Source organism: Bacteroides stercorirosoris, assembly GCF_900142015.1.
Classification (GTDB): Bacteria; Bacteroidota; Bacteroidia; order Bacteroidales; family Bacteroidaceae; genus Bacteroides; species Bacteroides stercorirosoris.
The window spans coordinates 1-57,671 of the sequence record NZ_FQZN01000034.1 but is presented as its reverse complement, the minus strand read 5'-3'; the positions used below and the strand labels follow the sequence as shown (position 1 = coordinate 57,671).

Here is a 57,671-nt window from a genome sequence, read left to right as displayed (position 1 = left end):
CTGTCATCCACGGAAGGGAAAGTATATAATTTCCCATTATAATATTGTGAATTACTGAAAGCAATCAGACTTTCGTGCTTGCTACGATAGTGCCAGGTCAGATAGCGGGATGGGATTGACAGTGATATACAGTCGTCCAGAATACTCTCCATATCATCAAACTCGGCTTCTTCTTCATCAACTTGCGAGGAAGAGAAGAAGCTTGTCGGTGGCATTTGCTTGGGGTCACCCACTACAACCAATGCCTTGCCGCGTGCTATTGCACCGACAGCTTCACTAGTGGGCATTTGAGAGGCTTCATCGAAGATGACAAGATCGAACTTCTCTGCATCCAGGTCGATATATTGCGCTACTGATATCGGACTCATCAGCATACATGGACACAGTTTGTGTAATAAGGTGGGAATTTGGTCTATGATTCTTCGGATAGACGTACCGCGTCCTCCATTTGAAATGTTTCTTTTCAGAATTCCTATTTCAGAACTGGATGCAGCTTCCATGGTCAGAGAAGGTATTTTTGCTGCCAACCTGCAATATAACTCTTTCTTACTTAACTCCTGGAATTCTGTAGTCAGAGACTTATACTTGTTAATCATCTCTTCAAACAGCAATCCGTTGAAAAGACGCAAAGTTTCGTCTGCATCGACGGCTTTTATTGCTAATTGATGATAAACACCTTTCAAATACGCATTTGCTGCTTCTGAACCAGTTTTGTGCTTATCGATTATGTAATTGATCACCACGGCCAAATTCTGGGATTCCAGTTCCTTTTTGCGGAGGCACCACTGTTCCCAATCCTTTATCTGATCGAAATGGGTCAGCCATGTATGAAGAAGAACCGGCAATTTCATTTCGAGGTCGCTGTCGGGTATTTGCATGTGACATAAACCTTTCATTCTGTTTAGTACTGCATTCAGTTCGTGAGTGGCGTTAACTGATTGTCTGAATGTAGCTTCATTAGACTGCCTGAATGCGCTCCAATCAACGTCAATCTTGCTTGCAATTTGATTCAGAATTTCTGCAAACGGTTGTCGGGCTATTTCCGAATATTCTACTAAAGTGCGGTAGATCATTGGAATTTTCTCCAATATGGAAGTGATATCCTCCCATTTTTCCTTATTTTTTCTTCCTAAGAAACCAAAGAGGGATGACAATTCGGAAGATTGCTCCTGGACTATCTTATTGTTTCTATCATAAAGATTGAGCTTTTCCAAAAGCTTTGGTATCTGTTCTTCCTGCAAACTCGCATTGTAAAGTCTTAGCTTTTTGAGATAAGAACGTTTTGCGAAGAATCTTGGCAAGAACCACTTCATTTCAATTGCTTTCCATTCCTGTTGGAGGATGAATGCATTTTCTTCAAGAATCTGGGGTATGTAATCTTTGTACAATTCTGTTTGTATCCGGTCCCGTTCACTACCTGCGAGAATGATATCTTTCCATTCTTCTATCAGATTAGCGTTTCCGCCTATCTCTAATAGTGATTTGTTCAGATACGGAGTAGAGAGAAGTAAGTCACTAATTTTACTCATCCAGTTGATTCCCGTCCAGCTATCCGGTATTGCAATGCCCAGATTACTTGAAAGTACCTTTCTGCTTGCCGTAATCAGAGTGAATAAATCTATGAGATGCCTGAGTTCTTCCTGCATCCTTTGGCAACTTTCGATGGAAGTATTGTACGCTTCCAATCCTTTTAGTGGATGTTCCTGCGGATGCCCTGTTATTAAAAATACCGTATCCAGTTCCTGTATCTTTTCGCAAAGTGCTGTAAGTTTGTCCTTTGTGATGGTGTTCAATGAAGAAAAGTCAATGGAGAGTTCGTCCCCCTGTATAGATAAATAATTTGTTATGCAGTCGTAGAGAGAAAAACCGGATGCATGAGGGTGGTGCAACGCTTCCATGTAATCAATCAGCTTTCTTCTGCGCTCAAACAATTGCATTGAAGTACTTTCAAATTCGGCCGGTGACTGGATATGAATAGCTTCTATGGCCTTCTGAAGTTGAGCCAGAAAATGGGATTTAGTGACTTTATTGGAGTGAAGTTCCAGGCAGAACGGAGCTAATCCTATCTTAGTCAGACGATTTTGTACGACAGAAAGTGCAGCCATCTTTTCCGCGACGAATAGCACGCGTTTTCCCTTATACAAGGCATTGGCTATCATATTGGTGATAGTCTGGGATTTTCCGGTTCCCGGAGGACCATGTAATATAAAGCTTTTCCCTTCCCCTGATTCAATGACAGCTTCCAACTGTGAAGAATCTACGTCGACAGGGATGGAGAACTTGTCAGGTGTGCAATTCTTATCTACTTCTCTGGCGTCAACTTCCGGCGTTGTGTCCTGCCACTGGGTTCGGTTTTCCATCAGACTGGCTATGATGGCATTCTCTTTCAGTTTGTCCGCATTACTGTGAATATCATTCCACATGACAAACTTGTTGAATGAGAATAATCCTAACATGGATTCTTCCACTACATCCCAGCCTTTCATGTTGCGGATGCAGGTACGGATAGCTGCAAATATCTTTTTCAGATCTACACCGCTTTCATCTTTCGGCAATGGGTTAAGGCCGGAGAGGTTTACACTGAACTGCTGCTTCAGTAGTTCCACCAATGTAATGTTCAGTATAATTTCTTCGTCCCTTGTACGAATGATATACCCGCTTGTGCCGCCACGGCGTATAATGTCTACCGGCAGTAGCAGGATAGGAGCGAAGCGGGGTTTCACGCTCTTTGCGGATTCGTACCATTTCAAAATCCCTAAAACTAAAAACAGCGAATTGGCACCATTCTCTTCAATAGCAGTTCGCGAGGTTCGATATATGAATTTGAGTGAGTTCTGTAATTCGCTTTCGGTCAGATAAGAGCGGAGTTTTTTATTTTTCAGCTCATTGATAACTAACTCTTCCAGATTCTCTTTCCAGAGTGAAGAATCATATAACCCTGTTTCGCCCGGTTCTATTTTGCTTTTAGTAGGGCTGGCCAGTATCTGATAATTCTCTCCGGCCTGCAAGTGATCTTCTAAACGGTCTATTGCGAAAGATATGAAAGGTATGACCCTTCTGCCAAGTCTGATGTTGATCAGATTATTACGTAGGGAAAAGTCCAGTAATTTTCTTTCCCAGATAATCTGTTTGGTGATTTGCTCCTTGCTGTCCTCCAGCCTTATTTCATAGCGGTCTAACTGGTTTACTTTTCCGGTCGCATTCTCATGCTCTATTCCGGCGTTTTCAATTTGCCACTCACCATTATGATTTATACGTTGCGGCAATGGCCGGATTTTATCGAGCCTGCATCTATATACATCAATGAACAACTCAAACTTACTTTCTTCCTTGAGTTCCTTTTGAGCCGTTGTCACTGCTTCTTCAAACGAAATATTCTGAGAGGACGTGAGGGCAGTTGTTTCTACCAATACAATATCGCTGATACCGTTTGCACTTCCTTTCAGAAGAAAAGAAGCGTCATCTCCTACTGTTTGATGATAAATGTCCTCTGTGAGCCATGCGCCTACAAAAATGTGTCCCTTTAATAAGACCAGAAGGGGATGGATCCCGATGGCTTCCAGGCAAGATGCATAAAGCAAAGTCAGGTCAATACATGTACCCAACTTGCTGGTAAGCACATTGTCCACCAGACGTATGCGCTGTCCCATCGTTTCGAAACTGGCAGGGATGGTGGAGTATATTAAAGATTCGGATCGGAGTGCTTCATAAATGGCAGCCACCTGGGCACGCACGCGATTAGGGTCTTGTGTCTGATATTCATCCAAAGCGGAGTTGCCTGTCCACTTCTCCAGAAATTGGGAAGCCTTTACGCTTATTCTTGAAAGTATGGGATGGTTGGGAGTGACAAAAGTGGCTAAAAGTTCGGGCATGATACGGGCACCGGTCCATTGGTCATAAGCCATCAGTTTGATGGGGAATGTTTGCTGATGGACTATTTCGTCGGAGATGGCAATCGTCAGATTGAAGTGGGTATCAATACCCTCTGTCAGTTCTATCAGTTTTTCGTTTTCGGGTGATATTTCCAGGCTGTTGATTTGAATGTTCTGTCCCTGCGGAATTATTTCCAGAATACTTTCTGAATGCTTAATGAGTTCACCGTCTATTGCAACTTTGACATGGTTCCAGTCAACCTCATCGTTGTTCAAGAGTTCGCAGAAATTGCATGAAGGCACATGGTTGTGGATCATTGCATAATTAATACATGGCAGATATTCCAGATGGACTGTTCCGTTGAAGGTGCCTGTAATTGTGTTGCCGTTTCCCATTATTGTTATAGAATTTAACTGATAAAAAGTATAAGCCCGTGTTACTGTTCCCGGATTCAAAGGTATGAATATATTGTTAATAATCCATCTTTTATTGCGAATTTAGTGAGATATTTGTCGTTTATTTAGTTCAAAAAGGATTTACCCTCTTGTCTATCGTCCTGATTTTTGTGATATTTGCAACTCCATAGAACAAAAAACACTGTTGAAGTGTTTATAAACATACAAATTTTATATCTATATGTATATTACCCTCATTATTTTATTTCTTTCTGCGATATTTTTTATGAGCGGCAAAGTACGCTCAGATTTGGTGGCGCTTTGTGCCTTAGTGTTGCTAATCATATCCGGCATTCTGACACCGGAGGAAGCATTGACAGGGTTCTCCAATTCCGTAGTGATAATGATGATAGGACTATTCGTTGTGGGCGGTGCTATTTTCCAAACGGGACTGGCGAAGATGATAAGCAGCCGTATCCTGAAATTAGCCGGTGACAGTGAGCTGAAATTATTTGTTCTCATTATATTGGTGACTGCCTTTATCGGTGCTTTTGTCAGCAATACCGGAACGGTGGCTTTGATGCTTCCTATTGTAGTCAGCATGGCTATGAGTTCGCAAATCAATGTCAGTCGCCTGTTGATGCCGCTTGCATTTGCCAGTAGTATGGGTGGTATGATGACGCTGATTGGTACGCCACCTAACCTTGTCATTCAGGAAGCATTGACTTCTGCGGGATATGCACCACTCACTTTCTTTTCGTTTACTCCTGTAGGTCTGGTTTGCGTAACTGTCGGATTGATCGTACTGATTCCGTTGAGTAAGATGTTCCTGACTAAGAAGGGAGATAAAACCCGTAAAGGGAAAAAGAATAAATCACTGAAAGAACTGGCAGGAGAGTACCAATTGTTCCAGAATTTATGCCGGGTACAAGTGGAAAGCAAATCACCTTTAGTCGGAAAAACCATACAAGAATTGAATATCCCGCAGCGCTATAATGCGGGAATTATGGAGGTTCGCCGCCAATCTTCTTCTTCCCGCCGTCATTTCTTCAAGACGATGAGCCAAGAGATGGCTGCTGCCAATACGGTTATTCAGGAAAATGATATTCTCTACGTATTGGGCGACTTTTCCAATGTAGAACGCCTTGCCGAAGAAAATGCATTGAAATTGCTGGATACACATACGGCGGAAGGTTCAGTAGAATCTAAGAGTGAGGAGCTTGAGTTCACAGAAATCGGTATTGCTGAAATCGTATTGATGCCTGCTTCCAATTTGGTAAACAAACCGGTGAAAGATTCTGGTTTCCGTGAGAAATTCGGTGTGAATATTCTGGGTATTCAGCGCAAACGCCAGTACATCCTGAAGAATCTGAAAGACGAGAAAATGCATTCGGGAGATGTATTGCTGGTGCAGGGTACTTGGGAGAATATAGCCCGGTTAAATGATGACCCTTCAGATTGGGTAGTACTCGGTCAACCGCTGGCTGAGGCTGCAAAAGTGACGCTTAACCATAAAGCGCCTGTTGCCGCAATTATCATGTTGGGAATGGTAGTGATGATGATGTTCGATTTCATACCTGTTGCTCCTGTAACGGCGGTGATGATTGCAGGACTGCTGATGGTGCTTACCGGCTGTTTTCGCAATGTGGAGGCAGCCTATAAGACTATTAACTGGGAAAGCATCGTACTGATTGCCGCCATGATGCCCATGTCATTAGCTTTGGAGAAGACAGGAGCATCCGATTTAGTCTCTAAATCATTGGTGAACGGGCTTGGTAGTTATGGACCATACGTGCTGCTTGCAGGCATTTACTTCACTACTTCGCTGATGACTATGTTTATCAGTAACACGGCTACGGCGGTGCTTCTGGCGCCGATTGCCCTCCAATCTGCAATACAATTGGAACTGAGTCCTTTCCCGTTCCTGTTTGCTGTTACTGTGGCGGCAAGTATGTGCTTTGCCTCTCCGTTCTCTACTCCGCCCAATGCACTGGTGATGCAGGCGGGACGTTATACATTTATGGATTATGTTAAAGTTGGTTTGCCTTTACAGATAATTATGGGAATTGTGATGATATTTGTGCTCCCGTTATTGTTTCCGTTTTGAGTAAAACTTTAAAAATAGATGATTAATGAAAATTGTAAAAAGTCTGATTTTTATCCTGTTCGCCCTTTGTTGTCTGTCAGGCAAAGCGCAGGAAGTGGCTGCCGATGATGTCGGCTACATAGTGAAAGTGGGGGAGATGGCTCCCGATTTTACCATTACCCTGACAGATGGTAAGCAAGTCACACTTTCCGAACTTCGTGGTAAGGTGGTGATGTTGCAGTTCACAGCCAGTTGGTGTGGTGTCTGCCGTAAGGAGATGCCTTTCATAGAAAAAGATATCTGGTTGAAACATAAAGACAACTCTGACTTTGCCCTTATCGGCATAGACCGTGACGAACCGTTGGATAAAGTGATTGCGTTCGGTAAATCAACCGGTGTTACCTATCCGTTGGGATTGGACCCCGGCGCAGATATATTTGCCAAATATGCGCTACGTAAAGCAGGAATCACCCGCAATGTGCTTATTGACAAGGATGGTCGCATCGTGATGCTGACCCGCTTGTATAATGAAAAAGAATTTGCCGCACTGGTGAAGAAGATAGACGAAATGCTGGCAAAGAAATAAAGAACCAATAATCCAAGTTGGCCTTATTTTAAGGTCAACTTGGCTAAATAATCGTAGTGTTTTCCCTCTTTTACCAATTCCGCCTGGAAACTATTTTCAGCAGCATAAAGGCTGAGAGTCTGGAAGTCAATATAAAGCCAGTCAAACGACTCCCCCTGAATATCTTTATATTGCATCTGAAAATCTACTTCTCCATAATAATCCCCTGCCAGGTCGATAACAAAACTTCCGTCCTCTTCCTCAAACAGATATCTCAAATCGCTGGAATCCATAAGAATGCAGCCGCCTGGGCGAAGCAATAGCTTCATTTTCCTGAAGAAAACGGGCAGATTTTCCAATTTCCCGATGATACCCGAACCGTTCATCAGCATTAAGATGGTGTCGTAGGACTCATAGAAGTGTTCGTCAAACAGATTGGTCTGTGTGGCATGTCGCACACCCCGTTGCTGCATCACTTCTACCGAAAGAGGTGAAATGTCAATGGCATGCACATCTTTGCCTGCTTCTTGCAAGGCAAGGCTGTGGCAGCCGCTTCCTGCACCCACATCCAGAATTTTACCCGTAGCCAGTTGCAGGGCGTTTCGTTCCAGAGCAGGCATTTGGTTTTCCGTACGGAATAAGTCTTTCACCGGTATTTCGTCTTCGTCAAATTGTGAAGAGAAAACTCGCAGGCGGTCAGCCCTATGTCGTTTGAAATAATCAGCAATGGCAGCCCCCATCGGGTCTTTGTCAGCAGAAAGCAGAGCGGTATTCATTCTATTCAGTCTTTAAAAGTTGGCGCAAAGATACGAAAAATGCCATCCATTAGCAGAAAAAAACTATCTTTGTACCGGTCAAAGAATAATAATAAAAAGAAATCGAATATATGAGTGTAGAAGATGCAATGATGGGTGGTATCGTCTTTAAAGGAAAGAAAGATAAACCTCAAGAAGATGGAAAGGTAAAGACTAAAGCCAGGAAGAAATCGTATATTACCGGAAAACACGGTTCCGGCGCTGCGAAAATGAAAGCAGATATACGGAAGAAAAGGGCGAACCGTCATAAATAAACCCCATAACAAATCACTGTCATTTAGCTCTGTTATCCTGAATGTAGTGAAGGATCTGCTCAACTGAATGCATAGAGAGGAGATCCTTCGACAGGCTCAGGATGACAAAATGGTGCGCTTATCAGAGTTTTAACGCACCTCCTTATCCCTATTTTACCGGAAGAACTTCAATCCAGTAGTCATCCGGATCATGAATGAAGTATAATCCCATAGCTGTATTTTCGAAACATACCCATCCCATTTCTTTGTGATATTGATGGATGGCATCATAATCACCTGCTACGCGAAAGCACAAATGGCTTTCGTTCTCTCCCAGTTCATAAGTCTGCGGATGATCCTTGAGGCACGTCAGTTCCAGCAAGAAACCTGTGCTGCCGTCTGTCAGATAAACCAGCGTGAAAGAGCCGTCTGAGGCTTCTTTGCGGTGATGTTCTTTCAGTCCCAATGCCTTTTCGTAGAAAGCGATGCTGCGTTCCAGATCGGTGACATTGATATTGAAGTGGTCGAATTTACTTTTTACTTCCATATTGTTAATTATTAGGTTATTAATCAAGAATGATGAATTACTATGCAGCATGGCGGCACGGTAATTCATCATTCTATTATTTATAGTCTATATTTATTTTACGAACGCTTTCACAATCTCACCCACATACATACGTGGCTGACCTTCCATAGGAGCTTGTGAAGGCATCTTCTTACATTCCAGAACAACAGACGGTTCTGTCTGGTTGGCCGGATAGAAACGTACTGTATACGTTTCGGCTTTCTCCATTTGCTCGTAAGGCTGATCGGGAGAGAGGAAGCTGAATATTACAGGCTTACCAGACGATTTACCCAGCGAACCACCGGCATTAGCTGTCATCATGGTCATGTTGAAAGCATCCGAACCGATTACAAGCACTAATTTGCCTGCACCCATCTGAATGGCATTGGTAGGTAACAGGTCGGGAGCTACTTCCTTGTAACCCGGTGTTGTGCTTGATGTGACAGGAGTGGCAGGAGTAAGCGGAGTGGCAGGAACCACTGTCACTTTTGTCGTTTCTGCCGGAGCTTTCACTTCAACTGCTGTCTTGGGTGCAATGACTATCGGGCCGGAGTTGATCGCACTCTTTTCTTCTTTCTTTTCTTCCGGTTTTTCAGCCGTTTCGGCAGCTTTCTTGATAGTAGAAGCGCTCAGGGCTTCAGCTGCTCCCAGGGCAAGGTCGTCTACAAAGTCAACTGTGTTTCTGCGCCACTTGGCAAGTCCGCGTACTAATTTGGTTTTGGCTTTGTTCAGCGCATACTTGTCTACAATCCATTCTTCCGCTGTATATTTTTCTTTTCCTTCGCGATAGTTATAGCGGATTTTTTCTACTTCCATTGTACACTTCTCGGGTGCGCAAACCACAGAAAGCTGATAAAGAATCTTTGTACGGTCCAGTGAAAGCGCACTTGAGCTGAATACAATCCATTCTTCACCGGTACCCACGATTTGTCCCTCTTCGGGATTGGTATAGACTACACGGCTGTTGTTCTCATTCTTTTTCAAACGTGCTTCCATCCAGTTCTGCATACGTTTGAAGATTTCTTCCTGAGACATGCCGGGGATGCTGAATTCTTTGGTGAATACGACTTTCCCATCAACTTCGGGCACTGCGCCCGCCAGATACTTGCTGTCATCGTCTTTGTCTTTGGTCGAGTCTGCAAACACGGTAGCCGGCAGACAGACGCATAACAGTACTAAAAGAAATTGTGTCAAATTTTTCATAATAGGTATGTTTTATTGAGTTATATCGAAACTTTCGCCCCGGCGGGTTATGGACAGGAAACGGCACCCTTTGCTTTCGGCAAATGGCCGGAAAGCATTTCCACCCTTGTACTCCTCGCTGAAATGCATAGGTACAAATATAGCGGTCTTTATCCGTTCCACGAATTGTTCCGCACCTCTCATATAATCTTTTCCAATGCGGTTGTCCACGGGAAACATGGCTACGTCTACCGAAGGGGCGGTCTGCTGGAGGCATTTTACTTCGGCAAGAAAGTCACCCTCCGCTTTCCGGATTTCCTGCGGGGTGGATTCTTCGCTCCAGTGCCAGTTGTTCAGGTCGCCGGCATGGAACAGCCGTACACCTTGCAGGTCAATCAGGAACGAGATTCCCACGTCCGTGGAACCGAATGCTTCGATACGGATATTCCGGTCTTCGTACACATCACCTTTATTAATATAGGTAGCATCCTCACGCGCTGCACGGCGATGTTTCAGGATGTCTTTGGAGAAGATGTAGTGAATATCCGGGCGTTCGGCCTTCCATAAAAGAACTTCGCGATTAAAGTGGTCGGGGTGAAAGTGGGAAGAGAGCACATATAGTTCTCCGGGGCTTCCCAGCAAATAGTCATGAACGATACCTTTATTATATTCCGTTTCAGAGGAATCTTTGTAGTAATCGATAATGACCGTCACTCCGTCCGCTTCAATCGCGAAGCCGCTATGGTAAATGTAATCAAGTTTCATGCACGGGTTAAATTATAGCGCAATATTACGAAAAACGCCACACAAACCTCGGCTTTTAGCTGTTATTTTTATCTAAAAGACTTACATCGGCACTTCTATCAGCAGAATGTGCGAGTCTTTCAGCGTTTCCAGCTCAAAGCTACTGGTGTCATATACGCCCATACCGTCACGGCGTGAGAGTACGGTATCGTTCACCTTCACTTCACCTTCGATGATGAAGATGTACACACCGGCGTGAGATTGGTGCATGTGGTATCCTATCTTCTTTCCGGCCTCTATCTCGCCGATGGAGAACCATGCCTGCTGCAACATTTTGGCGGGAGCATCACCGTCCGGCGAGACAATCAGCGTCATTTCGTTCTTGCGCAGCAATGGGCGGATATCATAATCCTGATAGGCGGGAGGAGTATTTAGCTTCTCCGGCATTACCCAGATTTGCAGGAATTCTACCGGTTCGGTATCGCTGCCGTTCATTTCGCTGTGATAGATGCCGGTACCTGCGCTCATGGTCTGTATGTCACCCACAGTGATGGTGCGGCTGTTCTTCTGGCTGTCGCCATGTTTCAGCTTACCTTTCAGGGGGATGGAGATGATTTCCATGTTCTTATGCGGGTGGGTGCCGAAGCCTTTTCCCGGAGATACACGGTCATCGTTCAATACGCGTAAGGCGCCGAAGTTCATACGGCGTGGGTTATAGTATGTGTCGAAGCTGAAAGTATGGTGGCTGTCGAGCCAGTCATATAGAGCACGTCCACGGCTTTCCGCTTTGTCTATTACTTTTTTCATAATTTATTTCTTTCTTTTAAATGGTTGATATGCATAGATAACAAACTGGTTGTGAAAAAGTTTATAACCAGATGTTACTGTTTATTTATTACTTATACAGAATTGTTAATTCTATATTTTTACTTCATTCTCCAAAGCTTTCCCGCTTGCAAACTCCCTGATATTCTGCAATGTAGTCGAAGCAATGTTTCCTAATGCTTCCCGGGTGAAGAATGCCTGATGGGAAGTTACAATGACATTATTGAACGAAAGCAGACGTGCCAGTACGTCGTCGTCGATGATGCGGTCCGACTGGTCTTCGTAGAAGTACTCACCTTCTTCCTCGTACACGTCCAATCCGGCAGAGCCGATTTTCTTATTTTTCAAGCCTTCTATCAGGGCATTGGTGTGTATCAGTTGTCCGCGCCCTGTATTTATAATCATTACGCCGTCCTTCATCTTGCTGATGGAGTAGTCGTTGATGAGATATTTGGTCTGCTCGGTGAGGGGGCAGTGCAGGGAAATGATGTCCGAACTGTGGTAAAGCTCGTCCAGCGTGGTATATACTACCTGGTGTTCGCGGGCAAAGTTGTAGTCGGGATACAGGTCATAGGCAAGGACATTCATTCCGAAGCCGCGCAGAATCATGATGAGTTTCTTTGCAATCTTTCCGGTGCCGATGATACCGACTGTCTTTCCGTACATGTCGAAGCCGAGCAATCCATGAAGGGAGAAGTTGCCGTCGCGGGTGCGCCAGGTGGCACGGGGGATTTTCCGGTTCAGCGAAAGCATGAGGGCAACGGTATATTCAGCTACGGCATAGGGCGAATAGGCGGGTACACGTACCACTGTGATGCCACATTCGGCTGCTGCTTTCAGGTCTACGTTGTTGTAGCCGGCACAGCGCAGTGCCAGTAATTTCACACCATTGTCGGCCATCATGCGTAGCACCTCCGCATCTGCGGTGTCGTTTACGAATATGCAGACGGCATCCACACCCTGTGTCAATATCACGTTATGTTTGTTCAGGTGCCCTTTATAATAGCGGAGTTCAAAATCGTACTCTTTATTTTTCTCATTGAACGAAGCCTCGTCATAGGGCTTGCTGCCGAAAAAAGCAATTGTGTATGCCATGATTTCTGAAGTTTTTAGAATTTAGTATATATAGTATAAATAACACGTGTGTGAATGATAAGGTTCAGAAGTTGCAGGGGGGGTACGGGTAGCCTTCTCTGTCAATTGCGCACTTGCGGCAGACTAATTCTGCTCTTGCAAGAAACTAATATCCGCGCCGCAAGAAACTAATATTTTCCTTGCATCTAATTATTCATACATAAATTGTGTTTGTTTCTTACAATAATTATATTAGTTTCTTACAACAGATATTGTAAGAAACTTAAATAGTTATAGTATGAATAATTAGATGCAAGGAAAATATTAGTTTCTTGCGGTGCAGATATTAGTTTCTTGCATGTTTGAGATTAGTTGGTTGCGGAATTATGATTCGTTGTTTATAATTACGGGATTCTCTCCTTACGGTTCTGTTATACATCCTCCATATTTTTTTTCTTTATCCGTTTCATTAGAAACAGTTTCTTTTTTCAATTAATTTTAGCCTGCAATGCATCTTTTTGCACAAAATACTTTCTGATGTGCAATATTGTTGTACCTTTGCGCCCGCTAACAATTAAAAAAGATTTAGATGAGAAAAATTAGCTTGATTAGCTTTATGATGCTAATCGTTTCAACTTCAACTTTTGCAGGAGGACTGCTGACGAATACCAATCAGCATGCTGCTTTTCTTCGTATGCTGTCTCGTGGTGCTACAACTGAAATAGACGGTGCATTGTCTAATCCGGCAGGTTTAGCCTTTTTGCCGAATGACGGTTTTCATATGTCTTTGAGTATTCAGAGCGCTTTCCAAACAAGAAATATCGATGCTTCATGCGAAGGTTTGGGGCTGAATAAGTATTATGAGGGTAAGGCGTCTGCGCCTGTCATTCCCAGTTTGTTTGCTGCTTATAAGATGGGTGACTGGACACTTTCCGGTTTTTTCGGTATTACCGGCGGTGGAGGAAAGGCCTCGTTTGATGATGGTCTTCCCATGTTCGATGCTATGGTGATAGGCGGATTGGGAGCCCAAAGCATTCCGAGCAATGCCTATTCGTTGAAAAGCTACATGGATGGCAAACAGTATATTTATTCTGTACAGTTGGGCTTGACTTATAAGGTAACGGATTGGCTTTCTGCTTTTGCGGGCGGTCGCATGAACTATTTCACCGGTGGCTACCAGGGTGCATTGAAGGCCAGTGCTGCCGTAGATTTACCTTCTCCTGCCGGAGGAACGATACCTGTTGGCACGGAGCTTATCGGCATAGACCTGGATTGCGACCAGACCGGATGGGGATTTACTCCGGTTATCGGCTTGGATGCCAAGTTGGGCAAGCTGAACATTGGTGCAAAATATGAGTTTAAGGCTAACTTGAACATTGAAAATTCCACTAAAGTGAACTCGCTTCGTATGATTGGTGCTGCTGAAAGTGAATTGGCGGATTACAAACATGGTGTGAATACTCCCAATGATATACCTTCCATGTTATCTGTAGCTGCTGCTTATGAATTTCTTCCGGTGTTGCGTGCGTCTGTAGAGTATCACTTCTTTGATGATAAGAGTGCGGGAATGGCCGGTGGCAAGCAGAAGCATCTGACGAAGGGAACAAACGAGTATCTGGCTGGTATTGAATGGGATGTAATCAAGCGTCTGACAGTGAGTTTCGGTGGTCAGATTACGGACTATGGGTTGTCTAACGACTATCAGAGCGACACCAGCTTCTCTTGCGATTCTTATACTTTGGGCTTTGGAGCAAAGTTGAAGTTGAGTGAAAAAGCTAATCTGAACGTGGGTTATATGTGGACAACCTATGAAGATTATACGAAAACTTCTCAAGACTATATTAATAATGGCACTAAATTGAGCGGTACGAATGTATATAGCCGTACCAACAAAGTGTTCGGTCTTAGCATCGATTACAGTTTCTGATTTCATAATTACTTATTTATATAGCAGAAGCCGCCTTGGGTATATTATACTTGAGGCGGCTTTGTCGTATTTCTCGGATATTCCTTTTCAAGAAAACTTTTAAGAGAAACGGGGAGCTTTTACGGATAATATTATGTACTTTTGTTGATGCAATATTAAAGAAAGGAGTGATTATGAAAAAATATTCCGATTCCGAAGAACAAAAGCAAACGGTGAATGAGCCTGCTGCGGCTTATGGGCTCGACTTAAATAGCCTGAAAGTGGAAACTGTGCAATCTGTAATGCAGATTGAGAACCCGAGAATCGTACAGGAAATACGGGACTATGCCTTGCGCCTGATGCAGGAAGAGGAAGAATATGATTACCGGAACGCTCCCTGCCAGTTTACGGTGGAGGAGTTGAAGGAGGAGTTGAGGAAATCACGGGAAGACAGTAAGGCGGGAAGAGGATATACAACAGAAGAAGTTCTGGCACGTAGAAATCTATGGTAATATTGGGGGGGGATGACCAAAGACCGACAATAAAGAGAAAAGAAAGACAAAACATATGGTGCAAATCTCTTAGTTACTATACTATCAGATGATTTGCACCATTCTTGTTTCTTTTGCTATTTTAATCAATACTTTACCTTAGAACGAATACTGCACCAACAGATTCATTCGGTTGGCATGATGCGTAGAGTTACTGAAATCCGTGCGCCAGCCGCGTAAGTATTCCGCCCCTACCTGCATATTGGGAGTTACATTCCAGAACACGTTCGCTACAAGATACTGTCCGTAACGGTAGCTGCTTGCCTGATTGTCTGGGTAACCATTTTCAGAATAAAGCCGGGACATACTGTAAGTTCCGGATACGAACACCTTCGGGCAGATGTTATATTGCGCTCCGGCAAACCATCCCAACATGGGCAATGCCTGCATCTTACCCTCTTTTTCCGGGTCGGGAACGATGTCCACATTCAGGTTGCTGATGTCATTCAGATATTGTCCGATACCTTTTCCGTAAGTGGCTTGCCCGAAAATTTCCCATTTCTTGCTGAGATTGAAAGAAGTGGATGCCTGTACACCCCATCCGGTCACGTCGGATGCTTTGTCACTGAGTGTGCTGGTATAAGTCATGCTACGTACCAGGCCGCCTACACGGAGATGACTGTTTGTTCCCCAACCGTATTGTGCATAAGCAGTGAAGTCCGGCATGCGTTGCTGGGCAACTGTAAGCTGGTCGTTGGTAGTGCCGTCTACGCTTGGTACTTCTATAGAAGCGTGAAAACGCCAATTCTTCAGGCCTTTGTACGTGTAAGCAAGTTGGGTGGCACGGTAGAAGCTGGCACCGTTAGGTCCTTGGTAGTCGATGGTGGAAGGCAAGGCTGCCAGGTCCATGAAACCGCCGTAAGTGTAACCCACGGTGAAGTTAAGGAACGACATATAGGCATTGCGCAATTGGAACGCTTTGTCACCGCCCCGGAAGTTACCGGCTGTATATACCACAAAATCACCCAACAGTTTGGTGTGGCCCACCAGTTTCAGAAAGATAGTGGAAGTGCGTGCATCCATTTGGAACTGATTCTTCACTTTGCTGAAATTCGGGATATCAGCAGGGATAAAGTCTATGTTATCCACAATGCCTCCGAAGTCATACTCGGCTGTGGCGCGTACATATCCACCGATACCGAGGGCAAACTTCCCTTTCTTATCCATCAGTAGGAAACGGGGAGCCTGTGGGTCGTGGATATATCTGAACTGCGACTCATTCATGATACGGACGATTTCGTCACCCGCCTTGTCGAGGGTGACCATGACGATGCCGTTGGGAGCTTCGTCATCAATAACTACTTTTTCTTGCGCTTTAGCTGCGGAGGGAATAAGTCCGGCACCGCATAACAGAAACATTACTTTTAAGATTGTCTTCATTTAAGTTAGGATTTAGTGAATGCCCATTGAACAACTAACAAGAAAAAAGGTTGAGAAGAAAGCTAAATTTGCAATTTCGTTTTTACAATTAGAGAGTAGGAATGATAACTAGTGTGATATGCTTGGCAGGAAAGTAGTGCAAATGGAATGCATGGAGGTGTAGGGACGGAAGAATGATACATATACCGTCTTCTGAATCGTCAGTTTGGATGGTTCGGGAACTTACTGCGCGTGGTAGCGAAGACTTTCTGTCTCCTTGTGGTAGTAAAGTCTTTGTAATTCGTGAGCATCATATGTCTCTGCCGTATTATAAAGTTCAGGGATATTATAAGATTTAAATGTATTAAGATAGGTTTTCGGATTTTCTTGTGGAAGAAGGAAAGCTTTGCTTACGCTGCCATCTTTGGATACATGGGCGAAGTAAGGACGTCCGTACACTCGGTCATCCCGTTTAGAAGCAAAGACTATCCAATGGGAGTTGCTGCTCCAAGAATGGTAAGAGTCAGAATATCGTCCATTGGTTTGTTCCATTTTGTCAATCCTCCCGGTGGCAAGTTCCAACATCCAGAGGTCAGTTTCGGGATGCCAGATGGGGAAGGTACCATAGTCAGATACGGAAAACAACAGGTATTGGCCGTCCGGAGAGCATTTGGGGAAACTGACGGATTTTTCTTCGGATGAGGCTCGAAAAACTTCATGGATACTATCGCCTAATTGCCCGGTTTGGGGATTGAAGGAAATGGAATAAAGATCATAGCGCATCTGACGTGTGTTGTCTGGTTGAGGCAGATAAGGGGCACGACAAAAGTAAATGGTCTGGTTGTCGGCAGAAAAGCATGGAAAGGTTTCTTGGTATTCTTTTCCGGTGATACAAGGGGAGTCGGTTACGGTTCCTTGTTCAAAGTCTATCAGTATGAGATTGCTGCGTTGGTCAAAAACTTCCATACGTTCGGTGCGATAACTATGTAACATAGGGATAATTTCAGCAGTCGTAAAGATACCGAACCGTCCATTCTGGGAAATTTCTCCATAGACCGCACCGGCTGTGTGTTCTGTTGTTGTGTTGATTTTCCGCAAATGTCCGTCTCGGTTATAAATTGTACCTCCTTTTTCACCGCGTACATGCATGAATGTGGTGGGACTAGCGGCTCGGTTGGAGGTGTGGCAGTTTATGCAGCTGTGGTCTGTAATATTGTTGTCAGCAAGCAGGCGGGTACTGAAGTTCTCTACGTTGCGTTCACAGACTTGCAGCATATTCCAGATTTCATAGGCCGGTTCTATCAATCGGTAGCTTAAATAGCGGTCGATACTGTCGGGCGAAACATACCAATAGAAATCTTTGTAGCGTATCTTTTGTTGTGGCAGATTAGCGTAAACGGATACCGACAAGGTATCACCTTTTTCGTTTGCGAGCATCTTTGCCCACTTTTTCAGAGGGAAGCGGAGCTTGTGTGAATGGCTGTCATACTGGTATTCCTTCTTTCCCCGGACGATAACGGAAATGCTTGTCGCATCTTCCAAATAGAAATTCAAAGGAGCTATGTTGCAAGGAATGGTGATATCTGTATAGTCGGGAAACAGAGTCGGTTGTGCAGGACAGTCGACATAATCCTGAAATGAACGTTTTCCGCAGGAGAAAAGCGCCAGGGCGATGATGGATATGATGATGGATTTTTTCATGGTTTTAATTGTGCGTAATGATAATAGAACCAGTATGTTTTTCTGAATTGTTTCTGCAAAGCATGTCCGTCTCCCTGAGATTCTTCATATATGGAAAGGTATTGCAAGCAATCATTGTAAACTTGGAAGGGGATGCGATAATGCTTCAATTGTTCTTGCGGATCATCTTTTTCGTCCATACATACTATCAGGGCTTCTTGATAAAGACGGGGAGGAAGCAGACCGAAAGTCGGATAATAATAGCGGTCGTAATCTTTTTTGAAAAGTTTCAGGTCTTTATTCAATAGATGGAAGCATAATAGGTAATCGGCAGCCATCTTGTTCTGCGGATTACTTTCAATTAAATTGGCCAGTGAAGTACGCCATTGATTGGCTGAAAATAAAGTGTCTTGCTTAGCAAGCATTCGGCGTTTATTGTTCCAGTAAGGGATGGAGTTGCATTGGCCGGAATTGATGAACTCAAGTCGTTCTTTTGCCCATTTCCTATGTAGGGAGGTGTGGAGAAGCATATGCAGGTATTTTTGGGCGATGGCATAATCTTCGTTGATTATAGCGATTTCTGTCAGTTTTCGTATCATGCGCGAAGAGCGTTGGTGAGGGGTAAAGGTCATGGCAAGCATGGCGGAGTGTTGGGCTTGTGCCATGTCGCCACATTCCATAAGGGCATCAGGGCTTGCCATGCCGTATATATAGCCTGTAGAGTTATTAATTTGCAATAAAAGCCCGTGTGAAGCAGGCTGATAATGTTGCATGAGTTCGTCACAGAGTTTTCCTTGACGGGCGTAGGCTAGATTGGTGTAATAGGCGCTGAGGTAGGTAGGATAGTCGTTGTTCTTATTAAGCCGGATGACTTTATCCCAGTGACCAAAATAAGCCTCAGATGAGAATGCGAGTGTTTTCTCTTCAGAAGCATTGTATGCTTTGCCTAAGGAGGTTATACTCAGAAAGAGAATGGTATATAATGCAATCCGGCACTTATTCAGTCGGGGTACGAAAATCGGTAAAAAGGAGAGTAGCAGAAAAAGTTCGGTCAATAAGAAGACAAAGGGCTGACGTAGCATATAGTTGCTTATTAATGGATAAAAGTAGGCTTGCTTGAGTGTGAGGTAGTAGAAATAGCTGCCTCCTATCGGGATGAGAATGGAGATGCTTAGCAACAAAACTGGCGACAGACTCCGGTTGGAATGTTTGTATTCATAAACTATGGCTATGAGGACGTAGGCAAAAAAATGAGCCCCTACGGCACAATAGAGGATGAAAAATAGAATTGTATGTAATACATTTCTTGTTCGTATTGATGTACAAAATGTAATTAATGTAAATATCCAGACACTGAATAGCAGGCCAAGAGACATAGAGAGTGGATATTCCAAATGACAGGCCTCCCCCCATTCAGCTATAATGGGGAGTAAAGCCCAAAGGGATGCATGGTGAATGATACCCGTTCTGATGAGTGCAGTCCGAATTCCCAGCCAAGTTAACAGGAAGGTGAGGGTCAATATAGTGCTTCCTCCACCTGTCCACAAGAAAAATTGTGTGAGATAATCCCCGCAGATTTCGCTAAGAAATGCTGGCTTTTGAAAGTAGGTTTGTAAGAAATCTGGCTGAAGTATGCATAGGGTTATTTGCTCTTTATAGTACAAATGATACGGATATAGATGGAAGAAGAATATCCAGCAGGCTATAAAGAACAGGGGGACAAAGATGATATCTATATGTTTTCTCAGGGTGCAGGTTTCCATTTGTCTATTCCAAGTTTCTTTAGTTCATTGATTTGTTGTTCGTTGAATATATTTTCGAGTGTTATGAACAAGTAGCCTCCCAGCGGATTCATGTTCTGCTTGATGAGGTAAAAAGTTGAGTCGTTGAAATTTTGGCAGATACTATCCCATTGCTCTTTTAAAGTTGTTGTAACGATATCGTTTTCTTTATTCTTGTTTATTTTTAGTGATAGCAGGGTGGTCTCTTTTGCGGTAGTTTCCATTTGCTCTTTCCAATGTTGCAATTGATTGTTGAGTGGAGTACCGCTACTGGAACTGTTTGTTCCCATATTGGCGTGTAGTGTACCTTCTTCGGCTATGATAAGAAGACGTTGCACGTAAGCATCGGCTTGTCGGCTGATAGTGAGGTCGTAAATGCCAGAGTCTGCCGGGATGGAAAAGAAAAAAGTGCCATTTGTGATGTAGGTGGAATCTACTGTCTCCGGAGTAGGGTGGGGACGTGGCACCAGATACATGATTTGTCCGTCGTGTGCCGAAGAAATTATTCCTTCGATATTCATTGTTCTTTTTTCTGCCGTATGGCAGCCGTTGATTATAAATAGCAGTATAGTAAGATATAAGAAAGATTTATTCATATCGGCTTGTTTTCTTTGTAATCTTTAACAAAAGAAGGAGGTTGCTCCTTTGTTGTATTTATTTTTACTTATGAATGAAGATCGCAAAATCATTCGGTCAGTGGAACAACCTCCGATATTTGTGTTAAGTTTGGATATTATTGCATGACAGCATTCCATACAGCCCTGCGAAGTGTGCCGTTATCATCGTCACCTTCATAATCCCAGCACATCATACCTTTCATACCCAGTCCCAAAATCCATTCGCCTTTGATGGCAATGCTTTGAGGGTTGTCATATCCACAATAGAATTGACCATTCTTGCTTACATAGGGCACTTTTCCGGTGTCATCCCAGTTGTCGATGATGTACCCTTCATCTTTATTTAACTTAAGAATGTCCCTATAATTGATAGCACCACCGGAAGCGAAGTTGTTTCTTCCGTAGAACGGGATACCTAATACCAATTTGTTATAGGGGACACCGGCCTTTGCATAATCATTTATGGAACGTTGGCAATCCCAGTACAAGTCAGGTCTTGAAATGGCCGACTGATGTCCGGGTGCATCAGCCATGTCATATGTCATGATATTGATGAAATCGACATAAGGGGCTACGGCCGCCGCATCAATATACTTACGGCCTCCTTCTGCCCCTTCACGTACGTTCATACAGTAACCGGCATAGGTTAGCTCCGTTGATTTATTCAGCGTTTCCCGCAGGTCTTTCATTAATAAAGTAAAGTTGTCTACATCGACTTCTGCGTCAAAAGCATTACTTCCGAAAGTCATACCGGGAAATTCCCAATCGATATCAATTCCGTCGATACCTTCCTCTTTTACAAATGCTTTGCAGTCTTCTGCAAATTTTTTCCGCATCTCCGGACTTTTGCACAGGGCAGAGAATCCTCCGTGTATCGTATTGTCGGGATTGGAGACTGTATTAGTAAAAGAGAGGGTAATCTTCAGGTGATTGTATTTTTCCTTTAACTTCTTTATTTGGTCGAAACGTGCTCTGTTACCTTGAAGATCAAACTTTTCATACTTTCCGTCTTTAAAATACAATTCGGCAAAAGCATAGTTGATATGTGTCAGATAGGTCGGATTGGGGATAGTAGTACCATAGTAGGTTACATAACTAATGGCAACACGTCCCTCCACTCTTTCAGCCATTTCAGAACTGTCATCTTCGTTACCGGGACTACGCAGACCAGTGATATAATCATCATCATGGCAAGCACTCAGACTAAAAAGAATAGCGATAGATGTTATAAGTATTTTTTTCATGATTAATAAGAATTTTACAAGTTGTTATTTGAGGTTTTCAGACTCAAAGAATGCATACCATCCTTCATTTTCCCAGTCCACTCCACCTGTATACTTGCCTGGATGATAGATGGTCAGGTATTCGGGGTTTAGTGTAAGTAACCAGAACTTATTGGGATTTTGACTGTCTGTTTTTTGTCCGTTATAGTCGAAAGATGCTCCGATGGTTGGGATAGTAGTCGTAAATTCGCCTAAGACTCCTTCTTCAACTGCATCATGATTGAAAGAGAAGAAACCTTCTGCTGCTTTATTGCCTGACGTATCATAGGTAGTCATTTTATTTCCATTAAAATCAAATACCATTTTTTGATCTCCAACTTGTGCCGGACTGACTTGTCCCCACCAATATAAGGCAGAGCAGGTCTCTATCGGATTATAGTATCTCCAGGCACCGTGTGCTCCAAATCCGGCCACAATGTTTTTGTATGATTCACGGAACTTCCATGTCTTTTGGGCACTTTTGTCAGCTTTGTCTTCGGCTCCAGTCAAGAAATTAGACCACTCATCGAACACATTTGTAACTGTGATGCTGACTGGATCTGTTATTATAATTTGGTTAGCAGATATACCTACATAGTAAATCTGATAATCCAGATTCTCTGTTAAAACAATTGTGTCATTGTCTGTTACTACTGTCAGTTCGGCCTTGCCTTGTGGCTTAATATGCCAGACGCCTCCGATGTCCGGACGTGAATTCTTTATATGAACATATTGGTCGCCTTCTATGGCTCCGTCTGTATTGGGAATGGGTTGAGTAACGGAGATCGCTGCCTGTAATTCCGCTTTGGTTATCGGAGTACCGGGATTGGTAAAGTACTTGTCGCGCAAGTCCTCATCTTCTATGGGGTCACAGGCTGTAGCAATGATTGCACCTGTCAGTAAAGTCATAAATATTTTTATCGCTTTCATATTCTCTGTATTATTAAAAGATTAGACGAATTACATCTTATTCCAGTCAGTGAACAGTGCAGATGAATCCCATCCCGGATTCTGTTCGATAATTCCGTTTGATAAGTCAATCTCTGTTTGAGGGATGGGCCAATAACCTTGGGTTTTCTGCAAGCGTGCCTTATAATCGTATTTTACCATAGGAACAACTGTTGCGGCATTAATGAGATTAAATCCGGTCTGTTTGTTCAGGAGGTTACCTGCCTCTTCCAGACTTGGTCCTGACCAACGGAGTAGATCCCACCAACGGATGGATTCGAATGCAAGTTCCCAACGGCGTTCTTGTTTGATAGCATCCAATGAATAAGAAACCGGAGCCAGGTGAGAGCGGGCGCGTACTCGGTTCAGTCCCGTTGCATCTTCTTTTAATTCGGATTGCATCAGTAGTACATCTGCAAATCGGATATGGATAAGGTCGGCTATCTGAAGCAATGATTGGGATGTCTGCGAGGTGATGCCTGGATACATAAATTTACCGAAAGGAGCAATTGTATTGTTGTCTGGTTCATTACTGATGGCATTGATATTAATATATTTTTTCTGGAAATATCCGGTTTGCTCATAATAGCGGGTGGATACGGTATATTCCGGTTCGCCTTCATCCATTGTACAGTCCATCAATACATTGTTTTCATCGTTGGGATCTATGGCCTTGTACGACCAAATTGAACCGGTCAGACGGGGATCCTCAGTATATCCGTCAATGTATGTCTGTTGGTTTGCCCACGATTTCCATTCATCTACCATTGCCGGAGAAACGGGACCTGCTCCCCAACCTTGGCCGAAAGGATAACTTGCTTGGTTGGAGTAATTATCGCCTGAAGGCGAGAAGAATTGGGCTACGGTATTGGAATACCAGGTATATGTCCAGTCCGATTTTAAATTATGTTTATTGGCGAAAAGGGTTTCATCGGATGAATTACCTTCCCATTCCAAATTATGATTGATGACATATCGATATCGGTATCCTTTGTCATTGTCTTCTGTTGTTTTGTTGGTATACGCCCAAAGATTACGCTGGTCGGAAACCAGTCTATGTCCTGAATTATCCACACAGTCATCAATCCATTGAATAACCTGTGATTTAGTGACTCCTCCGGGCAGTTCTTCTTTTGCATAACGTCCGGTATAGAACAGAAAAACACGTGCCATAATTGCTTCAGCTGCATACTTGGTGGCATGTCCTTCCATTTTTGACCCTTGTGTATAGATTTTATCGGGCATAAGTTCGATGGCTTTCTTCAAGTCGGAAGCTATCAATTCGTATACTTCCTCAATCGAAGCACGGGGAATGTTCGTATTGTCAATAGTGGTGCGCAGAGGTACCCCACCAAAAATCTTGACCAACTCATAGTAGGCCATGGCACGTAGGAAGTGTGATTCGCCAAGCAGGCGATTATGTTCGCTTTGACTTGACCAGGTTTTCACATTATCCATTGTGTTGATGGCATTGTTGGCACGGTTGATAAGTCTGTAGCAACGGCTCCAAAGACTGGACAGGCCATTGATATTGGTATACATTAGAAAATTGGTGGCACAGTTGTTGGAGGCGGAAAGATTACCACCTAAGCAGTCATCGCTGGCTAACTGGGCGGTGTAGAATTCGGAAGACAGTTCGGGGTCTTCAAATAAGAGATTCGCATATATGGCTGTCACCATCTCTTGTGCATCCTTTTCCGTTGCAGGAAAATTGGCAGTTGTCTTTTGGGTAAGCAGATCGGTATCAAGGAAGTTTTCACATCCCGAAAATAAAATCGCTGCTGTTGATAGTATTAATAATATTTTTTTCATGATGTTTCTCTTTAATTAGAATTTAACGTTAACACCTACCATAAAAGTACGGGCACTCGGATAATATCCTAAATCGATGCCGGAAGCCCATCCCTTGTCACTATCGTTTTCACTACCGAACCCGATTTCAGGATCCATGCCGGAATACCCCGTGAAGGTGAAAAGATTTTGTGCTGTGAAGTATAGGCGAAGTTGCTGAACCGGCAGTTTTTTGAAAGTTTTTTTGAAATCATATCCGACAGTAATGTTCTTAATTTTCAGATAATCTCCATCTTCTATGTAGATATCAGATATCCTATTCCAGTTGCTGCTGACAGAGCTGCTCAGGCGAGGCATCTTATTGGAAGTGCCTTCGCCATGCCAGCGGTTATATATATCCGTTGTATAATTGTTCAGCGGAGAGGCTACGAAGTCACGATAACATTTGAAAATTTGTTGTCCGAAAGCTCCGTATGTAGTGACGGCCAAGTCGATACCTTTCCAACTGGCATTGAAAGATAATCCCATTGTCAAGTCAGGATTGGGGTCACCTATTTGGGTACGGTCATCCTCGGAGATGCTGCCGTCACCGTTTGTGTCCACCCAGATCACATCGCCCGGCTGCGTTTTATTTCCATTTAGCTTGGCGCCTTTATAATTGTCTATTTGCTCTTGATTCTGGAAAATTCCGGCACTTTTATAACCGTAGAAATAACCGATAGGATAGCCTACTTCAGCACGGAATAATTCTGTGGCACCTTCCCAAGGTATGCTTTTGCTTCCGTGTATGATGCCGTCTGCATTAGCAATTTTAGTTACTTCGTTTTTATTCTGCGCTAACGTCAGGTTGACACCGTATTGAAAGTCCTTACCAACATGGTCATTCCAGTGTAAGGCGACTTCAAAACCCCTGTTCCTGACATTACCGCCATTGACGAATACGGCGTCTGCACCCAAGGACATGAGTACGGGAGCTGTAACCAACCAGTCTTTTGTCATTTTGTTGTACCAGTCGAATTCCACAGCGAGACGGCTGTTGAAGAAACGGGCATCTATACCGATGTTCAGCTGTTCCTGTGTTTCCCAGGTCAAATCTGGGTTGGTCAGACGGTATGCGTAAGAACCTGTACTGATAAGATCCATAGAGTCGCCAAAGCTATATCCTCCATAATTGTTATTGGAAGTGATGAGTGAAAGATATTGGAAAGTGGATACATTGCAGTTACCATTCTGTCCCCATGATACACGGAATTTCAGGAAGTCCAACCAATTCCATTTAGGCATGAAACTTTCATTGGTAAGTACCCATCCGGCTGATATTGATGGGAAATATCCCCAACGATGCCCACGGGCAAACGTAGACGACCCGTCAGCACGCATAATGACAGATGCCATGTATTTTTCTTTGTAGTTATAGTTGATACGACCAAAGAATGAAGCAATGGAACCTTGTCCACTGGGAGAACCGGTCAACGAAGATACGCTGTTGCTTTTTAGAGGGACATTAGAGAGGTAGGCATGTTCAAAATCGTAAAAATTAGAAGCAATGGCTGAACCGCTCATACTTTCACCCATCCCCCATTTTTCCATACTTTGTCCTATTAACACATCAAGGTGATGGTCGGAAATGCTGAAAGCATAGTTGGCCGTATTGTCTAATGACCAGCGATTATAAAGAGAAAAAGACTGTGTTACTTTGTCTTCTTCATTTTGCAGTGTGGCACTCAACAAATCGTATCTGGGGATATAGGCACGATAGCTGGAAGCTCCCATAATGTATCCAAACTGGCTTTTTATGCGCAGATTTTTGATTGGCTGTAGTTCGGCTGCAAAGCTGCTTTGTAAGTAATGTCCTTTGCTTATATTTTGATTGGTCATATAGTCCATATAAGCCACGGGATTTTTATTGGCACCGTTTGAAGTATCCCATTTATAACCGTCTGCAAGCTGGTCAGCGTATTGATAATAATTGCCATCGGAATTATAGATGTGCATGAGTGGACTCATAATCAGCATATTGTGCACACCGTTCCAGTATATACCGCCTGTTGCGAATGAACCTTTGGTCTGGGAGTATTTGTAATTTAGGGTTTCGCTGATTTTCAGAAAATCCAATTTCCCTTTCTTTATAACCACATGCTCTGAATTGATGCGGAAGTTATATCGGTTCATATTGGGGACTGCATTCGGAGTTCCCATTGTGGCTTCTTGGTAGGTGTAGGCACCACCAATTGCAAATGTGGAGCGCTCTGTGCCACCTGTGAAGTTTATGGCATGATTTTGTACCAGAGCATCTGTGTTTTGAATTTCCTTTAGCCAGTTAGTTCCTTGCCAAGTACCGTCTTGGATAGTTTGCAAATCTTTGGCGGGTATATAAGAAGCCCAATCCCAAGGTGACTGACCGTCCATTACTTTGCTTTCGTCTTGCATAAGCATGTATTCTTGTGCGGATAGGAGGGTAGGAATTTTATATAAGTTTTGTATACCTACATAGGCATCGTAAGTTATTTGTGATACCCCTTCTTTGCCTCGTTTGGTAGTGATGAGAATAACACCGTTGGCGGCTCGTGCACCATAAATGGCAGCAGATGCAGCGTCTTTTAACACATCTATTGATTCGATGTCATTGGGATTTAATCCGTCAATACTACCGTTTGTCACTCCATCCACTACGTAGAGAGGAGAAGAATTTCCGGTAGTACCCATGCCACGAATAACTACTTTAAAACCTTGTCCTAAAAAACCATTATTTTGAGTAATGTTTACTCCTGGAGATTGACTTTGCAATGCACCAATTACGTCTACCGTATTCAGTTTGGCAATATCATCGCCTTTTACTTGGACGGTAGCACCGGTTACTAATTTTTTCTTCTGGATTCCATAGCCTACTACTACTACTTCTTCCAATAATTCCGCATCTTCTATCAAAGTGATTTCCATATTGGGAGCCGCCTTTGTTTCCTGTGTCTTATATCCGATGAAAGAAATAACCAAAACGGCTCCTTTGTTTACGGTAAGTGAGAATTTACCATCTATATTGGTAACAATGCCATTGTTTGTCCCTTTTTCCAAAACACTTGCTCCGATAACGGGTTCGCCCGTTTGATCTACTACTTTACCGCTGATGGCTTGCGATTGTAGCTGTTCTGTAATTACATTAATGTTTTCTGAATTTGTTTCAGTAGCCAGAGCGATGTTGCTTCCTGTTAATAGAGTCGCAATGGCTAGGGCTGTGAGGAGTTTGCAATGCAGCATTCCTCGTGTGTGATTTTCATTCATGATTTGATGATTTTGTTTAAACCAAATTTGGAATTTAAAATAAAATAGATAACGAGATGAACAATAAAATGTCTGGGATCTTCAATTTCTTTTTCATAAGCAATTGTTTTTCTAAGATTAATATTATAAATCAAGGTGTTGTAGCATTTTAAATCAGGTGTTGTTTTATATATTGTTCTGATATTGCTACTTCAAATATAAATTATTGTTTTCTTAATTAAAAAAAATAGAGTGATGTATTAATAACTGTTATATGTCATTTTCTTACATTAATAAATTTGCGTGAATAAAATATTGATTTTGTTTATTTCTATGTGTTTGTATTTAAGATTTTCTTTATTTATATATATCGTTGTGTATTGTGATGTTATATTGCATATTGTGCTTTTGTATGTTTGATTATATTATTGTTGTATGGTTTTTGTTTAAGGTTTATTAAGTATTTTGGCCCTTGGAAAGTAGAAGAGTTTATAGCATACAAGCATTTACCATCGCTACTTTTAGTTAAAAAGTATAATATGTATTTATGTGTAAATTTAGGGGTAATTTAGTTTTTGTTTAGATTTAATGCGGATATTGAATGGCATTAACACCGTCCCCAAACGTTCCTCTCGCTGTAGTTTATCCGTGCTATAGACAACGGAGATGGTACGGTTTTGCTAAGGGCCGGTTATGTCTGGTGCTTACTCCTTTGCCTGTCAGTGATATAAAAGTTTGCCTTTCCAGATACATAATGTTGCCCATATTAAAAACATATCGTATTTTTGCAATCGAATTTATTGATGTATGATGCCGTGAATAGCGGTCGTGTATTCTAGAACACCACGTAAAAAACAGGAGTTATGAAGCAAAAAGTATCTGTACCCTTTATGCTGCTGGGCATTCTGTTTAATGTTTGCCTGATTGCAGCCAATCTTCTTGAAACGAAAGTTATCCAGGTTTTCGGTATTACCGTTACCGCAGGATTGCTGGTTTTCCCTATTTCGTATATCATTAATGACTGCATTGCCGAAGTGTGGGGCTTCCGTAAAGCGCGCCTTATCATCTGGAGTGGTTTTGCCATGAATTTCTTTGTGGTCATGTTGGGACTGATAGCAGTAGCATTGCCTGCTGCACCCTTTTGGGAGGGGGAAGCCCATTTTAATTTTGTCTTTGGCATGGCGCCGCGTATTGTCGTGGCAAGTCTAACCGCATTTTTGGTCGGCTCATTTCTTAACGCCTACGTCATGAGCCGTATGAAGGTGGCAAGTGGCGGACGGCATTTTTCAGCCCGTGCCATTTGGTCGACGATAGTGGGGGAGACGGCGGACTCTCTGATTTTCTTTCCCGTGGCTTTCGGCGGCATCATTGCGTGGCGTGAACTGCTGATAATGATGTGTATTCAGATTGTATTGAAATCCTTGTATGAAGTATTGATTCTTCCGGTCACTATCCGTGTTGTAGCGGCTATCAAGCGTATTGACGGCAGTGATGTGTACGATGAGGATATATCTTATAATATATTGAAAATCAAAGATATTTAAGACGTGAATAAAGAAGTTGCATTAGTAGTATTTAGTGGCGGACAAGATTCTACCACTTGTCTGTTTTGGGCGAAGCGTGAATTTAAGAAAGTGATTGCTTTGAGTTTCCTGTACGGACAAAAACATGAAAAGGAGGTAGAACTGGCGCGGGAAATTGCCCGTAAGGCAGATGTGGAGTTTGAGGCGATGGACGTCTCATTTATCGGCGGGTTAGGGCATAACTCGCTTACGGATGCTACCATGATTATGGATCAGGAAAAGCCGGAAGGTAGTTTTCCGAATACATTCGTGCCGGGGCGTAACCTGTTTTTCCTGAGTATTGCTGCCGTGTATGCCCGTGAACGTGGTATCAGTCACATGGTGACGGGAGTATCTCAGACCGATTTCAGCGGATATCCCGACTGCCGGGATGCTTTTATCAAATCCCTTAATGTGACTTTAAATCTGGCTATGGACGAGCAGTTCGTAATCCATACTCCGTTGATGTGGATTGATAAAGCGGAAACTTGGGGGCTGGCGGATGAATTGGGAGTGCTTGAGTTGATCAGGAACGAAACTTTGACCTGTTACAATGGTATTCCGGGTGATGGTTGCGGTCATTGCCCTGCCTGCAAGCTGCGCCGTGAAGGATTAGAGAAATATCTTAATAGTAAATGATGGTATAGTTATGACTGAATTGAAAGACCAACTCTCCCTTTTGGGAAGAAAAACAGAATATAAGCAAGATTATGCTCCCGAAGTACTGGAAGCTTTTGATAACAAACATCCCGGGAATGATTATTGGGTGCGTTTTAATTGTCCGGAATTTACCAGTTTATGTCCCATAACCGGGCAACCTGATTTTGCAGAAATCCGTATCAGCTATATTCCTGATATTAAAATGGTGGAAAGCAAGAGCTTGAAACTCTATCTTTTCAGCTTCCGGAATCATGGTGCTTTCCATGAAGATTGCGTGAATATCATAATGAAAGACCTTATTAGCCTGATGAACCCTAAGTATATTGAGGTGACGGGTATCTTTACTCCGCGTGGTGGCATTTCTATTTATCCGTATGCTAACTATGGGCGTTCGGGAACCAAGTATGAAGCTATGGCGGAGCAACGTCTTATGAATAGAGAATAAAGAAATGGGGTGTTGAGAGAAACACCCCATAATATTACTTTTTGAAGATTGTTACCTCCGTAGCTTTCAGGATTTCTGTTCCTCCAATCTTTTCCTTGACACATGTCACTTCTACACTGTCATTTAATAGTACACCACCTACCTTGTTTGTATTGGCATCCATTGTACAGATGTTTACTGTATCTCCCTTACCGGTGATCAGGGTGATGTTATTCATTGAGGCATCATAAACGATTCCATTAATTACTTTGGACGGGTTTTCTTGTTTACAAGAACTAAAACAACTTGTAATAACAACAAGTGTGAATGAAAAAATCAACTTCTTCATGTATAATAGTTTTTCGTGATAATTGTTAAGCGCAAATATAAAATTATTTATTGAAAAAATATTGATTGCCGGACGGAAAATATTTAGCTGTTGAACTAAAAGTTCTGTTTATGTGTTTTAATATAGTCAAATTGTGCAATCATGAGAATACTTTTTTCTATAAAATATTTTGTCCTCATCATTCTTTTATGTCTTTCTTTTCCCGTATCAGCCGAAGACAAAAAGGAAAATGCAAGTACCGATTTGTTGATTATCAGTAGTTATGTGTCCGGTGCTCCGTGGAGCCAGACCATCATTTCACACATCATGCAGAAAGAATATGACCGTAGGGATGTGAGTATGAAAGTGGAATACATGAATATTCTGACTATCGAAACTCCGGAAATCCTGAAACAGTATAAGGAAAATCTTTTCTCCACTTACGGGGAGACTCCGCCTAAGGCAGTATTAATGTTAGGAAATGCCCCCTTGTTGCTTCGGGATGATATGCGTAAGCATTGGGGGGACATATCCTTGATAGTATGTGCTGAAAGCAAATATGTGGGGTCGGATAGTACCTATATTTATAATCAGGTAGTGCCGGAACAAAACAGAATTTATTTGCGGGATTTGCGCGACCACTATAATATGACTTATTTGCGGGCGCACTCTTTTATTCCGCAAAATATCCGGATGATGCGTAGCATGCTTCCTGATATGAAAAGTCTGCTTTTGATTGGCGACCAGACTGACCGTGATATTGATTACGACCAGCAGATACAAAACTTGATTAAAACGGAACATGCTGACCTGGACTATAAATTCTTGTCTGCCGGTACCTGGAGTTCGGATCTGTTGCTGGACACATTGCGGCAGGTATCTCCCAAAGAAACGGGAATCCTGTTTGCTTCGTGGTTCCATAAGCGGATGTTTGCGGGGAATATGGTTCTGATGGCGAATTCCTATAAAGTGATAGCCAACTCTTCTATGCCTTGTCCGTTCTTTGCTTTGTCAGCTTCCTTGTCGAGCATTGAGGAAGACGGGAATATCATAGGAGGGTGTGTTTATGACATGGATTTGTATTGTGAGGAAATTGTGAAAGCGGTTGATGCCGTGATGGACGGTAAACGGGCGCGTTTCATTCCGCCTTATGAGCCGGAGCCAATCGTAATTTTTAATTATCCTTATATGGTGGACTTTGGCTTATCTCCTGATAACTGTCCAGCAGGAACCGTTTTTCTGAATGCTCCGCCTACTTTTCTTGAAAAGTACCAGTCGGCTCTTGTTGTAGGAAGCATACTGTTATTGTTGGTTGTGCTGTTTTTCCAGTTCCGGAGAAATAAAATACTGGAACGGCTTCAGCTGGTGGAACAGAACCAACGCTTTACACATACCAAGCTGGCTATGGCATTGGAGGTGGTCGATCTGCTTCCCTGGCAGTGGGACTTACAGACGGATGAGATTACATATAGTTCATATACCCCCATAGAACCGGGAAAGGAAGCAATATCGGAGATGACTTATTCTATCAAAATGCAAGATTATCTCACGTATATTTGTGAGGAAGACAGAGAGCGACTTCGGAAAGTCTTTCAGGATATACGCTCCAATAAGGTCAAGGAGATTCGGGAAGAATACCGCATTCATCGTCCCGATACTATGGAACGGGATATGGACTGGATGGAAGCTCGTGGCTTTGTAGAACAATATGATGAGAAAGGTACTCCTTTGATGGTGGTCGGCTCTTCGCTGTTCATAACGGAACGCAAAGTGGCAGAGCAGGAACTGATTGCCGCCAAGGAACGTGCGGAAGAAGCCAACCGGCTGAAATCAGCTTTCCTTGCCAATATCAGTCATGAAATCCGTACTCCGCTGAATGCCATTATCGGTTTCTCCGGTATATTGACCATGACGGAAGATGAAGAAGAGAAGCGGGAATATGTCAACATCATAGAGAAAAACAATGCCATTTTATTGCAGCTCATCAATGATGTACTCGACTTATCTAAAATAGAGGCCGGAGCCATTGACTTGCATTATTCTGAATTCCGACTGAATAAGATTTTAGTCATTCTTAAAGACGTGATAGAACGACGTCTGCAGAGTGGGGTTGAGTTGATTTTTGAACCCGGAATGCCTGATGATTATCTTGTCTTCTCCGAACAAAACCGCTTGCAGCAACTTGTGCTGAACTTCCTGACCAACGCCTGTAAGTTTACTTCGAGCGGCAGCATCCGTTATGGGTACGAAGTTCGTGAGAAGAATATTTATTACTATGTGACGGATACGGGTAGCGGAATACCGGAGGATAAACTGCAACTTGTTTTTGAGAGGTTCATAAAGTTGGACAACTTCAAGCAAGGCACCGGTTTAGGCCTTCCCATTTGTCAGCTTATCATCCAGAATATGGGTGGTGAAATAGGGGTGAAATCCACGTTAGGCAAGGGATCTACCTTTTGGTTTACGCTTCCCCTCCAACCAAAACGGTAAGAGGGGAGAGCGTTTTTTATAGGACAGCCTTGTCTTCGATCAAGTTTTTCAATCGTATCAAGGCTTCAATGTAGTAATAATCTGCATAGATGATAGCGGCATCTATTTCTGAGTCATTAGGCAAATGACCGGTAGAGTGGAGGAGGAATGCGGGCTTGTCTTTACCGCATTGGTATTGGTCCGAGCTCAGGCTTGCCAGCATTTTTATAGCCGCATCTTTATATTCACTGCCTTTCTTTCCTGGAAGATAGGTAGATAGTTCCAGTAAAGCAGAGGCTGTTACGCAAGCGGCAGAGGCATCGCGTGGGGCGTTGGGGATACGGGGATCATCAAAATCCCAGTAAGGCACGTAATCTTCTGGCAATCTTTGCAGATAAACGTCCGTCACCTTCTGCACAAAGTCCAGATAGCGCGGGTCGAGGGTTTCCCGATAAACTACTGTATAACCATAGATAGCCCATGCCTGTCCGCGTGCCCACATCGTATTGTCCGCATATCCCTGGTGGGTAACTCCTTTGATAAAATCTCCCGTCAGCGTATCGTATACAGCCACATGATAAGAGGTGTAGTCCGGACGGAACTGATACTTCATGGTTTTGTCAGCATGGGATATGGCTATATCCGCCAGATATGGATTGCCACCGTTTTTAGCTGCCCAGAAAAGCATCTCCAGATTAATCATGTTGTCCATGATTGTATTGTGCCCGCCAAACATTTCTACATTTCTCGGCCAGGAAAGAATGGTTCCTACGCGTGGTCTGAACAGGGTTGCCAATGAGTCTGCCGTATTCAGAATTACTTGTTTGTATTCCGGGTTGTGCGTCAGGCGGTAACCGTTGCCGTAGCTGCAAAAAACAAGGAATCCCAAATCATGGTCGTATGCCGGAATCTGCGACAGGAATTTCAATGACTCAGTAAATTTCTCCGCTTGTTCCTTGATTGCCGCTTTGCCGGTATATTCATAGTCATACCATAATACGCCCGGCCAGAATCCACTGCACCACTCATCTTTTGTCGCTTTTCTGCAATGCCAGACGTTGAGGCTGTCCATGATGTTACGGGGCATCATGGTGTAATCGATTGTGCCATCAGCTTCTTTGAGTTCAGTCAAAGTGCGCTGTACCTGATCGTTGCAGTAGTCCAGTGCTTCATAAACATCAATACCTGTTCCTTTATCGGGCATGTTGCAAGCTGAAAGCAGGCACAAGCATGCACCGAACAATAATCCTTTTGTTTTCATATAATCAGTTCTTTTTATTTGTCAATACGAAACCAGTCAGCATCTACCCATCCTCTTTCTTTACCGTAGGGAGTGGTACTGAATAATCCTACTTTGGCGCCTATCCATTTCCCCTGCCGTGCAGTAAAAGCTGTACCGGCTGTTTTATATTTCTTTCCATCCAGACTGTAATAGAAGTGGCAGATGCCACCTTTACCGACTTTCACCCGCAGGTAGATATCTCTTTCATAGTTCGGAAATAACCCGGCCTCATACTGACGGCTGGCGGGTATTTCCACTAAACGGATGACTGTTTCAGGTGTTTTTTGTTCTGCGTCCTTGCATGTCACTTGTTTCAGTATAAATTTATCTTCCTCTTTTTCTACGCCTATGTAGCAATAATCCCATCCCATCACAATCAGTCCCGATTGTTGACCGTCCATTTTGGCAGAAACCTTTAACTTGGCAGTGGCGGTAAATTCTTCTGCCATAAATTTCTGTAACAATAGGTTGGGCACTTCCCAGAAGTTTACGAAGTCTTTGGAAAGAACGTGTCCGTAGATGCGTATGAAACCAAGATCGGAGGTGAATCCGAATGTGTCCTGATAGTTGGCATGCCATTCCCATTGCATCCCCAGTCGGCGGGTGTTGAATTCATCACTTTCTGCCGGTGTCTCCACAGGGTAGCTTTTGCCAACATTGGGTTTCCTATAGCGGGTTACGGGTTCACCGCAACCGTCACCATCTTTGTCTTCGCCTATTACGGGCCAGTCATTCACCCATTTCATCGGGTTCAGATGAACCACACGTCCGTACATGGCCTTGTCCTGGAAATGGACGAACCAGGATTCGCCGGTTGGTGTGTCTACCCATGCACCTTGATGCGGACCGTTAATCTCCGTGTTGCCCTGAGCCATGACGATTTTCTTCTCGTACGGACCGTACACGTTGCGTGAGCGCAACACTAACTGCCATCCGGTGGCTACGCCTCCCGCAGGTGCAAATATGTAATAATACCCATTTCGTTTATAGAGTTTGGGGCCTTCTACCGTATGGTTCACCCCGTCGTTTCCATCAAATACCAATACCGGTTCACTGATGACTCCGGTTCCTTCCGCGTTCATTTCGCATACGGTGACGACACTGTTGAATGCTGCCCGGCTTCCGGCCCATGCATGTACCAGATAAACTTTTCCATCTTCATCCCATAGGGGGGCAGGGTCTATCATTCCCCGTCCGGCTTTCACTAGTACGGGCTTTTCCCATTTTCCGGCAGGGTCTTTGGTCTTTACCATAAAGATGCCGTGGTCGGGGTCGCCCCAGTAGATGTAGAATTCTCCGTTATGATGGCGGATGGATGGAGCCCATACGCCTTTGCCGTGCTGAGGAGAATTGAAGAAATCTGTAGGCTCGATCTCTTGCAGGGCATAGCCTGCATACTTCCAGTTCACCAAATCCCGGGAATGGAGAATCGGCAATCCCGGAGCACATCCGAAGCTGGAAGCTGTCATGTAGAAATCTTCACCAACAGCGCAAACATCCGGGTCGGAATAATCAGCATGCAGCACAGGGTTTATGTAGGTGCCGTCTTTCTGGTCGGCTACCCAAACCTTGGATACATATTGAGCTTCCGCTTGCCAGCATGAGGCACATAATGCAGTTACGAATAGAAGTATCTTTTTCATCCTTAATTACCTTAAAATAAAAACATCCTGAAAACAACTCTTTTTACCTTAAAAAATCTTCTACCTGATTCATCCATGTTAGAGTCTTATATCGCTTATTAATACGATTAAGTGCTTATGTCCACTCAATGAAAAAACAGCTTTTATAATTTTTGTCCTTTGTAGGCCTTGTATTTCTTCATCTCTTTTCCGTCGACCGGTATAAGGCGTATGGCAGCTCCACCGCTGGGTTTCAGTTGAAACTTTATGGTCTGGGTGCTCTTTACTAACAGATAAGTACACTTCACCTGTGTTTTGGTTTTCACTTTCTCACCTCCGTCTGTGTAGATGCAGGCAAGGTAAGTTTTATCCTTATCCAGGAAAGAGAGAGAGACGTTCTCGGCAGAACCGTTATTGTTTGTTAGGAGTGCAACGAACCATTCCTGTCCTTTGCGACGTGCCATGGTGATGTTTTTGCCGGGTGCTCCGTCCAGTACCTTTGTATTGTCAAATACGGTTTGCAGGTTCTCGAACCATTCAATCTCCGGTTCACCATTATAAAATGACGGTTTGTCGTACCAGAAGATGGTTTGCAACGGACTGTAGAAGACGAGTGAGGCTGCCAGTTGATGGGCATGCGTGGTCTTCAGCCGCTTGTCGTAGTAACAGATGGTATAGTCGGCTGCACCATTGATCATGCGGGTGAAAGGTAATGTCACATTGTGAGTTGCATCGGGAAATTCTTCGTTACCGCAGATTCCTTCCTGTGTCAGCAGGTTGGGGTATGTGCGGCTGAAACCGGAGGGGCGGTATTCATCGTGAATATTTATCAGCAGATGGTTCTCGGCTGCCAGGCGTACCATATCGTGCATCCATGTGGCCCAACGATGGCTGGCATATTGCACAAATCCGGATTTCACGCCAACAATTCCCCATTGGCGGAGCAGTGGAAAAAGCTCCCGCATTTGTTTCATCAGCGCATGCTGGTTGACGTATACCCAGATGCCTACGCCTTTTTCTTTACCGTATGCTATCACGCGAGGCATATCCAGTTTGGCAACTACTTTGGTGGCGTCACCGTCGTGTGAGGTGCAGGGCATATACCATTGCCAGTCGAAGAGCATGTAGGGAATGTTGTGTGCTGCACAGAAATCTATGGTTGCAATGGCTCCTTCAGTGGTGATGGTGGTTTCACGCATTATCTTGCCCGGTTTCACCCAGGAAGCAGCATCCGGTATTTCACAGGGCGGATTCAGATTCTGGATGATGTCGTTGTGTTCCAGCAACTCTCCGGGTTTATCGGCTACCATGATAATCTTCCAGGGAGTAGCGTAGTAGGTCACTACGTCTACGGGACTGTACATGACGGAAGTCAGCGTATTCTTTTTATCCGTGGAGGCAAGATACTTTGTGAGGCACCAGTCGTCTACATCGGCATCGGCCAGCGCAGCCCATGTCCCGCCGGGGAGTTCCAGGGTCAGCGCACGTTCCACCGGATGTTTGATGTCGTTGATATCCAGATATTCGAAGAAAGCCTGCGCCCATTGTTCCGTCCATGCTTTCGTACCTTCGGGAAGTGTGTATTCGGTCAGATCGCCTACGACTTTATGGAAGATGGCTTTCGGGTGTTCGGGAAAAAAGTAACGGAAAGCAACGCCTTCGTCATAGGCACGCACTTCGATGTTGAGGCGGTATCCGGAATTGTCTTTCTTGGATAAGTAGAGGGTGGCTGCCTTATAATGGTCGTGCACCGTACTGCGCTCGCCATAAAGAGGGTGCCACGTGATGTTGGTTTCGGGCTGATAGGCTACGGAGTCTACTTCCAGGTTATCCATCCAGCACGCAGGCTGCTTGAGGTCTCTTGCTCCGAGAGCCATCTCCCAGATGCGATTGTCCAGTTCCAGTCCGGCACGGGATTCATTGATTACGGAGTTACCTTTGTAGTCCACCCGGTAATAGAGTTCGTTCACTGACGGTGACACTTGTTTCTGGTAGAACGCAATTTCCTGTGTTCCGTTGGGAGATGCCAGCTTTAGTTCCTTTGTGTTCCCTGCAAGGAGAGTTGAACTGAAAGCCAGCATCATGATTGCTGAGTTTATATTCTTCATGATCTTCATACGTATTGTTTTTATATAAATATTGTTTTTATATAAATACGGTTTATTAGAAGAATATACTCAATGGATAGGTAATTAATTAATCTTATACTTAACGATAGATGAAAAAACTCCGTTCCACAGGTTCGGCAGTCTGGATCTTTCCGGCATGACCGTATTGCCATGCTACGACTGTTACCTTTAGCGGAAACTTGCTGCGTGGCGGAATAGAGGTGAATATCAGCTTGTCGTCTGCAATTTCTGCCGGTCCTTCTTTTACATAATAGTAGACAGGCAAACCGCAGTCGGAAGTGGCATGAAGCGGAATAGACTCCGTCCCTTCTTTCACGTCATCAATACCGGGGAAAAGGATGTGTTGGCGTTTACCCTCCGTATTGCGGTAGGGGATGCGGAAACTGAATTCCTGCACGGTACTTTTATAGCTCTTATCGCCGTCATTACTTGCCAGCAAGCAAATATCACCGGTACGGCGCGTGTTGTACATTCCCATGCGATAGAAACGGACGGTAAAAGTAGTGTCATTCACTTTCTGTACGGGGCCGCAGATGCGGGTTATCTCGGGCGGAGTTGAGGCGTGTTCGTCGGACAATGCAGTATGCAGGCTGTCCGTATATACGGCTTTCAGATGAAAGGTCAAACCATCCTCTTCGGGCAGGAAGCGGGCGGAAATACGTACATGGGACTGAGGGTTATAACTGAGTAGTTGTCCATTTTGCATGAAACCGAGATATTGTGGTTTCTTTCCCCGTTCCTGTCGATAACGTTCTTCTGTAATTTCTGCCATTTCCCGGTCAAAGTACCAGAAAGCATCATGCGGGTCACCTTTGTATTGTGTGTAGGGCGCCGCCTTAGCCCGTTTTTTCTGATTGGGGTGCCAGCGTTCGGCAAGCCACCCTTCCTGTGGATTCACTTTTTTCAGTTGCATTGGATCACCTTTCTCTGTTGTTTCAGGCAGGCGGTATTTCAACGCTTTTTTTAGAAAGAGGGCAATGTATGCGGCTGTGCGGTCGGCTATATCAAAGTGCCCCCGCCCTGCATCACATAGAAAAGAGATACAGCTTTCAGGATACATCATGCGGAATGCCAGAGCCGGATTAACACGGGCTTCCCACCATTCATATTCTCCTTCAATCATAAGGCCGGGGATGCCGTCGATATTGCGGTTTCGTCCCCATTCCAGGTTCTCCCGTCCATATCCGGTAAGATTGGTACGCGGGGCGTCGCCGTGGAAAGAAATCACAGCTAATGTACGTTCCGGATTCCAGGCGGCAAAGTTCCAGGGAAAGGTGGCCATGGCAGAGTGTCCGAAAGGGATAACGGGTGCATCTTTCAGTTCACTGTAACCACTGACGGATGCGAGGTCTTCCAGCATCTTGTCGAATGCTTCCTGACTTCTGCTTTTCACATCCCATTGCTGGTCCCAGCCGGGAGTAATCCATACGAGTCCAATGCCGACTTCCGCCATCTCTTTACGGAACAGGGGATTTTCGAACAGAGTTTCTTCGGTCATGTTATGAATGCCCACCATGACGGCTTTCACCCGGTTGCAATCGGAAGGTATCCATAAAAATGCTTGTGGGTGGTCGTTTGTTTCTTTGGATATAATTCCGGGTATTTGTACGGACCATTGCCATTCGGCAGCCGTCAACTTGGAAAATGAGAGGATAGCAAATATCAATACTAAATAAAAACGACACTTCATCATATCTTCTTTTTGTTATTGTGCCGCCTGCCGGTTAGCGGCAGGGCGGCATGATGTGAGTAAAAGGTAAAACCCACAGAGAGAGATTAAAAGAACAGTTTTTTTCATCTGTGATGTTCTCTTGTTTATTTTATCGGTATCTGTCATTCTGATGTACTTATTCGGTTTTTAAATCCCAATATACAACGTAGCGCTGGCGATGCAAATCATACAGAGGCTTTAAAAGCGTACCTTGCTGATTCCTGAATTCCAGGCTCTTTCCTGTGCGTTGCAGGCAACGTTCAGGATGTTTCAGGTCTACCTGCAATGTGGTGTTTAACCCTGCCGGAATGTGATAATTATAGGTGTAGTAGTCATTGTAAAGCTCCGGGTTGGAGAAAGGAGCCGGAGACTGCATTCCTTCAGTACCGAGTTCACCCGCCAATACTAACGGACCATATATCAATGCGCCCTTCTGAGGATTATCGGGAGTGGTTTCCAATTGTATTTCCATTGGATAATTGGCCTCAATCTTGTCTCCGTCTTTCCATTGTCGTGTTACGGCAATGTATGAACCCGGTTTTTGTTTTACAGAAATCCGTTTGCCGTTAACCTTGACTGTCACCTTCTTGCTCCATGATGGATAGCGCAGATACACGGTGGTTTCTACCGGCTTTTTCGCATGGATGGTCAGTACCGTTGTTTCTTCTGCCGGGAAGGCAGTTTCCTGGCGGATAACCATTTCTTTTTCTTCCCAGTTTACTTCCGAAGGGATGAAGAGATTCACATAAATACCTTTATCATTATGGTAATAAATCGCTTCTCCGTATTTGGCATGGTTTTCGAATCCGCTACCTACACAACACCAGAAAGAGTTCTCCTGTGTGCTGTACACTTTGTGCGAGCCGGACAGCAGGGGCAGGAAGTAAGTCACCATTCCGGTTTTAGGGTCTTGCTGCCCTAAGATATGGTTATAGAGTGCCCGTTCGTAGTAGTCGGCTATGGAGGCATCGCCTGTCCAGCAGAACAAGTGACGGCTTAATTTCAGCATATTGTATGTGCAACATGTTTCTCCGGTATATCCGGTGAGGTGTTTGGAGAACTGTTTCGGATCGAAGAAGTGTTCCTTATCACTGCTGCAACCGGGGGCAAAAGTATGATGATTAATCATAGTGTGCCAAAAGAAGTCAGTTAGTGTACGGCTTTCTGCACTTTTCGTCAGCTCATAGTTACGGGCTTCGGCCAGAACCTTGGGGATGAAGGTATTGGTGTGTTTGGTTCCCAAGTCATCACGTTGTTCTTTCAAGGGATCGATGACATCATTATGATAGAAAAAATCGGCGAGCCAACGGTAACGCTCATCGCCTGTAATGGCGTAGAGATTATAGAAAGACTCGTTTACACCGCCGAACTCGTTCCGTATCATTCTCTTCCGGGTAGTTTCATCCAGAGGCTTTAGCTTGTTATAAGCCCAGTCGCCCATACGGGTCACAACGTCAAGCGCCTGTTTGTTGTCTGTATAGAGATATTGGTCAATTAATCCTGAGAAGAGTTTATGGAGAGTGTACCAGGGTGCCCATACGCCTGTACCCCGTATATTCCTATTAATCAACTCTTCCGGATAAGCACTGAGATATCCGTTTCCCAACGCTGTCTGTACTTCGGCCAGCCCACTGACCAGACTGTCACCTTTCTGTTTGAATATCTCACTTCCGGTAGCCGCATACATTAATGCATAGGCTGATAGCAGATGCCCTGCGGTGTGTCCTCGCAGTTCGCAGTCAAGAGATTCCCAACCGCCTAGTTTCTTTACAGTCATATATCCGCCTTCGCGTCCGGCAAATACGCCTGCATTGGTGCGAAAGCTGTGCAGCAAACGGTTGGTAGCTATCGAGGTCATCCAGACAGAGTCCCGCATCATGTTATCGCGGAAGCGGCTCGGAAGCAGACGTACATCTTTTAAATCAAAACTCTGAACCTGCATCGGAGCTACGGTTTCCTTTTTCATCTTTCCGGTGTGCTGTCCGGGATAGATGGATTGGGCGGAAAAGTTACTAGTTGCTATTGAACAAATTGCTATTACTATTAATTTCTTATATTTCATACTCTTATATTTTGATGGTTACTTTTGAATGTTTCTACTTGTAATATACGAATAGAAAGTACAGGATACTCAAAAACCTTTTTTAAAAAGTGGAATATCTTCTATCTTTTCATATGAACGAATCCATTCTATTACAACAGGATTATTACTGATATTGCCGAAATTAAGAATTATAGTAATGCTGGTTGGTCTTTCTGTAAAGCGAGTCCCGTTGTTGGAAAGGAAATCAGTAACTTTAAATACATAGATATCTTTTCCTACTATCTTGGCTTTAGCAGTATTCAGTTTCCAAAATTCAGGAGCACTGGCAACGCTGTAACTTAACTGTAGCCAGTCTTTGTTTGCTGTTATTGGAATTTTAGGAGCTTTGACGGCAATATATGGATAGTTTCCGGCATGATAAGAAATCTTTTTTTTCTGCATGTTTACTCCTGGGGAAACATATGACATAATATTGTTTACGGGTTTGTATGTGCAATTGGTAAATACCCATCCTTCGTGTCGGGATAAATTTTCATCAATGCGTCCCTGGATTTTTCCTTCATTCTGATCTTTTCCTAAGTAGAACAGTAAGCTGCCGAACCCCGGATTATCACAAGTAAAACCTGGTCCTTCCGGACGTATCATATCCAATACAGTTTTTGTATAAGGCATTTCTAGTCCTTTACGTTCAACATAGTGATTATAGGCTATTTCAAATAATGAGCGGAAACGCCCCATTCCTTCTTCTCCTAAAGTTGTCCAGCTTGAGTATTTGCCAGTAATATCTTTCCATGTAAAGAAAGGAACCTCATAACCTAAATTTGATTTTGCCAGATATTCATAACCTTTCATCAGGCGGTTGTCTAAGGCACTATACAGATCTTTTCCTTGTGTCCAAGTTATTTCTGCTATTTCAGATAAACATCCTAACCCTAACATAGCATGTTGTTGGTCTCGTCCACTTTCTTGGCTTTGTCCGGATTCTGCTACATAATTAGGGAGTGTTCCATTATCGTGTCCTTTCAGAAAAAAGGTGATTGCGTCTTCGTATAACTTCCGGTCATTCAAGAATACACCGAATGCCAGTTGTGCTTTGGTTACAGCAATTCCCCAGTTTCCATTTGTATAGGGTTTGGTGTTGTAGAAAGTTGTGAGTATAGGTTGAAATACATTTCGAAACATGGCTTCTACCTTTTGCGTATCTTCTGTATTCCATCCCTTATCATACTTATCTATGGTATAAGTATATCTCATAATTTCTGTTGCATTTACTAACATGAAGCCCTGAAGACCGGCACAAAGCGGATCATCGGGCCCTTCAATTTTCTTTAAAATATTGGCATAAGCTCTGATTATTTCCATAGCTTTATCTGCATGTGCTTGTTTTTCAGTAATGATCCAAAGGATAGCATTATAGTAGGCAGCATTGAAATCATGTTCACAAGGGGCTTTTGTGTAGCCATATCTACCAGCACGGCTGATAGTTTCAAAAGGTCCCTTTATGCAGTAGTTTGCTTTTCCTTCGGGCAATCCTTACATGATATTGAATGAGCCATAAGCTGGTTGTGACTTGTTTCTGACAAGTTCGCGAATTCTTTCTAATGAAGATTGGGAATGGAGTAATCCTGGATGGATAAAGTTCTGACTATTCACATCTGTCATGATATAAAATAGAAAAGTAAGAAGTAACAAAGATCTGTGTTTCATCATATTCTCAAAAGTTATATTTTTATGGTTATTTCAATATAATAACGTATTAATGTATCTATTTACCTAAAGGGCTATCCATAATTTTATTCATTACTATCATATTGGAAGCTAAATAAAGTTTTAGTAGGCAAAACTATACATTCTATCAAATAAATCACTATGTTTGTCGAACTCTTTGTCTGACGTGAAGAGTAACAATTGATTTTTATGACTCATGAAAAATACACATCATCACATACAGAAAATAACTTTATTACTTGTTCGCTGTTTATTAGTAACAATAATATTGCTACTGCCTTCTTCTTTATATTCAATTCAATACCCTCCTGTATTTCGTTCCATAACTGTATCCGAAGGGTTGTCTCATAATACAATCAATGCTATATATAAGGACACGCGAGGGTTTGTATGGTTAGGTACACAGATGGGACTTGATCGCTTTGATGGCATAAACGTAACACATTTTCCGGAAATATCCGGACAGACTGTTTTTGCAATAGAGGAAACTGACACTATTAATTTATGGATTGGCACAGATAAAGGTTTGATTAAGTTTAATCGAAAGACAGAAATAGCGGAGACCATTGTGTTAGATGATAAATCTTTGTCCGTGAAAGTTTTGTTTCCAGATAAAAAAGGCCGGTTATTAGTTGGTACTTCCCGTGGATTATTTTTGTATAAGGATGGTAATTTCAAGAAAGTTCTTCTTGATCCGAATGCATTAGCATCTACCAATAATTTGATGGATATAGTGAATGGAGAAGATGATTGTGTTTGGATAGCCTCAAATGGCGGGTTGATTCATTATAATATAGCTATGGAGAAATCTCAGGTTTTTAAAAACAATATTCGAGGAGGTTTCAATTATTATACTTGTTTGGCTGTGTTAGGGAAAACAATTTATTTAGGTACAGCTAACCAAGGCATGTTAACGTTTGATATAGAGAAAAAGACTTTTGCTGTTTATCCGAAAATAGGTAATGGATGCATTAAGACCTTGGTGCCTGTAGGGACTGATACCTTGTATGTGGGAACGAATGGAAGTGGTATTAAAATATTAAAAGCATCTACAGGACGGGAAGTGGCATCAATGGAACATTCAGTTCATGAGAATGCAATTTGTTCGAATGCAGTCTATTCTTTACTGAAAGATAAAGATGTTTTGTATGTTGGAACTTATATGGGTGGCTTAAGCTATACTCCCACGTGTAGAGATGTATTTTCTGTTTATTCTTTTGGTTCTAAGTTCGATTCTCGTAATCTGAATGTGCGCGCTTTTTGGATTGGTACGGATGGAAGGAAAGTAATAGGTACCCGGGATGGACTTTACTATATTTCAGAGAGAGAAAATATTGTAAGGCATTATGTTGCTAAGTCATCTATATTACGTTCGGATATTATTTTATCGGTTAGACCATTGGGGAATGATTATATAATTGGGACTTATGGTGGTGGAATGTACTTGTTGAATGCTGATACAGGTGAACTTTCTTTCTTTAAATCAGATGAATGCTTTAAGCAGCATTCATTTGTAGGATGTGAAAGGGATCATGAAGGTAAATATTGGATTGGTAGTTCATATGGAGTATATATGTATGATGAATCAACAGAAGAATATATTAACTATAATAACCGGAATTCCTCTCTTTCAATAAACTCTATTTTTACGTTAAGAATTGATTCAAAAAAAAGAATATGGTTTGGAGCGAATGGAGCTGTATTTTTATATGATATGTCGAATAATACTTTTAGATCTAATGTATTTCCGGAGAACATAGCTCCCTTTACGAAAAGTATACGTTATATTTATGAAGATAAACACAAGAATTTATGGTTTTGTGATGACAAAGAAGGAATTGTTAAGGTTGATGAACATTTTACCAAGTTTGAGCATATCACAGTGAATGATTTTCTCCCTAATAATTCAGTTATGAGCATTATAGAGGATTCGCTTGATGGTGGACTTTGGTTTAGTACTCAACGCGGACTGTTATATAGAAAAGATAATTACCATAAGATATTTTCACTTTATGATGGCATTCCCGGATACATATTCAACCCCCCAGTCCAAAGAACAGAAGATGGATCTATTTGGTGGGGAAATGAAAAGGGACTCGTGAGATATATTCCCCAATTATCTCCTCAGGATCCTATAACGTTGTTACCCCCTGTTATAACATCAGTAGCAGTTGCTGGTAGGACTTTGCAGTCAGGGGAAGACCTTATGCCAATTTCTTCTACTTTTATGGAAAAACTTTCTCTCCCCGTGAGTAAGAATAATGTTGCATTTACCTTTTCTGCTTTAAACTATGCTGTTACAAATACAGATATTTATGAATATTGTTTAGAAGGGTATGATAAGGAGTGGTTGACGTTGATGAATGGAAATCAAGTGTCTTACACAAATCTTCCTGTAGGCTCATATATTTTTAAGGTAAGAGCGGCATCCAATCCAAGTGCGATTCGGTCAGTAGCAGTAGAGGTGGTGAAAGGGCTTTCTTATACATTATGGATGATTGTGATTTGTGTCTTGGTGTGTCTGATGCTTCTGTATAGTTATTATGGTCTGTTGAATAAATATAAAAAGATAAAAATAGGCTTGCAGGAAAAGATGGTACAGATAGAAGAGGTGCCGAAAGAAAAATATCAGAAATCTCGGGTGGAAGAAGATGAAGTGTTCCGAATAGAGAGGAAACTTATGGTGTGTATGGAAAAAGATAAAATGTATTTGAATCAAGATTTGAGGCTACAAGATGTGGCTAATGCCATTGGGTGCAATACTGGGGATTTGTCTCAAGTCTTAAACTTATATCTGAAAATAAATTTCCCTGATTTTATTAACCAATATCGTGTAGAAGAATTTATTGTACGTGTGCGGGATAAAAATGCTTCTAAGTATACGCTGGCTTTTCTGTCAGAACAATGCGGTTTTAGTTCCCGGACTTCATTTTTTCGTTCTTTTAAAAAACTTAAAGGTAAATCTCCGGCTGAATATATTAAAGAAGAAGGGATTGTCCTAGATAAATAGCATTAAACGAGAGTACCAAAAAAATATGGAACTCTCGCTTTTTATATGTGTAAGTATTTGAAAACTAGGTGGATAATTATAAATGCGTTTCAGCCTTTTGGATGGTATCTATCTTATCTTTTAAAATGATTCAAATGAGATTCAACTAGCTACTTTTGCTATCGTTGAAATTAATTTGTTCATTTAAAAAGAGTGATATTATGAGAAGCAAAACTATTTTTTTTCTTTTTTTCCTTATGATAGGAATTGCATGTACACAACCCTCGGGAAAGTTCTCAGTAGATGCTAATATTGATTATTGTAAATCACAAGCTTTGCGTACATTGGCCGTTATTCCTTCTAATTCTACTAAAGAAATCCCTAATTCGATAGATGAAAATGATGTAAACTGGCACTTTACTAATCCGGGAGCATGGACCTCCGGCTTTTGGCCAGGTATTTTATGGTACTTATATGAGAATACGAAAGATAATATCTGGAGAACCGCTGCTGAAAATTATACTCGGATGATTCTTCCAGTAACTAACCGGAAGGTTAGTAGCCATGATATGGGATTTATTACAATGTGTAGTTTGGGTAATGGATATCGTCTGACGGGTAATGTGGAATATAAAGAGGGGTTATTGCGTGCTGCTGATTCTCTTTCTGTTTTATTTAATCCTAAAGTGGGTACTTTTCTCTCATGGCCGGCTATGGTTAAAAAGGAAAACTGGCCTCATAATACTATTATTGATAATATGATGAACCTGGAACTTCTTTTCTGGGCAGCTCGTAATGGGGGAAGTCGTCATCTTTATGATATAGCATGTGAACATGCCGATACAACAATGAAATATCATTTTCGCAAAGATTATTCTTCTTATCATGTAGCTGTTTATGATACATTGACTGGAGACTTTATAAAGGGGGTTACTCATCAAGGATTAAGTAATGAATCTATGTGGGCACGTGGTCAGGCATGGGCTATCTATGGTTATACTATGGTATATCGCGAAACAGGAGAGACACGTTTTTTGGATTTTGCCCGTAAAGTGGCTGATATATATTTGACTCGTTTACCAGAAGATTTGGTTCCTTATTGGGATTTTGATGCTCCGGATTTGTCTTCAGCCGAGCCCAAGGATGCATCAGCCGCGGCCATCACAGCTTCTGCTTTGTTGGAACTCTCTACTTATGTTGCCAAACCGGATTCTTCCCGCTACTATTATGATAAGGCAGAAAAAATGCTTGAAATTTTATCCTCATCAAATTATAAGGCTAAAGATAGAAAAGATGCGTTCTTGTTACATTCAGTTGGGCATATGCCGCGTGGCGGGGAAGTGGACGCCTCGATTATTTATGCTGACTATTATTATCTGGAGGCATTGACCCGTTTTAAAAGATTACAAGAAAGCCGGTCTGTATTAGCTAATTTATAATGTCTTTTTATCTTATCTTATTATGAATACACAACTTATTGATACAGGGCACCATTCGGCAGAAAATATCTCCTTGGAAAATATTTATGAAAAGTACCATATTTTCTTCGTTCGTTATGCAGAGAAAATGGTAGGAGGTGAATTTTATGCTGAAGATGTCGTACAAGATGTATTTATCAGCTTGTTACAACAGACTAATTATTTTGTATCAGAAGCATCCGTTTTGAAATATATATATAAAGCAGTCTATAACCGATGTATTGACTTTGTACGTCATAAACAAATAGAGCAACAGTATGAAGAAATCTGTAATAGTGACTTTAGAAGTACATTGAATAAAGACGGACATAATGCTTTATTGACCAAAGAGTTCTTTATAGTAATAGAAAAACGGATAAAAGCTCTTCCTCAAAAGTGTAAGCAGATATTTATGCTGAAATATGATAATGAGTATTCCAATCCTGAAATTAGTGAAAGATTGGGGTTATCGATACGCACAGTCGAGAATCAGGTATATATCGCACGTAATGTGTTGCGTAAATATGTTGATTTGTATTTGTGCTCTTAATTATTTGAAGGAAAAAATGCTTTTTCATTTGAGTGAATGAAAGTGTATTTCCGTTTAATTTATAGATTTCAAAAATTATAAATAATTAATTGCGTTTGATTCATTATGTTAAACTTAAAATGCATGCTATGAACAAGAAAGACAAATTCTTTATGCTTTTGGCATTGTCTTGTTTGCCGTTGGCACAAGTGTCTGCGGAACAAACAGATGGTATGACTGCATCTCCTATTCCTCAGGAGGTACAACAGAATTCAGTTAAAATCACTGGTAAAGTGGTAGATGCTCAAGGAGAGCCTGTTATAGGAGCTACGGTAATGGAAAAAGGTACTACTAATGGTATTATTACCGACGTTGACGGTAATTTCACATTGAGTGTATCCCTAAACAGAAAATTGCAAGTCTCGTATGTAGGCTACAAAACACAAGACATAACAATCGGGGCTGATCGCATTCTCAGAATTACATTAAAAGAGGATACAGAATTGTTGGATGAGGTTGTGGTAGTAGGTTATGGTACAATGAAAAAGTCAGATCTGACAGGTGCCATTTCTTCAGTGAATACTGAAACTTTAGTTAGGGGTGGCAATGCGAATGCTATTGGAGCTTTACAAGGTTCGGTTGCAGGTGTCAGTATTCTGAAAAGTAATAATAAACCTGGTGGTGGTTATAACATTAAAATCAGAGGCGTAAGTTCTATTTCCGGTTCCAGTGCTCCGTTGATTGTTATTGATGGTATTCCTGGAGCAAGTCTGGATAATATTAATCCAGATGACATTGAAAAAATAGATATTTTGAAAGATGCTTCATCTACAGCTATTTACGGATCACGTGCAACGAATGGTGTTGTTATGGTTACTACAAAGAAAGGAGCATTGGGAGAGCCGAAAATTAGTTATAGCGGATATGCTGGTTTTAGGAACTATACCCATAAACCCGAAATGATGTCGGGTGATGAGTACGTTCAGTTGGCGATGGAGAATGCTCGTGCGCTCAATGGTAATGAGTATAAGACGCTTGAAGAAATATTCACTGATCCATCTGAGTTGAAAGCAGTGAAAGATAGAAATTATTATGATTGGGTAGATGCTATTACGTCTCCGGCTTTTATGACCAGTCATACGATTTCTGCTACCGGAGGAACTGAAAAAGCTAAATATACTTTAGGTGGAGGTTATTATTTTGAAGATGGTATGCAATTTCCGCAGGAATTTTCAAGATATAATATGCGTGCATCTGTTGATTTGAAAGCTAATGATTATCTTGCTTTCGGAGGTAGTTTATACATGACTCATTCCGTTCGTGATACCGGTAATTCTTCATTAATGGTAGATGCATTGCGTATGCGTCCTACGCAACATCCTAATAGTTTGGTAACAGGAGAAGAGATTTGGAAATATGCAAGTAACGGTATGTTCAATCCTTTGATAACGAATAAAAATGAGTTTAATAAAACGAAAAAGTTGAATATCCTTTCAAACGTGTATGTAAAGTTGACACCTGTAAAAGGTTTGGAAGTAACCTCCTCTTTTGCTTCCAATATGACAAATGACCAAATTGGCCAATATCGTGGCGTTTGGACGAAAGCCTTACAGGGGACTGCTAAAGGTGCCACTAACCTGTTGGATAAAAATAATTACACCAATTGGGTTTGGGATAATATTATTCGCTATAATTGGGAGCATAAGATACATAAAATAGATGTTACAGGTGTGTATTCTTTGCAACAGAATCAAGATGAGAAAATGCGGGGAGCCTCTAAGGACCTTCCATTTAATTCATTATGGTATAATTTGCAAGGTGGTGAAATGACTTCAATGACTTCCAGTTATGTACAGTCTAATCTGATGTCTTTTTTAGGACGTATCAATTATACATTGGCCGATAAGTATATGCTGACTGCCAGCTTGCGTTACGATGGTTCATCAAAACTGGCTGATGGAAATAAATGGTCTTTATTTCCATCGGTTGCAGTAGCATGGCGTGTGAAAGAAGAGGCATTTATGCAGAATCTGGAATGGCTTTCAAATTTGAAATTGCGTTTAAGCTATGGTCAAACAGGTAATGATACAGTTAGTCCTTATTCTACTAATGGAACAATTGCGGGGTCACAGTATTATTCGTTTGGAACCAATGCAGTTATTGGTACTTATCCCAACAACATCCGCAATGATAAATTGGGTTGGGAAAGAACTTCTGAATACAATGTCGGAATTGATTTTGGTTTCTTTAATAACCGTATTTCCGGTTCTGTGGAGTATTACAATCGTCTGACAAAGGATTTGATTATGAATAAGAGCATCCCTACTCACTTAGGATATTCCAGTGTGCGTGACAATGTTGGTTCGGTAAGAAACCAAGGATTTGAGCTGATGTTGAATACAGAAAATATTCGTATGAAAGACTTTTCCTGGCAGACTACTTTCACATTGTCTTATAACAAAAATGAAATTGTTGACTTGGCATTCAAGGAAGATTTAGGTGTCTATTCTGATCGTTTGAAGGGGATGCAAGGAGATTATAATAACCGTTGGTTCATCGGACAGCCCGTACAACTGAATTGGGATCTTGAAACAATCGGAGTATGGCAGTTGGGTGAAGAAGAGAAAGCTAAAAAATACGGTCAGAAACCGGGACAATTTAAGGTTAAGGATTACAATGATGACGGTGTTATAAACGATAAAGATCGTTTTATTAATGGTGCTCGTATTCCTAACTGGACAGGGGGTATGACGAATATGTTCCGCTATAAAGAATTTGACTTGTCTTTTCATATGCATTTCCAGACTGGGGCAAGATTGAGAAACCAATTCTATGTATCTTATGCATTGGAAAACAATAATGCTAATTTGGGCAATATGAAAAAGGACTACTGGACACCTGAGAATCCTACAAATTCATGTGGACAGCCTTCCAATATGGGACCATACAGAGATCAGAATACTACAGGTAAAAGTGTATCTCATATTGTGCAGAAAACCGACTTTCTGAAGGTTTCTTATATAACTCTGGGGTATACGTTTAAGAAAAATCTCCTAAACCGTATAAAAATGAGTAATTTAAGGCTTTATGCTACTGTACAGAATCCATTTACTTTTACTGACTTTTCTGGATTTGACCCGGAACAACCTACTGAACAGGTGTCCAATTCTGATATGATAACTTGTAATGTGCTGTTCGGATTAAATGTTTCATTCTAAATTTTAAAGTATTATGAAAACAAAAAAATATTTTATAAAAGGATTGCTGATTCTAGCATTGGCGAGTGGACTTTCATCCTGCTCTGATTTCCTTGACGAGACTAACTATTCCAGTCAGTCTGCTGATGAATACTTCCAGACAAAGACAGGTTATGAAGGACTGATAAATGGATGCTATTCTCGTTTAAGGAGCATTTATAATTCTAAAGAGTATATATCTCTTGGTCATCTTGGTACGGATATTTGTACGCAAAATAATACAATAGGGTTGTCTAATCTTAATCAATATCCGGTGAATTATGATGCTAATGAGGGTAGTGTCTATTCAATGTGGAACAAATTGTATGCTGCATTGAAAGATGTAAACGCCGCTATTGATCGTTCTGATAAAGTACTTTTGTTAAGTAACGACCCCGATGGACTGGCGGATGATATTCTGGAGCAAAGAGTTGCTGAGGCGAAAGCATTACGGGCTCTTCTTTTGTTCGAAATAGTTCGTAATTGGGGACAGGCACCTTTAATGATTCATGAACCACTTGCACCTGTCAAGACTGCTGAATTGACTGATGGTGCACAATTTTATGCACAAATTTTGAATGACCTTGAAGATGCAATACGCGTCCTACCTGCCCGTCAGACCGGTAATAACTATGGACGTATGTCGGCATCAGCTGCCAAACACTTGCGTGCATTGGTCTACTTAACTAGAGGATATGAAACTTATGCTGATTCTAAAGACTTTGAAAACTCATATAAGGATGCAATAGACGTGATTAACAATTCAGGTCACAAACTGCTGGAGGACTTTCAAATGGTACATCGTCAATCTAATGAAACGAATGATGAGATAATATTCTGTGTAGGCTTCTCTACAGGTGCCAATCATAATGTAAATAATTGGCCGAAATGGTTCTTGTTTCCATATCGTGAAGGTTGGGCAGGGCTTTCTAAAGATTCCTATTACAGTAATGACGATGCGGCTGCTATCCCTACTAAATATGCTTATTTAATGTATGATTGGCTTAAGGACAGAAGAGCTTCTGTAACCTTTATGAGTCCAGTGAATGGTGATCCAAAGACATCGACCGATGGTAGGGATACAGGTAAAAATTGGTTCCAGTGCACTGGGGCTATTGCGGGAGTTTTTGAGAAAGGTGATACTGTCATTTATTTCCCTGTACCAACTGATAGTAAATTCAAATATTGGTCTCAGGCTGACAAGGATGCAGTGAAATATAAAGTATATAATTTCCCGACAGGTAATCCGGAGGACATGTCCTCGGATGATTACTTTAAATTGGGATACCAATCAACAAACTCCAACACTCGTGCTTTCTTACCAGTATGGAAGTTTAAGGATGCCAATACGATATATAATGAGAATGGTAATGCTTCTGGTACCCGTGATATTTATATGTTCCGTCTTGCTGAAACTTATTTGATTGCTGCTGAAGCTGCAGTGAAAAATAATGATAATCCAAACGCTTTGTTTTATATTAATAAAGTGAGGGAGAGAGCTGCAAAAAATGCTCCGGAAACTGGATTGTCTTTATATGCTGGTACAGTCACTTTAGATGATGTTCTGGATGAACGTGCAATGGAGCTTTTTGCGGAAGTGCCCCGTTGGAATGATCTTCAGAGAACACGTAAATTAGCAGAAAGAGTATTGAAGTATAATTGGGATACTAATAACATTGCTGGTGGCATTCCTACTCAACTGACAACAGAAACTTTTTTGAGTAAATATATTCGTCGTCCGATTCCTTTGACATGGTTGAATGCTTTGTCTAATGGCCAGGAACTAGGTAATAATCCTGGTTGGCAGTAGGGATTAATATATAATGTCTTTAAGAGGACTATTTTCATTAGGAAGGTAGTCCTCTTTTCATAATTAGTGCTTGTGTTTTTAAATATGTGGATAATAAATATTTGCTCTTAGTGTTGAGTAAAAGTGGCTGCATATTCGTCTTTATTTTGAAATAATAATCTGAATAGTAATAAGTTTACTAACTTCAAATAAAATGGAAAACATTATGAAAACATCATTGAAAAGAGCTGTGCATGCACTTTTATTAACAGCATTGTCTATCATGACAGTTAGTGCTAAAGTAATAGGTTATTCAGCTCCGAAAGGAGAGAATTTATCTGCGGACTATGTAGTAGAGGTAGATGGTGTGCCAATACCTGTTTATATGGCAGTAACACAGCATCACGATAAGAAATATTCGGTAGCCTATTTTGACTTCTCTGGTACAGTGACTGTGAGGATAAAGAGTAAGTTATCTTTGGAAAAGTTGAATATATTGCCGGATAGATATAGCATTAAGCCTTTTGTTTCTGAAGATGTAGCGGTTTTCCAGCTTCATGAACCATGTGATATTTCTTTTGAGCCGGATGGTTGTAACAGTCCATTGTTATTGTTTAGTAATGAACTGGAAACATATGTTCCATCAAAGGATAGTCCGAATGTAATTTATTTTGGTCCGGGAGAACATAATCCGAAAGATGGGCTGATAAAACTGTCAAGCAATCAGACATTATATTTGGCAGGTGGGGCTGTTGTTAATGCCGGTATAGAAGCAACCGGAGATAATATAACGATTTGTGGTAGAGGAATTTTAGATGGTTCTGATTGGGAACATAATGCCGGACCGACTGATTTTATGATTAATGCTAAAAAATGTAATAATTTGGTGATGAAGGATATTATTATAAAGGGTTCTTATTATTGGACCGTTGTTCCTCAAAATTGTGACCGTGTATTGATTGAGCATATCCGTTTGGCCGGTTCTAGGGTCGGGAACGATGATGGGGTAAATCCTTGTAATTCCAGTAATGTAACAATTCGGAACTGTTTTTTTCGTACAGATGATGACTCTGTTTCGCCCAAAGGAATTACTCGGGCTGGAGGAGAGAAGGACTCAAAATCGGTTGAGAATATAACGGTGGAGAATTGTGTCTTTTGGGTTGATTTCGCTAATGTATTTCGTATGGCTACGGAAAGTAGTTGTCCGGCATTTCGTAATTTCACGGCACGTAATATTGATGTGATTCATTTCCCTGATCGCGATCGCGTACAGATTTTCTGGTTGCATCCAACAGGAGAAATGCCGATGGAGAATCTGTGTTTCGAAAATATCAGGATTAATGGAGAACTACCTTATAACCTGGTGAAACTTACACCTGCTTTTCAGTTAGTAGGAACCCGTCCAATCGTAAAACCTACTCCAAATGACATTAAGATTGGATCAGGAAGACGTGGGCAGGGTAGTTGTGGATATGGTGAATTTGTTGTAATACCTTCTCAGGGACCTTATATTCATAATGTTATATTTCGTAATATTACCACTTATGGGAAAGAGAGTGATCGTAAAGCAGAACGGGGAACAGTCATGATGCAAGGTCTAGATGAAAAGCACGATGTTTCTGGTATTGTGTTTGATAATGTGAACTATTACGGTGATAAGATAAATGCCGGAAAACCGAATATTCAGATAGGAGATTTTGTGAAACATGTGCAATATGCAGAATAGCATATTGAGTATTTGAATGTAATGATCCGTTCTTATTATGTACTATATTTAAGAATAAAACCATGAAAAAGAAATTAGTTATTTGTTTTTTTATTTGTCTTACTACCTTGACTGCTTTTTCTCAGACAAAAGTAGTAGATGAGATTATTTTTGGCAATGTCTCTTCCGAGAAGAAGCATCACTTTTCAGAGAAAGCCAGTGAAGTTATAACGGGAGGATTGAATGAGGTTGCTCGTCGATTACTTCCTATAAACTCGGAACGTGTGGAAGGTGGAAACGTTACTTTTCGTATGGAAGTAGATCCGGTTAAACAGAATTATTTCACAGTCCGTTTTTGGGGATCAGATTCCGGTAATAGCAATATTCTGATTCTATTTTGTGAAGGAAAGCAAATCGGTTACAGGCATCTGGGAGATTATGACATGCTTGATATAGCTAATGAAGATGCACCATTTCCTGGAAGATTTACCTATACCACTTTACCTTTACCACTGAAAATGACACAAGGAAAAAAGGAAATAGAATTAAGCATCCGTTCTACAGGTACCATAGGGAGATATGGCGAGACTTTTGATAAATACCAGAAACCGATGGTAGAGCCTACTAAGGCTATTTATAAAGGGTATATTCATACAGAAGAATGTTTTACGCCATCTAAAAAGGAAAAACAAGGAACAGAACCGTTAGAGCTGCAGCCTCGTACTGTTCCCGGTGAAGAAGTTCTGGAAGAAGTGAAACAACATGTAAATAAGGAGCTGGATAGATTACTTGCAAAAGATAACTTATCGCAAGATGAACTTTGGGTATTGAGTAGTGCTTACCGTATTACTTGGACAAATGTTTATAAGGATGCTCTTATCATAAAGAAAGTCATTGATGGTGCAGATAAGTATTATGAACGTTTCCAGAAAGAACCGAAGTCCGTGTATGTAGGTTCTTGGGTGACGACTGGTCCCTTGTGTATTGCTATTTATCAATTCATTCCTGAGATAAGTAAAGTTCTTGACAAAGAAATGCCAAATGGTAAAACGCGACGGGAAAATTGGGGAGAGATGTTTGAGAAATGCGTTGATTACGCCAAAACACACCGTCGACAATATACGAATCAGAGTATGATTGTAGATTTACATTTGTACAGTGTTAATCGTGTATTGGCTATTATTAATCCGGAAAAAGCTTTACCTATGTATCAGACATTAAGATACTTGTATGAGTCAATGGGAATGGTACCTTGGCTGGGGAGTGAAATGCCTGACGGACCGGCAATGCCTTTGAAGGATGATTATTTTCAATTGACAGGGAAAGGATTGAGCAAAGAGTTAGGATACGTAGGAGGTTATGGAGAGATCTTAAACTGGATGACACTTATTTATGAAATAACGGGGGAACGAGGCATAGTTGATACTAGAGATCCCTTGATCCGTGCTCAGTTACTCAAGAACATGAAAGCTCGTAGTTATTTCCGTTACCCGGCTTTGGATAATGAAGGTTTTCCGGCTATGCGTGCTGAAGCTGTTGTAGGTTGGAGAGATCATGGCTCTTATCCGGGTAATATTTTATATGGAGAGAAAGGTTTTACAAGAGAAACAACTCCTACGATGGCTACTGCATCTACCCTTGATTCTGATGCTATAGCTTTTGTACAACAAATGATGGAAGATAATCAGTATTTTGCGGTAGTAAAGGAAAAAATGAAAGATCTTAGCTTAAACTCCACGCAGATATTGATGCGTATTCCGGATGAGTATGAGTTAGTGAAGAAACAACCTCGCCAAGAAGGTAAACTTCCTATGTCGAAAGGAATGCCTGATGTTCTTTTTGCAGATGAAGAAGTGGGAGTGGTTGCATTGAAAAATGATGATGAAATTCTTTACGCTTCTTTGTATTGGCGTGCCAATTATGCCGTAAATTTTTTAGCAAGGGTACATTATATTACTCCGGAAATAGATCGGGTGGCCACTGTATTTCAAGATATCAAGTACACTGACAGTGGTTTTAAATATATACGTCCTGAACGGATTAATCTATTCTTTTCTGATGGGAGAGATTTCTATCCGGGCATACAGTCTGCTCATACCGGTGAAGAATTGCCAATTGCTAAAGTGCCTGATGGCATACGATACGAACCTGGAAAAGAAAACGTATATGCAGGAAAAGGTGATTTTTACACTCTTCGGTATGGAAAATATCTGATAGGTATGAATTGTACGAAAAATCGTACCTTTGACTTGGAAATTCCTAAAGCAAAACAGATATTGAGTTTTCCCTCAAAAGAATTGGTAAAGGGAAAAACATTATTGGTAAAGCCGATGACAACCGTAGTGTTGATTGTAGAATAAGAACTGTATTTACTGTGCAACGTGAGTTCTGAAGGATTAGGCACTGTCCACAATTTTGTGTAAATAGAAAACTTCAGGATTCGGGTTTTATACTTGAATCCTGTTTTCAAATATAGTAATAAATTGGTTAAATA

Annotated in this window: 38 protein-coding genes (1 of these 38 running past the window's edge); 16 read left to right on the top strand and 22 right to left on the bottom strand. The window is 42.0% G+C overall.

The genetic code is table 11. The annotated features are described in order from the left end of the window. Positions 1–4,268, bottom strand: partial view of a DUF3320 domain-containing protein gene (locus tag BUC01_RS20360; RefSeq protein WP_073314670.1) — the 5' portion only. It extends 1,525 nt beyond the left edge of the window; only the first 4,268 of its 5,793 coding nucleotides appear in the window; the start codon lies at positions 4,266–4,268; its stop codon lies beyond the left edge, outside the window. Between the two features lie 241 nt (positions 4,269–4,509). Here BUC01_RS20360 and BUC01_RS20355 point away from each other — a divergent pair, with 241 nt between their 5' ends. Together BUC01_RS20355 and BUC01_RS20350 are read left to right on the top strand one after the other, a co-directional pair. Next, a complete protein-coding gene (locus tag BUC01_RS20355) occupies positions 4,510–6,375 on the top strand; it encodes an SLC13 family permease (RefSeq protein WP_025832743.1) in 1,866 nt (621 codons plus the stop codon). Between the two features lie 25 nt (positions 6,376–6,400). Then, a complete protein-coding gene (locus BUC01_RS20350; RefSeq protein ID WP_025832745.1) occupies positions 6,401–6,940 on the top strand; it encodes a TlpA family protein disulfide reductase in 540 nt (179 codons plus the stop codon). Positions 6,941–6,963: 23 nt separating this feature from the next. On the opposite strand, the gene BUC01_RS20345 is transcribed toward BUC01_RS20350, so the two are convergent. Further along, complete coding sequence (locus BUC01_RS20345) at positions 6,964–7,695, bottom strand: class I SAM-dependent methyltransferase (protein WP_073314668.1); 732 nt, start codon at positions 7,693–7,695, stop codon at positions 6,964–6,966. Between the two features lie 110 nt (positions 7,696–7,805). Here BUC01_RS20345 and BUC01_RS20340 point away from each other — a divergent pair, with 110 nt between their 5' ends. Beyond that, complete coding sequence (locus BUC01_RS20340) at positions 7,806–7,988, top strand: hypothetical protein (RefSeq protein WP_025832747.1); 183 nt, start codon at positions 7,806–7,808, stop codon at positions 7,986–7,988. A gap of 148 nt (positions 7,989–8,136) precedes the next feature. Here BUC01_RS20340 and BUC01_RS20335 read toward each other — a convergent pair whose 3' ends face one another. The 5 genes from BUC01_RS20335 to BUC01_RS20315 all read right to left on the bottom strand — a co-directional run bounded on the left by BUC01_RS20335 (position 8,137) and on the right by BUC01_RS20315 (position 12,381). Then, a complete protein-coding gene (locus BUC01_RS20335; protein ID WP_025832749.1) occupies positions 8,137–8,514 on the bottom strand; it encodes a VOC family protein in 378 nt (125 codons plus the stop codon). A 93-nt stretch (positions 8,515–8,607) separates the two neighbouring features. Then, positions 8,608–9,738, bottom strand: coding sequence for a DUF4468 domain-containing protein (locus BUC01_RS20330; protein WP_025832750.1), 1,131 nt, complete (start codon positions 9,736–9,738; stop codon positions 8,608–8,610). Between the two features lie 12 nt (positions 9,739–9,750). Next, entirely contained in the window at positions 9,751–10,482 is a 732-nt protein-coding gene (locus BUC01_RS20325) for an MBL fold metallo-hydrolase (protein WP_025832753.1), read from the bottom strand. 81 nt (positions 10,483–10,563) lie between these two features. Further along, positions 10,564–11,268, bottom strand: coding sequence for a pirin family protein (locus BUC01_RS20320; RefSeq protein ID WP_025832754.1), 705 nt, complete (start codon positions 11,266–11,268; stop codon positions 10,564–10,566). A 111-nt stretch (positions 11,269–11,379) separates the two neighbouring features. Beyond that, on the bottom strand, positions 11,380–12,381 hold the full coding sequence (locus BUC01_RS20315) for a 2-hydroxyacid dehydrogenase (protein WP_025832756.1): 1,002 nt from the start codon (positions 12,379–12,381) through the stop codon (positions 11,380–11,382). A 568-nt stretch (positions 12,382–12,949) separates the two neighbouring features. Between BUC01_RS20315 and BUC01_RS20310 the strand changes: the two genes are divergently transcribed. Both BUC01_RS20310 and BUC01_RS20305 read left to right on the top strand, forming a co-directional pair. Continuing rightward, the gene (locus tag BUC01_RS20310; protein WP_025832759.1) at positions 12,950–14,287 is read left to right on the top strand and encodes an OmpP1/FadL family transporter; all 1,338 of its coding nucleotides are present in this window, start codon (positions 12,950–12,952) and stop codon (positions 14,285–14,287) included. Positions 14,288–14,460: 173 nt separating this feature from the next. After that, positions 14,461–14,778 (top strand): hypothetical protein, encoded by a 318-nt coding sequence (locus tag BUC01_RS20305; RefSeq protein ID WP_025832760.1) that lies wholly within the window; start codon positions 14,461–14,463, stop codon positions 14,776–14,778. A 138-nt stretch (positions 14,779–14,916) separates the two neighbouring features. On the opposite strand, the gene BUC01_RS20300 is transcribed toward BUC01_RS20305, so the two are convergent. From BUC01_RS20300 to BUC01_RS20265, 8 genes are all read right to left on the bottom strand, one after another. Beyond that, entirely contained in the window at positions 14,917–16,197 is a 1,281-nt protein-coding gene (locus tag BUC01_RS20300; RefSeq protein ID WP_025832762.1) for a DcaP family trimeric outer membrane transporter, read from the bottom strand. Positions 16,198–16,419: 222 nt separating this feature from the next. After that, entirely contained in the window at positions 16,420–17,877 is a 1,458-nt protein-coding gene (locus BUC01_RS20295; protein WP_025832764.1) for a TolB family protein, read from the bottom strand. Then, positions 17,874–19,619 carry a DUF6057 family protein gene (locus tag BUC01_RS20290; protein WP_244895776.1) on the bottom strand — a complete coding sequence of 582 codons (1,746 nt, stop codon included), beginning with the start codon at positions 19,617–19,619 and terminating at the stop codon, positions 17,874–17,876. The genes BUC01_RS20295 and BUC01_RS20290 overlap by 4 nt, the downstream gene beginning before the upstream one ends. After that, positions 19,601–20,158, bottom strand: coding sequence for a DUF4369 domain-containing protein (locus BUC01_RS20285; protein WP_243462524.1), 558 nt, complete (start codon positions 20,156–20,158; stop codon positions 19,601–19,603). The genes BUC01_RS20290 and BUC01_RS20285 overlap by 19 nt, the downstream gene beginning before the upstream one ends. 212 nt (positions 20,159–20,370) lie before the next feature. Next, entirely contained in the window at positions 20,371–21,498 is a 1,128-nt protein-coding gene (locus BUC01_RS20280; protein ID WP_073314666.1) for a glycosyl hydrolase family 18 protein, read from the bottom strand. Positions 21,499–21,522: 24 nt separating this feature from the next. Beyond that, positions 21,523–22,446 (bottom strand): hypothetical protein, encoded by a 924-nt coding sequence (locus tag BUC01_RS20275; RefSeq protein WP_025832768.1) that lies wholly within the window; start codon positions 22,444–22,446, stop codon positions 21,523–21,525. A 30-nt stretch (positions 22,447–22,476) separates the two neighbouring features. Further along, complete coding sequence (locus BUC01_RS20270) at positions 22,477–24,276, bottom strand: RagB/SusD family nutrient uptake outer membrane protein (protein WP_073314664.1); 1,800 nt, start codon at positions 24,274–24,276, stop codon at positions 22,477–22,479. Between the two features lie 15 nt (positions 24,277–24,291). Then, positions 24,292–27,534, bottom strand: a complete 3,243-nt coding sequence (locus tag BUC01_RS20265) for a SusC/RagA family TonB-linked outer membrane protein (protein ID WP_025832770.1) — start codon at positions 27,532–27,534, stop codon at positions 24,292–24,294. An 842-nt stretch (positions 27,535–28,376) separates the two neighbouring features. On the opposite strand from BUC01_RS20265, the gene BUC01_RS20260 reads away from it, so the two are divergent. The 3 genes from BUC01_RS20260 to queF are packed head-to-tail and all read left to right on the top strand — an operon-like array spanning position 28,377 to position 30,180. Then, complete coding sequence (locus BUC01_RS20260; protein WP_025832772.1) at positions 28,377–29,057, top strand: queuosine precursor transporter; 681 nt, start codon at positions 28,377–28,379, stop codon at positions 29,055–29,057. Between the two features lie 3 nt (positions 29,058–29,060). After that, complete coding sequence (queC, locus tag BUC01_RS20255) at positions 29,061–29,714, top strand: 7-cyano-7-deazaguanine synthase QueC (protein WP_073314663.1); 654 nt, start codon at positions 29,061–29,063, stop codon at positions 29,712–29,714. Positions 29,715–29,724: 10 nt separating this feature from the next. Beyond that, the gene (gene queF / locus BUC01_RS20250) at positions 29,725–30,180 is read left to right on the top strand and encodes a preQ(1) synthase (RefSeq protein ID WP_025832773.1); all 456 of its coding nucleotides are present in this window, start codon (positions 29,725–29,727) and stop codon (positions 30,178–30,180) included. Between the two features lie 34 nt (positions 30,181–30,214). On the opposite strand, the gene BUC01_RS20245 is transcribed toward queF, so the two are convergent. Continuing rightward, positions 30,215–30,508: a hypothetical protein gene (locus tag BUC01_RS20245; RefSeq protein ID WP_025832775.1), complete on the bottom strand. Its 294-nt coding sequence runs from the start codon at positions 30,506–30,508 to the stop codon at positions 30,215–30,217. 141 nt (positions 30,509–30,649) lie between these two features. On the opposite strand from BUC01_RS20245, the gene BUC01_RS20240 reads away from it, so the two are divergent. Next, entirely contained in the window at positions 30,650–32,977 is a 2,328-nt protein-coding gene (locus BUC01_RS20240) for a sensor histidine kinase (RefSeq protein ID WP_083595481.1), read from the top strand. Between the two features lie 16 nt (positions 32,978–32,993). Here the strand turns inward: BUC01_RS20240 and BUC01_RS20235 are convergent, their stop codons facing one another. The 6 genes from BUC01_RS20235 to BUC01_RS20210 form a co-directional block, all read right to left on the bottom strand. Beyond that, a complete protein-coding gene (locus BUC01_RS20235) occupies positions 32,994–34,217 on the bottom strand; it encodes a glycoside hydrolase family 88 protein (RefSeq protein WP_025832777.1) in 1,224 nt (407 codons plus the stop codon). A gap of 14 nt (positions 34,218–34,231) precedes the next feature. Beyond that, complete coding sequence (locus BUC01_RS20230; protein WP_073314661.1) at positions 34,232–35,881, bottom strand: glycoside hydrolase family 43 protein; 1,650 nt, start codon at positions 35,879–35,881, stop codon at positions 34,232–34,234. A 143-nt stretch (positions 35,882–36,024) separates the two neighbouring features. Beyond that, positions 36,025–37,968, bottom strand: a complete 1,944-nt coding sequence (locus BUC01_RS20225; RefSeq protein WP_025832779.1) for a glycoside hydrolase family 97 protein — start codon at positions 37,966–37,968, stop codon at positions 36,025–36,027. A 100-nt stretch (positions 37,969–38,068) separates the two neighbouring features. Continuing rightward, positions 38,069–39,682, bottom strand: a complete 1,614-nt coding sequence (locus BUC01_RS20220) for a hypothetical protein (protein ID WP_025832781.1) — start codon at positions 39,680–39,682, stop codon at positions 38,069–38,071. A gap of 154 nt (positions 39,683–39,836) precedes the next feature. Next, positions 39,837–41,762, bottom strand: coding sequence for a glycoside hydrolase family 127 protein (locus tag BUC01_RS20215; protein WP_073314659.1), 1,926 nt, complete (start codon positions 41,760–41,762; stop codon positions 39,837–39,839). A 69-nt stretch (positions 41,763–41,831) separates the two neighbouring features. Then, the gene (locus BUC01_RS20210) at positions 41,832–43,274 is read right to left on the bottom strand and encodes an alginate lyase family protein (protein ID WP_243462531.1); all 1,443 of its coding nucleotides are present in this window, start codon (positions 43,272–43,274) and stop codon (positions 41,832–41,834) included. Positions 43,275–43,668: 394 nt separating this feature from the next. Between BUC01_RS20210 and BUC01_RS20205 the strand changes: the two genes are divergently transcribed. The 7 genes from BUC01_RS20205 (at position 43,669) to BUC01_RS20175 (ending at position 57,537) form a co-directional block, all read left to right on the top strand. Continuing rightward, entirely contained in the window at positions 43,669–46,482 is a 2,814-nt protein-coding gene (locus BUC01_RS20205; RefSeq protein WP_025832783.1) for a ligand-binding sensor domain-containing protein, read from the top strand. Between the two features lie 200 nt (positions 46,483–46,682). Next, entirely contained in the window at positions 46,683–47,900 is a 1,218-nt protein-coding gene (locus tag BUC01_RS20200; protein WP_073314657.1) for a glycoside hydrolase family 88 protein, read from the top strand. Positions 47,901–47,922: 22 nt separating this feature from the next. Beyond that, the gene (locus tag BUC01_RS20195) at positions 47,923–48,468 is read left to right on the top strand and encodes an RNA polymerase sigma-70 factor (RefSeq protein WP_025832784.1); all 546 of its coding nucleotides are present in this window, start codon (positions 47,923–47,925) and stop codon (positions 48,466–48,468) included. Positions 48,469–48,596: 128 nt separating this feature from the next. Further along, complete coding sequence (locus BUC01_RS20190) at positions 48,597–51,665, top strand: SusC/RagA family TonB-linked outer membrane protein (RefSeq protein WP_073314672.1); 3,069 nt, start codon at positions 48,597–48,599, stop codon at positions 51,663–51,665. Between the two features lie 13 nt (positions 51,666–51,678). Next, positions 51,679–53,493, top strand: coding sequence for a RagB/SusD family nutrient uptake outer membrane protein (locus BUC01_RS20185; protein ID WP_025832787.1), 1,815 nt, complete (start codon positions 51,679–51,681; stop codon positions 53,491–53,493). Positions 53,494–53,698: 205 nt separating this feature from the next. Next, positions 53,699–55,198, top strand: coding sequence for a glycosyl hydrolase family 28 protein (locus tag BUC01_RS20180; protein ID WP_025832789.1), 1,500 nt, complete (start codon positions 53,699–53,701; stop codon positions 55,196–55,198). 62 nt (positions 55,199–55,260) lie between these two features. Further along, positions 55,261–57,537: a hypothetical protein gene (locus tag BUC01_RS20175; RefSeq protein ID WP_025832790.1), complete on the top strand. Its 2,277-nt coding sequence runs from the start codon at positions 55,261–55,263 to the stop codon at positions 57,535–57,537. Positions 57,538–57,671 lie beyond the last annotated feature (134 nt).

Excerpts from the sequence above, each read along its gene's own strand:
- BUC01_RS20205 (WP_025832783.1), top strand. The coding sequence starts at position 43,669 with ATGAAAAATACACATCATCACATACAGAAAATAACTTTATTACTTGTT.
- BUC01_RS20330 (WP_025832750.1), bottom strand. The coding sequence starts at position 9,738 with ATGAAAAATTTGACACAATTTCTTTTAGTACTGTTATGCGTCTGTCTG.
- BUC01_RS20325 (WP_025832753.1), bottom strand. The coding sequence starts at position 10,482 with ATGAAACTTGATTACATTTACCATAGCGGCTTCGCGATTGAAGCGGAC.
- BUC01_RS20300 (WP_025832762.1), bottom strand. The coding sequence starts at position 16,197 with ATGAAGACAATCTTAAAAGTAATGTTTCTGTTATGCGGTGCCGGACTT.
- BUC01_RS20185 (WP_025832787.1), top strand. The coding sequence starts at position 51,679 with ATGAAAACAAAAAAATATTTTATAAAAGGATTGCTGATTCTAGCATTG.
- BUC01_RS20290 (WP_244895776.1), bottom strand. The coding sequence starts at position 19,619 with ATGGAAACCTGCACCCTGAGAAAACATATAGATATCATCTTTGTCCCC.
- BUC01_RS20355 (WP_025832743.1), top strand. The coding sequence starts at position 4,510 with ATGTATATTACCCTCATTATTTTATTTCTTTCTGCGATATTTTTTATG.
- BUC01_RS20235 (WP_025832777.1), bottom strand. The coding sequence starts at position 34,217 with ATGAAAACAAAAGGATTATTGTTCGGTGCATGCTTGTGCCTGCTTTCA.
- BUC01_RS20190 (WP_073314672.1), top strand. The coding sequence starts at position 48,597 with ATGAACAAGAAAGACAAATTCTTTATGCTTTTGGCATTGTCTTGTTTG.
- BUC01_RS20315 (WP_025832756.1), bottom strand. The coding sequence starts at position 12,381 with ATGGCATACACAATTGCTTTTTTCGGCAGCAAGCCCTATGACGAGGCT.
- BUC01_RS20275 (WP_025832768.1), bottom strand. The coding sequence starts at position 22,446 with ATGAAAGCGATAAAAATATTTATGACTTTACTGACAGGTGCAATCATT.
- BUC01_RS20350 (WP_025832745.1), top strand. The coding sequence starts at position 6,401 with ATGAAAATTGTAAAAAGTCTGATTTTTATCCTGTTCGCCCTTTGTTGT.
- BUC01_RS20335 (WP_025832749.1), bottom strand. The coding sequence starts at position 8,514 with ATGGAAGTAAAAAGTAAATTCGACCACTTCAATATCAATGTCACCGAT.
- BUC01_RS20340 (WP_025832747.1), top strand. The coding sequence starts at position 7,806 with ATGAGTGTAGAAGATGCAATGATGGGTGGTATCGTCTTTAAAGGAAAG.
- BUC01_RS20230 (WP_073314661.1), bottom strand. The coding sequence starts at position 35,881 with ATGAAAAAGATACTTCTATTCGTAACTGCATTATGTGCCTCATGCTGG.
- BUC01_RS20245 (WP_025832775.1), bottom strand. The coding sequence starts at position 30,508 with ATGAAGAAGTTGATTTTTTCATTCACACTTGTTGTTATTACAAGTTGT.
- BUC01_RS20225 (WP_025832779.1), bottom strand. The coding sequence starts at position 37,968 with ATGAAGAATATAAACTCAGCAATCATGATGCTGGCTTTCAGTTCAACT.
- BUC01_RS20270 (WP_073314664.1), bottom strand. The coding sequence starts at position 24,276 with ATGAAAAAAATATTATTAATACTATCAACAGCAGCGATTTTATTTTCG.
- BUC01_RS20320 (WP_025832754.1), bottom strand. The coding sequence starts at position 11,268 with ATGAAAAAAGTAATAGACAAAGCGGAAAGCCGTGGACGTGCTCTATAT.
- queF (WP_025832773.1), top strand. The coding sequence starts at position 29,725 with ATGACTGAATTGAAAGACCAACTCTCCCTTTTGGGAAGAAAAACAGAA.
- BUC01_RS20285 (WP_243462524.1), bottom strand. The coding sequence starts at position 20,158 with ATGAATATCGAAGGAATAATTTCTTCGGCACACGACGGACAAATCATG.
- BUC01_RS20215 (WP_073314659.1), bottom strand. The coding sequence starts at position 41,762 with ATGAAATATAAGAAATTAATAGTAATAGCAATTTGTTCAATAGCAACT.
- BUC01_RS20260 (WP_025832772.1), top strand. The coding sequence starts at position 28,377 with ATGAAGCAAAAAGTATCTGTACCCTTTATGCTGCTGGGCATTCTGTTT.
- BUC01_RS20220 (WP_025832781.1), bottom strand. The coding sequence starts at position 39,682 with ATGATGAAGTGTCGTTTTTATTTAGTATTGATATTTGCTATCCTCTCA.
- BUC01_RS20265 (WP_025832770.1), bottom strand. The coding sequence starts at position 27,534 with ATGAATGAAAATCACACACGAGGAATGCTGCATTGCAAACTCCTCACA.
- BUC01_RS20240 (WP_083595481.1), top strand. The coding sequence starts at position 30,650 with ATGAGAATACTTTTTTCTATAAAATATTTTGTCCTCATCATTCTTTTA.
- BUC01_RS20305 (WP_025832760.1), top strand. The coding sequence starts at position 14,461 with ATGAAAAAATATTCCGATTCCGAAGAACAAAAGCAAACGGTGAATGAG.
- BUC01_RS20195 (WP_025832784.1), top strand. The coding sequence starts at position 47,923 with ATGAATACACAACTTATTGATACAGGGCACCATTCGGCAGAAAATATC.
- BUC01_RS20200 (WP_073314657.1), top strand. The coding sequence starts at position 46,683 with ATGAGAAGCAAAACTATTTTTTTTCTTTTTTTCCTTATGATAGGAATT.
- BUC01_RS20310 (WP_025832759.1), top strand. The coding sequence starts at position 12,950 with ATGAGAAAAATTAGCTTGATTAGCTTTATGATGCTAATCGTTTCAACT.
- BUC01_RS20175 (WP_025832790.1), top strand. The coding sequence starts at position 55,261 with ATGAAAAAGAAATTAGTTATTTGTTTTTTTATTTGTCTTACTACCTTG.
- BUC01_RS20295 (WP_025832764.1), bottom strand. The coding sequence starts at position 17,877 with ATGAAAAAATCCATCATCATATCCATCATCGCCCTGGCGCTTTTCTCC.
- BUC01_RS20280 (WP_073314666.1), bottom strand. The coding sequence starts at position 21,498 with ATGAAAAAAATACTTATAACATCTATCGCTATTCTTTTTAGTCTGAGT.
- BUC01_RS20180 (WP_025832789.1), top strand. The coding sequence starts at position 53,699 with ATGAAAACATCATTGAAAAGAGCTGTGCATGCACTTTTATTAACAGCA.
- BUC01_RS20345 (WP_073314668.1), bottom strand. The coding sequence starts at position 7,695 with ATGAATACCGCTCTGCTTTCTGCTGACAAAGACCCGATGGGGGCTGCC.